Raw genomic sequence first — 43,900 nt, 5'->3', positions numbered from 1 at the left:
GAGCCGTTGCCCATGTCCATGATGATGCGCCAGGTTCGACCCGCGAAGTCCGTGGCGGTGAGCATGTAGCAACTAGCCGGTGAGACGGGGCCGGGAAAGGAACCCGTGCAACCGATAACGGTTAGACGCATGAGGAGTCGTCCTTAGTGGTGGTGCCGGAAAATTCAGTGCCTGCGGTAGCCTCCGCTACCTGGTCGGATTCTGCCTCGTCATCACCGAGGTTAATGTTGCGGTGTGCCGCGAGCATTTCGGGGGTGATGGCGGCAAGCGAGCCGGTCGGGTAACGTTCAGCCACGGAGCTGGTGTGGCGCACGTTGGTGACCTCGGGGCCGAGGAATCGGCGCGCCAGGTGCGAGAACGTTTCAGATTCGCCGGTGGCGAGGAATTCGTGGTGCGGGTTTGCCTCGGGGACCGGGCTTTCAATGGCGTGGTTGAGCAGTTCGCGGTACACGTCCTTCGCGGTCTCATCAGCGGAGGACACCAGGGTGACGTCCTCACCCATGATGTAGGAAATCACGCCGGTCAGCAGCGGGTAGTGGGTACAACCGAGCACGAGGGTGTCCACGCCGGCGTCCTTGAGCGGCTGCAGGTACTCGCGGGCGGTCTCCAGCAGCTCGGGGCCGGAGGTAATGCCCTTCTCCACGAACTCCACGAAGCGCGGGCACGCCACCGAGTACACCTCAAGGTTCGGGGTAATCGCGAAAGTGTCCTCGTAGGCGCGGGAGGTGACGGTCGCCTCGGTCGCAATCACGCCGATTTTGCGGTTGCGGGTTGCGGCGAGCGCGCGGCGGGCGGCGGGCTGGATCACCTCGATGACGGGGATACCGTACTGGCGGGTGTAGCGTTCGCGGGCGTCGCGGAGCACCGCTGCGGAGGCGGTGTTACAGGCGATGACAAGCATTTTCACGCCAGAGTCGACGAGTTCATCCATAATGCGCAGTGCGTTGGCGCGTACTTCTGCGATTTTGAGGGGGCCGTAGGGGCCGTGCGCGGTGTCGCCGACGTAGATGATGCGTTCGTGAGGCAGCTGGTCCATGATGGCGCGTGCCACGGTGAGTCCGCCGACGCCGGAGTCGAAGACGCCAATGGGCGCTGCGGCGGTGGGGCCTACGGGCGCGGGGCTTCCCCAGGGGGTGCGGGCACGGTAGGGATTTGTTGCGTCGATGCTGTCACTCATGTGTCACCTACACTTCGTTATCGGTTGGGTACCACGTTCTATGCTAACTCGCTAAGGTTACCCTTTTAGTTCGTTCGGCGGTTAGATGAGTCGAGAACCACCATTATGTGGTTGTATATGACGGTAGTTTGAGGGGTAATTCGAAAAATTCGTTCTATTCTTGCTCGTCTGCCCCGCCAGATACCCCGCCGGGCTCCTCGGTCTCTTCATCGTCCAGGCCGTCGAGCATGGCAAGCATGAGCGAGTCCTGAACCCAAGAGACGAAGTTGTACACCACAGCCATGTACTCTTCCTGGGTTTCGATTTCGGAGGGGTCGGTGAACGCCGCAATATCTTCGGCGGTGTCTTCGTCCACGATATAGAGGCGGTCTGCAAGCACCAGTCGAATATCGCCGAGCGCGGCAGCCCAGGCGCGGGCGTGCTCCTCGTTCAGGCGCAGGTCGCTGGATTCAATGTCGAAGGCGAGCATCGCCAGGTTCGCGCGCTTGGTTTCGCGCAGGTCGCGTTCGGTGTAGCGGCGGTACTCGGTGGCAGCCTCGTCGTCACTGCTTGCGGCGGGAAGCAGGCGCGCCACGGCGCTGTCGGCGGGGATGGTGGGGTTTTCGGTGATGCCGACCAGCGCCTCCAGCGGGTCGACGGTGCCGCCGTCGGCGGTGGTATCTGCCGGGCGTAGCAGCGCGCGCACGTCTTCGGCGAGTTCGCGGATCAGGTCGCGTTCGGCGGGTTCGAAGGAGGCGGTGTAGCCTCCGGGGGTGCGGCGGAAGGGCCGTGCCATTAGTTTTCTACTTTCTCGAAGGTTGCCAGCAGACCCCAGGCGTGCATTGCCTGGGTGTGTTTTTCGGCGTCTTCGCGGGAGCCGGTGAAGACGATTGCCTTGCCGTTGTGGTGCACCTGCAACATGAGTTCTTCGGCGCGGGCGCGGGAGTAGCCGAAGTGACTGCGGAAGACGTAGGACACGTAGGTCATGAGGTTGACGGGGTCGTTCCAGACGATGACATTCCAGGGGGTGTCTGTGGCGAGGATGTTCTCCAGGGCGGTGTCGAGGTCGGTGTCCTCGAGGGTTCCGGTGGAGAGGGTCACGGCGGTAGTGTTCATTGGTTTCCTTTGCGGCCGGTTCCCTTTGATTATACGGGCGGGTATGTGTTGCCCCTGTGTTCGTCCTATGCCGCTGCGGTGTTCATCCTGCGTTGCTCCCGCACAGAGTGCTGGTAATTTGTCATACTACAGCACTTAGAGTCAAGAATACTTTATGTAGTGATTGACACGCCGAATTAATAGGAAAAATACCCTAATCCCCCACTACAATAAACACATGGCTACTACCTCCCTTCTCACCGACCACTACGAACTGACCATGCTCCAGGCGGCACTCGCCTCCGGCGCAGCCAACCGTAAGTGCACCTTCGAAGTCTTCACCCGCCGTCTGCCCGCAGGCCGCCGCTACGGCGTCCTCGCAGGCACCGGCCGATTCCTCGAAGGCCTCGCAAACTTCCGATTCAACGACGAAGAACTCTCCTTCCTCTCCTCCCGCAACATCGTCAACAAAGAAACCCTCTCCTACCTCGAATCCTTCACCTTCAGCGGCAACATCCGCGGCTACGCAGAAGGCGAAGCATTCTTCCCCCACTCCCCCGTCTTGCAGGTCGAAGGCACCTTCGCCGAGGCATGCGTCCTCGAAACCTACCTGCTGTCCATCCTGAACTTTGACTCCGCCGTGGCGAGTGCCGCCTCCCGAATGAGCGCCGCCGCAGGCAACCGTCCCTGCCTCGAAATGGGTTCGCGCCGCGCCCACGAACGCGCCGCTGTTTCTGCCGCACGCGCCGCCGTCATTGCGGGCTTCGCGGGCACCTCCAACCTGGAGGCAGGTCTGCGCTACGGTCTGCACACCATCGGCACCAGCGCCCACGCCTTCACCCTGCTGCATGACAGCGAGCGTGAAGCATTCGAGGCGCAGCTGCGTTCCCTCGGTGCCCGCACCACCCTGCTCGTCGACACCTACAACGTGGACGATGCAGTCCGCCTCGGCGTGGAACTCGCCGGCGAAGAGCTCGGCGGCGTGCGCCTGGACTCCGGCGACCTGGTCGCCACCGCGGCTCGCGTGCGTGAACTGCTCGATTCGCTCGGCAACACCCACACCAAGATCACCGTCACCAGCGACCTGGACGAGTACGCTATTGCCTCCCTCGCGGCAGCGCCCGTGGACTCTTACGGCGTGGGTACCAAGCTGGTCACCGGCTCCGGTGCGCCGACCTCCTCCATGGTGTACAAGGTTGTTGAGCGCGAGAACTCCGCCGGCGAAATGCAGCCGGTTGCCAAGGCTTCGGCTGGTAAGGCATCCATCGGTGGTGCGAAGCGTGCCGCCCGCCGCCTCAACGGCATGGGCATCGCTACCGCCGAGGTTCTGGGCACCCACGAGGACCCGAACCTGCTTGAGGACACCCGCCCGCTCATGGTGGACTTCGTCCGCAACGGCGAACTGATCCCTGGCTTCACCGGTGAGGAAGGCGTGCGCCGCGCGACCGCCCGCCACGCAGCCTCCCTGGCGGAGCTTCCCGAAGCTGCCCGCCGCCTCTCGGAGGGTGAGCCGATCATTCCGACCGAGTTCATCTAAACCACCCTTCTGAGATACTGTTTTCACCTGGCGAACCAGAGTGAAAACTCATTCCTACTTGTAAAGGACAGACATGTCTAAGGCACTGATTATTGTTGACGTGCAGAACGATTTCTGCGCCGGCGGCGCCCTCGCCACCGAGCGCGGTGCAGACGTTGCCGCACTGATTAGCGAATACGTGGAGAACAACCACCACCGCTACGACGCGATTGTCGCAACCCAGGACTGGCACATTGAGCCGGGTTCGCACTTCTCGGAAACCCCCGACTACGTTGATTCCTGGCCGGTGCACTGCGTGGCCAAGAGCGAAGGCGCGCAGATTCACGAGAACCTGGACACCGACTACATTGAGGCGTACTTCCGTAAGGGTCGCTTCGAGGCAGCGTACTCGGGTTTTGAGGGTCTTCTCGCCCCCGAGGATGAGGTCGCAACCGGCGAGCACGAGCCTGGTGCGGATGCGTCCGAGGATGGCCCGCAGACTCCCCTGTCGGAGTGGCTGGATGAGCGCGGCATCGAGTTCGTCGATGTTGTCGGTATCGCCACCGATTATTGCGTGTTTGCAACCGCTCGTGATGCGGTCGATGCAGGCTACGAGACTCGCGTGCTCATTGACCTGACCGCACCCGTGCACGAAGACAAGCTCGACGACGTGGTTGCCGAGCTTGAAGATGAGGGCGTTGAGGTGGTTGAGGTTCTCTAACCCCCACCAGTTCTGCCGGTGACTCGCTATCTAGGCGGGCGCTGAATACCGGGCGCTGAATATACAGGGGCGGGGAGCCTGGGATAGTACATCCCAGGCTCCCCGCCTCTTAGCGTGCCCATGCCCTAGCCTGCATTCAACTAGCTGGGCGAAAAGGCCCAAAGGTCAGGCGTATTGGCGACTGAGCCGCTTACTTGAAGCGAACCTCCGCCATACCGTTCACACGCACGTTCGGGCCGACCGGCGCCTCCTTAGTGCCAACGATTGCGCCGTTGCGCACGCTGGGTGCCAGGTATGAGCCGCCAGCGCCACCGGCGCCGCCCTGCTGAACGTAGCCGACCGCACGGCGCGGGTTCTTCGGGTTGTTGCACCACTGCTGCGAAATAATGATTGCCGAAACCGCGTTCGCCGCACCGGAACCGCCACCGCCGTAGCCTGCGCCGCCGCCAGCAGAAACCACGGTCTGGTAGCCGAAGAAGTTCTTGCTGATGGTGATGCTGGTGGTTCGTGCGGTTGCGGTGCCGGTCAGGTTCGCGGGGTCGTTCTTGTCGTACTGGTAGGCGTACGCACCCACGCCGTCCGCACCGTTTGCGTTGAAGCCGTTACCGCCGGTTGCACCCGCGTTGCTGGTGCTGTGGATGACCTGCTTGTTCTGGGAACCGAAGCCGACCAGACCGTGGTCGCCGGTGGGCAGGCTATTGGGGATAGCACCCATGCCACCTCGACCGCCGGAGCCACCCGTGCCGGGGGTTGCGATGATCTGCAGGTTCGCCTCGACGCTGTAGGCGTCGCTTGCGGCGGCGCCCTCGTAGCCCATGGCGGATTCTGCGTTGCCGCCGGAGCCGCCGCGCACCCATTCCAGGCCGCAGACCGGGCTGATGGCGTAGCTTGAGCCGGGCAGCGGTGCGGTGGAGCTGGAGTTACGCACGTGTCCGCCGCCGCCACCTGCTGCGATAGCAACCACGGTGCCGTTGACCAGCAGCGCGGAGGAGCCACCTCCGGATGCGGCGTAGATGCTGCGCTTGAAGTGGGTGTGGGGTGCGCCGTCGCCAGCGGTGGGGTTGCCGTAGGTGCGGGGGTTTGCCGCGTCGATAATAGCCTTCGGACCTGCGGGAACGGTGACCTGAGCGGCGGAGGAGCCGCCCTTGCCGTAGCCTTCACCGCCGGTTGCGGGCTTGGATTCGTTCCAGCTTGCGCCGTTGCGGGTGACGCGCTCGAGCACTCCGATGCCGCCTGCCGCGGCGACGATTTCTACGGTTGCGCCGGGGGTGACGCTGACGGTGCCGGTGACCTTGGCGCCGCATCCGCCCTGACTGCGTGCCATGACGGTGCCGCCCGCGCCGCCGGTGAGGGTGAAGCTGAGTTCGCGTACGCCCGCCGGGACGGTGAAGGTCTTGACGGTCTTGCGGCCGTTTGCCTGGCCCTTGATGGTGTGGGAGGTGCCGGTCTGCGCGTTGTTGGCGGCGTAGGCTGGTACGGCTGCGGAGGCTGCGATGACGGGCAGTGCCCATGCCGCGCCGGTGAGAATGGCGCGGCGGGTGGGGTGTGGGTTGTGAGGCATGAGGTTTTCTTTCATGAGGGTTGAGGATGAAGATTGAGATGAGCGAATAATTTACACCTTTGTGCACTGAGTGCAATATTCATTTTCTAGAGTATAGACACCGAAAAACATTCTCAACTCGCCGCGCTATGACCTCGCTCAACCTCTCAGTAATCGGCTACCCAAGCCTCATGCACCCAGCGTTTCGGGGCGCAAAAACCGGGCGCGAAAAAGCCCGCGAGCACACACGCCCGCGGGCTTCCACCCCTCAATCTTCAGACGGCGCTAAAACTAGCCCTTAGTCTCGCAGAGGTACACCTTGGCCTCGCCATCATGGACGTTAATGCCACCCCTCATTGAGTTCATAGAGTTAGAGATTTCACCCTGAATAACGCGCGGCGACAGGTACGAACCACCCGCGCCACCGGCACCGGAGAACTGCAGGTAGCTCACGCTCTGGCGAATACCATCAGGGTTGTTATTCCACTTCTGAATGGTCGTAATAGCAGACAGCGCCAGCGCAGCACCCGAACCGCCGCCACCGTAGCCGCCACCACCGCCTCCGGACATCGCGAACTGGTAGCCGTTGAATTCAGCAGCGGTTTCCTCGGCGGAGAATTCGATGCGCTCGCCACCGGGCAGAGTCAGCACTTCAAGGTTCTTCGGGTCGTTATTGTCGAGCTGGTAGCTATAAGCGACAGCACCATTACCACCCTTAGCCTTAAAGCCGGAACCGCCAGCATTGCCTGCGGCCGAAGAGCTGTACAGCACCTGGTTATTCTGGCTGTCGTAGCTAAAAATACGGTTGGGGCTACCGGTCGGCACCTCAGGCTTAGCTGCGCCCGCGCCACCTGCACCGTTGTTTCCGCCCTTACCGCCGTCAACAGATACCTTAGTGTTCAGACTGTGGGTGTAGAACTGGGTGCCCGTGGTGGCGTCTCCACCGCGAGTGCTCAAACCGCTACCCGCAAAGCTGCGGATGGGACGAACAGTCGGATGGTAAAAATTCGTCACGCTCGCATCAAGAACAGCGGGGAAATGCTTAGCGTGAGGCGCTGAAGTGTAGGAGTAGGTGACGCCGCCGCCACCGCCACCGCCTGCAACAGCGATGACTTCTCCGTCAATCAGCAGTGCCGAGGCGCCGCCGCCGGGGTGTCCATAAACCTCAACGGTGCCCTTAGGACCGTCTTCAAGTTCCCTCCAGTTGAGGGCGCCCGGGTGGCGCTTGATCACTTCAGCCACCACTTCGGCAGGCATGGTGAATCGGGGTGCGTCGCCGCCGTCGCCGTAGCCACGCCCGCCTCGTCCGGGTCCACCAGTCACAAGATTGCCCCGCCGATGGTAGTTATCTCCAGAACCGCCGCCAGCAATGACACGAACCGTCTGTCCCGGCTTCACTTCAACGATTCCGGTGGTTCGGGCGCCCGAGCCGCTTTCGTGGCCAGTGTCGCTGACTCCGCCACCACCAAAAATATCGAAGCGGATCCTATACACGTTAGCGGGGACGGTGAATTCCTCTTCTACACGATAGTCACTATATCCCCTCAAGAACTTGTGGGGACTGTCAGCAAAGACGCAGTCCAGGGATGCAGCGAACGCGGGAACAGCAGCCGAGGTGGCAATGACGGGGGCAGCCCACGCGGCACCCGCAACGACCCTGCGGCGAGAAATATGAGTAGACATCAATGTCCTTCGGTGTGGTTAGTTCAGGTGCCCGCTCCCCTACCGTGCACAGGGCGGCAGGCTGTGCCGGGCTGATGACTCCCCGGAGGTGGGGCCATCAGGTGCTACGCTACCGCCTCAGCCGTAAAGCGGAAAATGTGGTGCTTCAGGTGTGCGTGGTTGGGAAACGGTGACCTGGTGTTTCTCTATATGTGCACCGCTCATGCACTCAGCACTGCCCTTTTATTCATACTGGCCGGTGTCTAAGAACGGGGAGGTATCCGTGCCGAAGATTGCGTTCGGTGCCGGATATCGTCTCCTCTTCTACCCTACAGGTATAAGGCTCTAGTTGAGGGTCATGTCTGCTTATGCGACCAAATATTACGGGCACGCGAAAAGCCCCGCGAGCGCATACACGCTCGCGGGGCTTCAAGCCAAGAACTGCTACCGGTAGTAGCTAGTTCAATATGCGCTTAAGCAATATCAAATTACTTTCCGGTCTGGCAAAGGAATACCTTCACGATACCATTATGAGAGTACGTTGCCCCACTGAATGCCTCATCGGAAGTGGCGTTATTGGAGTTAGAGATCTCCCCCTCCATCACCTGCGGCGCCAGGTAGGAACCGCCCGCACCACCCGAGCCAGCCAGCTGCACATAGCTGATGCTCTGGCGAATGCCCTTCGGGTTATTATTCCACTTCTGGGCAATCGTAATAGACGATTGCGACAGCGCCGCACCGGATCCGCCGCCTCCGTAGCCACCGCCGCCACCGCCGGAGACGATAATCTGTGCACCATTAAAGTAGGGCGCGACTCCGTAATAGTGGATTTCTTTGCGAGTTCCATCGGGAAATTCAAGAACTTCTACGTCGTCCTGACGCCACCATGCCTTGTTATCATCCAGCTGGTAGCTCACCGACATTACGCCGTCGCCACCATTTCCTTGCAGACCATTGGTACCGGGGTTACCTGCCGTGGAGGAGCTATAAAGCACCTGATTATTCTGACTATCAAAGCTAAAGATGCTGTTGGGAGTACCGGTTAGCACGGTCGGCTTAGCACCACCGGCACCACCGATACCATTACCGCCACCCTTGCCACCTTCAACAGTCAGTTCAAGACTCAAATCCTGAGCATAGTATTCGTGGCCCTCGGTGGCGTCACCGCCACGAGCCCCGCCAGCAACACCAGCAGCGCTGTAAACGGGCGCGTGGGTCGGGTGCTCGGGGTCGGTCATGCGAACGTCCACAATATTGGGGAAATGATAATAATAAGGCTGTGTGGCATACGGTTGTCCGGAGGTAGATACGCCGCCGCCACCACCGGCAACGGCAATGACTTCACCATCGATCAGTAGCGCTGAGGAACCACCTCCAGAACATCCATAGATTTCTTCCATCGGCCAAGGGTTACGGCCATAGGACCATTGACTAGCCCAGACCCAGCGCTCATATACTTTATCCATAACATCGTTAGGGATTCTTACCTCAGGAGTCGAGCCTCCGTCACCGAATCCGTATCCACCCTTTACCGGAGCGGTTCGGTACCCGTCACCGTTGGGGTAGAACTGAGGGCCAAAGCTACCTCCACCCCCAGCAATAATTTTGACGGTCTGATTGGGCTCCACATTGACGATTCCGCTGACCTTGGCGCCGGATCCTCCGTCCAGGCCCTTCTCGTATCTTCCGCCTGCCCCGCCGGTTAGCTCAAAACGTAGCTTATGGGTGCCCGCTGGAATGGAAAATTCTTCCTCTACCCGATAAGAATTACTCTCCCCTCTAAAAGACGCGTAGGCGTTCTCAGCAAACGTACAGTCCAGGGACGAGGCAAAAACCGGCACTACTGATGAAGCCGCAATCACGGGGGTTGCCCAGGCGGCACCCTTCACGACCTTACGGCGAGAAATATGAGACATCACTGTCCTTCAACGGTTGGTGCAATCACTCCCCTGGCACGCTATCGGGGTGCGCGCCTTCCTGGGGTTGGTTGCATGGTGTTTCTTAGAGTTTTGATGACCCAGCATAGACCTACATGCTGCGCATCAATGGAAAGTCCCCTGAGCCCGGCGACCATGCCGTACGTTCTAAAGGCCTTTCCCCCACTAGGCTACACGTTCTGTCCCTGCACTGCCATGATTATGGCGCCTCAGACCAAACATTCTGCAATTTATGCACACAAAGCCCCGCGAGCGCATACACACTCGCGGGGCTTCTCTCTACGTTCTATTCACGTTCTAGCGTCGACCCACGAACCAGTCCGACAGCTTATCGATACGCGCCTGAATCTGCTCGGCAGAAGCCTGTGCGACCGCCGGGCCGCCACAAATCTTACGCAGCTCATTGTGAATCACGCCGTGCGGCTGACCCGAACGAATCGACCACGCCGCCACGTTCTTCGCTAGCTTATTGCGCAGCGCCTTCAGCTGGCGGTGATCCACCACCGAAGGTGCCGCAGTCGCCGGGCGGCGTGCCGCGTGTTCACGCTGATGCGCTCGCAACAGCGTACCGACCTGCTCGGCGTCCAGCAGGCCCGGAATACCCAGGAAGTCCTGCTCCTCCTCACTACCCACGGCAAGGTTGCCGGAGGCAAACTCGGCACCGTCGAAAAGCACGCCGTGGAAGGACGCCTCGGAGCCGAGCGCCTCGAACTTGCCGCGTGCCAGCTGCTCAGAGGCGCGCTCCTCGCGGTTCGCTTCCTCGAGCAGGTGGTCGTCCAGGCCCTCGACCATGGGGTCGATTTCCTGGGGCGCGCCGCGGTCGAGGGCGTGGTCGCGTTCTACTTCCATATCGTTGGCGAGCATCATCAGCTGCGGTACCGACGGCAGGAACACGGATGCGGTTTCGCCGCGCTTGCGGGCACGCACGAAACGGCCGATAGCCTGCGCGAAGAACAGCGGGGTGCTGGTGCTGGTGGCGTACACGCCCACGGCGAGGCGGGGTACGTCTACGCCCTCGGATACCATGCGCACGGCGACCATCCAGCGCTGCATGCCCTCACGGAATTCGTCGATTTTCGCGGAGGCTTCGCGGTCGTCCGAGAGGATCACGGCGGGGTATTCGCCGGTAATCTTCTGCAGCTGCTCGGCGTAGGCTTTGGCGTCCGCGTGGTCGGTTGCGATGACGAGCGCGCCGGCGTCGGGCACGGTGCGGCGCACCTCGGTCAGGCGCTTATCAGCTGCCGCGAGCACGGTCGGGATCCATTCGCCGTTGGGGTCGAGGGCGGTTCGCCACGCCTGGGAGGTGATGTCCTTGGTGAAACCCTCACCGAGGTTTGCCGCCATTTCCTCACCGGCGGAGGTACGCCAACGCATCTGGCCCGAGTACGCCATGAAGATGACGGGGCGCACCACGTGGTCCTTAAGCGCGGGACCGTAACCGTACGAGTAGTCTGCCTTGGAGCGGCGAATACCGTCGTTATCGACCTCGTAGGTGACGAACGGAATCGGGGAGGTATCCGAACGGAACGGGGTACCGGTCAGCGCCACGCGGCGGGTCGCGTCATCAAACGCTTCACGCAGGCCGTCGCCCCAGGAAAGCGAATCGCCGGCGTGGTGAATCTCGTCAAAAATGACGAGGGTCTTCGTCGCCTCGGTGTTGCGCGCGTGCAGCTGCGGTTTATTCGCCACCTGCGCGTAGGTCAGCGCCACGCCCTTGTAGTGGCGGCTGATGGTCACGTCCGCGTTCTTGAAGTTCGGGTCAATCGGAATACCGACCTTCGCGGCGGCGTCCGCCCACTGCTTTTTCAGGTGGTCGGTCGGCGCCACAACAATGAGCTGGCGGACCGTGCCGCGGTTGAACAGTTCCTTAGCGAGGGTCAGCGCGAAGGTGGTTTTACCCGCACCGGGGGTTGCAACTGCCATGAAGTCGCGGGGGTTCGTTTCGAAGTACTTCTGCATGGCTTCTGCCTGCCAGGCGCGCAGGCTGACGGAAGTACCCCAGGGGGCGCGGTCGGGGTATGCCGGGGAGAGCTTCGGCTTCACCATACTGTCGAATAGTGTGGGTTCCTCTGCGGGTGCGCTCATTCTCTCCTTCTTCCTCGTCTGCCTCTGCTGGTTCCCTCTGCCGACTCAGAGCTAGTTGCCTCAGCGCAGGCGCCTCTCCCCCGTTAGGAGGTGGTGCTCTGGTGTTCCTGATGTTCTGGTGTTTCTGGCGCTCTGGCGGTCCGGGCACAGCGAGGTTAAATTCTAGCACCACATCCGCGGGTTGTTGCCGGGCTGTGGTGCAAGAATTTGGCGCTAGTCAGCAAAGTCTCATGAGGCGTTTAGAGCCTTTTGTCTTCGCTGCTGAGCATGTTATTCAGATGTATTTATTCAGACGTATTGCCCAGGTTGTATTGTCTGAGGCGTATTTGTCTGGCGCGTATTATTCGCCGGAGCCGTTGTCGCCGTCGTTGCCGGGTGCGAGGCCTTCGTAGATTTCCTTGCACTGCGGGCAGACGGGGAACTTCTGCGGGTCGCGGCCGGGTACCCACATTTTGCCGCAGAGGGCACGCACGGGTTCACCGGTCAGTGCCGATTCGAGAATCTTTTCCTTGCGTACGTAGTGGGAGAAGCGCTCGTGGTCGCCGGGCTCGGACAGCTGGGTTTCTTCGCGTTCAAGCAGTGCGGTGCCGCCTGCGGTTCCGGGGCCAAAGGGGTCTTCGATGCCTTCGATCGAGCTCATGTTTCTCCTTGGTGATGAGGTGGGATACATAGGGTGCCGCCGCATGGGTGGGCGGTCGGTGCCTTATCTATTTTAGTAGCTATTGGGAGGTGCTGGACCCACGGGCGGTCAATACGGAGGCAGACCACAGCTCAGCCATAGACTCTTAGGTATTGCGGTGACCTTCTTTCCGCTAGAAGTCCGGGCGGCGCAGAAAAGGGGTTCCGCGCCAGGCTTAGTACCTAACACGGAACCCTTCTCTTTTATTCCTGATGCGCTGGAGCTTCGACTCTTGTTAGTTCGCCTGGAAGCGTGCCACGCGCTCCAGCATCTTGGAGCTGACCTTGTCGTAGCGGTGACCGCCCCACGCCACGCCGCCCACGAGTAGTGCGGCACCAATCAGTAGCTGAATCAAGCCACCGTAGACGAGGGTCAGCACATCCTGTGTGACGAAAATATACACGACAACGGAGATACCGCCGGGCAGGGCACTGAGCATCACCAGAATTATAGAGAGCATCAGCAGCAGCTGCTTAGCAAAGCCGTCAGTGTTCTTCGGGTTCTTGAACGGGTTAGCACCGGGAGGCGCCACAGGCGGACTAATGAAGGTATCCAGCACGCATCCCATACCGGCGGCCGCCGCGAACACGCCCAGCTGGTGCATCAGCACAATGGGGAAGAGTTCCAGGTGCCCGTTGGCTACACAGGCAACAAACACCATCACCACCACGACCGGAAGAGTCAGAATACTGTAGCCCCAGAGACGGCCAATACGGTCGTCAATACCGCGTAGCGGGGAAAGCACGTGCAGGCTAAATGCGGTGTTGTCGTAGGAGACGAGGTAGCACATGTAGTAGCCGGTGAAAATGGTGCAGAAGTACATCCAGAATCCGAAGAGATGCATCACGCCGCTATTGATAATCTGGTTGGCTTCAGCCGCATTACCGCCGTTGAAATTGACCTGACTTTCGAAGGAGCCTACCGAGCTCAGGAACAGCGGCATGGCCACCGTCAGCATCAGGTAAATCATGGCGGTGCTTGCGGTCAGCATCTGCAGACGGTTGTCTTTCAGGAATGAGTGCAGGGTTCGTGCCGCCACGGCGCCGCGCGGGGTTGCCGGGAACCGTGCGAACAGGCCCAAATCACCTGCGGCGACTTCCGCTGCGCTCGCGTGGTGGGCGCCACCGCCCACGTTCGACATGGAGCGTGCGAGGTTCTTACCCCACAGCCACCAGCCACCAACCAGGTAGACGAGGGTCAGAGCCAGGCATCCAAGAGCCGCACCCATATTGCCGGTCGCCATAAAGTAGGGCACGGCGAACGCGGAACCGAAGGGGGTTACGCCCAGCCACGGCAGGTAGGGCAGCACCTCTTCCCAGTGTTCGGTCAGGTAAATCATCGTTCCACCGAAGATGAAGCCGGCACTCATCATCAGGAGCGCGGCAACGATCATGAGGGTGTTGGCGATGCGCGGGTTATCGTTCAGCACCATGCCCAGTCGGTTGGCGAGACGCGCCCACACCATGAGGTTCGCAAGGCCGAGTACGCAGCAGATAAGGTACACGACCAGCGCGAGCGGCTGCGATATAAACGCGATAGCGCCCAGCAACACGGCAATGATGCTGGCAATGCCGGGGATACCCACGAACCCGCCGAGGAACTGGCCCTTCTGCAGGGTGGAGGGCTTGATGGGGAAGAGCACGAATCGGCTCTCGTCCAGGGTGCCGTCAAGTCCGCTGAAGAAGATGGGGACAATAGCCCAGGCGAGCGCCACAACGGTGCCCACAAGGAGGGTTCCGAGCTGAGCGTATTCGGGGACCTTCGAATTAGCAACCACATATGCGGAGCCGAGGCCGAAGAGCATACCGCCCGCGTAGAGCGCCGCAAAAATCAGACCGATAAGCGCCCACACGCTGCGGCGGAAGGCGGCGAGCACATACTGCCACTTTAGTGAGACGAGGTGCCCAACCATGACAATCCTTCCGAGGAGGTGCGGCCGCCGACCAGCTGCACGAATCGTTCTTCAAGGCTCGTGCCGGCGCGTACTTCGTCGACGGTTCCGGCGGCAAGGATTCGGCCGGAGTCCATGACGGCAACGTGGTCACACAGGCGCTGAACAAGGTCCATCACGTGGGAGGAGATGATGACGGTACCGCCGGAGGCGACAAAGCCGCGCAGAATGTCCTGAATATTGGCGGCAGAAACCGGGTCAACCGCTTCGAAAGGCTCATCCAGAATCAGCACGGAGGGTGCGTGGACGAGGGCGGCGGCGAGCGCAATCTTCTTGGTCATACCGGCGGAGTAATCGGCAACGGCGCGACCCGCGGCGTCAGTCAGGTCCATTGCGGTGAGCAAATCCTTGACGCGGGAGGCGACGGTTTCCTTATCGATGCCGTGCAGGTAGCCGGAGTAGGTGATGAGCTGCTCGCCGGTGAGCTTGTCGAAGAGGTGCACGCCGTCGGGCAGCACGCCCAGGTGTGCTTTCGCCTTAAGCGGGTCGGTCCACATGTCGATGCCGCGCACGTACGCGGTGCCTTCGCTGGGCATCAGCATGCCGGTGACCATGGAGATGGTCGTGGTTTTACCCGCACCATTGCGGCCCACCAGCCCGTAGAACGATCCGGAGGGGATATCGAGGTTGATGCGGTCGACGGCGACCTTCTGACCGAACGCCTTGGTGAGGCCGCGGATTTCAATGGCGGGGCGGACGCCAGCCGCCGGTGCGCTCTGCGGGGTGACGGGTAGCTGCGGTGCCACCGATGCGGGTACGGAAGCTTCCGGGGCTACAGGTTCAGAAGCTACAGCCTCGGGTACTGCCGCGGCAGGGGTTGCCACGGTGGGGTTTGCGGGTGCCTCTACTGCGGTCTCTTGTACCGGGTTCTGCGGTGAACCTGGCTCGTTCAGATTGGGGTCCTGGGAAAAGTGACTAGTGTTCATATTGTCACCCTATCACCCCTTGTAGAAAGGTCTATAGGGTTTGGCGATAAAACCCGCATATTACGCATCTGTCATGCAGTATATGGACATTCCGGAGCTCTATACGTAGCGCCCTAACGCGTTATCTGTCAGGTTGGGTTGGCCGCTCTCCCCCACCCCGAACCGGCTCTAACCAGCAGACACAAATCGGGCTACCGCCCACCCCGCGGCATGAGTGCCGGGGTAGACGATAGCCCGTCAAAGTTTTAGCCGGTTAGACCGGCTCAGCTCTCTTGACTAGATGACAGCGAGAGCAGGTAACAGCCTTTTAGAACAGCGCCATGGTCAGCGCCGCACGCGCCTTCACGGTACGAGGGTCAGATGCACCCACCACGTCGAAGAGCTGCACGAGGCGCTCGCGCACGCGCGCCTTATCGTCGGGGCCGACCGCGCTGAACAGGCGCAGCAGACGGTTGTAGGCGTCCTCCACGTGGCCACCGACCAGGTCCAGGTCGGCTACGTTGAAGGCGGCGTCAATGTTCATGGGGTCTGCCGCGGCCGCCGCGCGTTCGGTTGCCATGTTCAGGTCCTTCACGCGGGCGAGCAGTTCAACCTGTTCCAGGCCGAGCTTCGCTTCCTTATCGCCGGGGTTCTCGGCAATTGCCTTGCGGTATGCGGCGCGTGCACCCTCCAGGTCGCCGCGGTCGAGGGCGGCGACGGCTTCTGCGTGCAGGGGCGGCAGGGGCTTTTCGTCTTCGGGAACGACCGGGTCGAAGCCGCCGGGCAGCTGGTACTGTGCCGCGAGCTGCAGAACTTGGGAGAGCACGTCGCCGAGGTCTTCTGCGCTGACCGGGCCGGTGTAAATCGGTGCCGGGCGACCCGCCAGAACGGCAACACCTGCGGGCACGCCGCTCACGCCGAATGCCTGGGCGGCTTCGGGGAGCTTGGTAACATCCACGGCGGCGCAAATCATGCTACCCGCGGCGGAGTCGACGAGCTTCTGCACGCCCTCAAGCATCTGCAGGGAGGAGGGCGAGTGCGGCGCGTAGAGCGCAAAAATCACGGCGCCTTGGCTGGAGAGCTGCACGAACTTCTGGAACTCTTCGGGGGTGTTGACCTCGTAGCGCCAGGTGGGTGCGGAGGGGGTCTGCTCGCCGGTCTGGGCGTTGCCCTGTGCTGCAGTGTTCTGTGCCCCGGCGTTGGGGTTCAGTTCCATGGCGTTGCGTACGGAGGCGGGAATCTCCTGCGCTGCACCGTTCTGTGCAGCACCGCCCTGCGCACCATTACCCTGTGCCGCGTTCTGGGATGCGCCGCGGTCTGCCGGATCAAAAATAATGCTCATCCTGGGCTCCTTCTTGTAGCGTTCTTTATCTGTTCTTGCGTGCGGGCTAGACCCTTTACGCGTTCCTTCCTCTATTATCCCCGCTATGCGCCGTTGCGAGCGTACGTTCTATGGCGCCTACGCTCTGAGCTCATGCCGAGGATCGTGTTTAGGCCGGTGCCCGGACCGCCCCGCAGATACCTCTCCCACATGCGCTCCCCTGCCCTTGGGATTCACCGTTGACGCCATAACAAAGTAAACCAGCCGGTAGAATGGCACAGTAGAGAAAAAATACCCGGAATGATCCGGAAAGGAAGAGCATGAGCGAGAAGAAATCCTCAGCAGCTCCTGAAGAGACGTCATCGTCTGACGAGCCACGCAAGAAGGAATCCCTCACCGACCAGATTACGGAGACCTTCAGTGAGCTGACCGAAAGCATTAGCCAGGTGCGTTCCAACCGTCGCCGTGCTTCCATGCCTCCTACGGATACCATTCCGGTGGTTCCCGCCGCTTCTGAGGATGCTCCCCCGGCGCCGAAGGTTGTCGGTAACGGCAAGACCTCCATGATGCACAACCCGGTTGCGTTCGGCTTCCTCATGACCGTTGGCGTGGGTTTGGCGCTTTTCGCCTACTACATTTTCAATAATGTGGGTGCCTTGGTGGGTTGGGTGACCGGTGCTATTTTCATTGCTTTGGGTCTGGACCCGATTGTGCGCCGTCTGGAGTCCTGGGGCATTAAGCGCGGTATCGGTGTGATTGCTGTGCTTGCTGGTTTTGCTGGCGCCGTGACCGGTCTGGTCATGACCATTGGCCCGATTATTAGCGAGCAGGCTTCTAAGTTTGTTCAGTACGCGCCGGGTATCTATCAGAACACGATTGATTCTGATTGGTACCACGAGCTTGATCAGCGCTTTAACATCAGCAGCTGGGTGAATGAGAACGTCCCGAAGTTCTTGGAGTCGACTTTCTCTTCGTCTCAGGTCAATAGCTTCATGTCGAGCCTGGTTTCTGCGGGTTCTACTCTGGCGCAGAGCGTGACCGGCGTAATTATTGTCTTGTTCCTGTCCCTGTACTTCCTCACCTCGATGGACACCATCAAGGCATGGGGTGTGCGTCTGGCGCCGGCTTCTAAGCGTGTGCGCGTCAAGTACATTACCGACAAGATTACTGAGTCGGTGGGTAACTACGTGATGGGTCAGGCTCTGGTTGCTGTTCTGAATGCTTTTGTGGCGTTCTTTATTATGCTGTTTCTGGGCTTCAGCTTCCCGCAGTTGATGGCTTTGGTGGTCATGATTCTGGCGTTCATTCCGCTGGTTGGTGGCGTGATTGCGCTGATTTTGACCTCGCTGATCCTGCTGACTCAGGGCTGGAGCCTGGCGCTGTGGTTTGCGGTGGCGTACTTCTTGTATCTGCAGGTGGAGGCGTACCTGATTTCTCCGCGTATTATGGCTCGTGCGGTGTCGGTTCCTGCCGGTGTTGCGATTATTTCGGTGGCTGCCGGTGGCGCTCTCTGGGGCGTGCTGGGTGCGCTGATTGCTATTCCGGTGGCGGCTTCGATGCTGATTCTGGTGCGTGAGGTGTTCATTCCTCGCCAGGATCAGCTGTAATCAGCTCTAGATTCTCTACGCGCTCGCTCTTCTTCCCTCGGGCGGGCATTGCATATAACGCAGAAGGCGGCGGCTTTGGATGTTCTATCCAAAGCCGCCGCCTTTACGTTTTATACCGAGCCTTTAGAGCTCAGTGATTTCTTCTGCCACCGGGCCGTTGTACTCGGTGGGCAGTTCGGTGGGCGCACCGGTCACGATGCTGACAATAGTGTTCAGGACCTGCTGCACGGACTTTTCGCCCACCCACAGGTGCTTGCAACCCTCGAAGGGAATTACCTGGGTGCGCGGTACCGCCGCGAAACGCTCACGCGCTGCCGGAGGCTGCAGGTAGTCGTCGTGCTCGGGCACCAGCGCGTACAGCGGGTTCGAGATCTTGTTCCACTCGTCCAGCTCAGCCGGGTGTACGCGGTGCAGCGGCGGGGAGAGCAGAATAGCGCCGATGAACTCGTTCGCATATTCGGGACCGTACTTGAGCACCAGCTCGGTACCGAAGGACCAGCCGACCAGCCAGGGATTCGGCAGGGCGCGCTCGCGCACGAACTTCAGGATTGCGTCGAAGTCCTTCTTCTCGGCAAAGCCGCCGTCAAAAACACCTTCGCTGGTGCCGCGAATCGAGGAGGTGCCGCGAGTGTTGAAACGCAGCACAGCGATGTTCGACAGCGCCGGCAAGCGGAAAGACGCTTTCTTGTACACGTGCGAGTCCATGTAGCCGCCGTGGGTGGGCAGCGGGTGGAAGGTCACCAGGGTTGCCTTGATTTCGCCTTCGGGCAGGGCGAGTTCACCGACGAGGCGCTTGCCGTCCGCGGTAGTGACGGTGAAGTTCTCACGGCGCGCCGGCAGAACGGTGCGTGCCTTAATGGGGGTGGGTTCAGCGGCGGTGCTGAAGACGTAGCGGGCGGGGTCGAATTCCTGCTCGCGGGTGATATCGGCGGTGTTGCTCATTGCGTTCCTTCAAGAATTGGATTCGAGAATGTGGGCTAGGATCTTGGGTCTTGGGCTGCACCTAAAGTGCAGTATTCAGCTTATTTGCGGCGGGTGCGCCAGCAGTGCTGATGCCAGTGCCTGCGCTCATCAATGGCGCGACTACGGCCCATCGTGTGGCTTTCCTGCCACACCACCAGGTGCGCGGTTCTGGGCGGAATCGGGCGGTAGCATTCGGGGCAGGTGTAGGTTTTTTGGGCGTTGACGGCGGGAATGTATTGCACCAGCCAATCACCGTATCGGTCACGTTCCAGTCGAGGTGCAGGGTCCAGAATCCTGCTGATATCACGCCCTGCGGGTGCTTGACGGTGCCACTTATCGCTGGTGGTGCCGGATGCTCGCCTGCCGGGATGATTCTTACGTGCCATGAGCCCTATTCTACCGCGCCGCTCAGCTATCTCTACCTACCGGCCCTGCCGCTGTTCGCTCTACGCTCTTTCTCATACTGGCGTGGTACTCATGCTGAGGCGGTACTCCCCCGCCCTGTGCCGCACCTCCCTACTGTGCCCCGCACCGCACTCCGTACCGCGACCTGTTCCAAGCTCAGGTTCCCTAGCTCATACCCTCACCTGCTAGAGCCAAACACTTGTACCTGCTAGAGTGGACGGATGCGTATTGTCATTGCTGAATGCTCCGTAGATTATGAGGGCCGCCTCCGCGCCCACCTGCCCCGCGCTACCCGCCTGCTGATGGTCAAGAATGACGGCTCCGTCCTCATTCACTCCGACGGCGGCTCCTACAAGCCCCTGAACTGGATGAGCCCTCCCTGCTCCCTGCTGGTGGCTGAGCGTGAGGACGTTCCGCAGAGCATCCGTGAGGACCTGGAGTCCGATGTTCAGCAGCTGTGGACCGTTCAGGCGGCTAAGAGCGATGACCGCCTCATGATTCGTATCTACAAGATTGAGCACGAGCACGCCACCGACCTGGGTGTCGACCCCGGCCTCATCAAGGATGGTGTGGAGGCTGACCTGCAGCGCCTGCTCGCCGAGCAGATCCACACTCTCGGTGAGGGCTATTCGCTGGTACGCCGCGAGTACCCGACCGCTATCGGTCCGGTCGACATCATGGCGAAGGATGCACACGGCGTCTCCGTGGCGGTCGAGCTCAAACGTGTGGGCGATATCGACGGCGTGGAACAGCTGACCCGTTACCTGGAGCTGCTCAACCGTGACCCGCTGCTGGCACCGGTGCGCGGCGTATTTGCGGCGCAGACGATTAAGCCGCAGGCTCGTACCCTGGCAGAGGACCGCGGCATCCGCTGCGTGAGCCTGGACTACGACGCGATGCGCGGCGTGGACGACTCTGCTGACCGCCTGTTCTAAACGACTCTAGATAAACCGGCTCTAGCTAGGCGGCTACATATAGATCGAGGGGCGCCTCCCATATTGTGGGAGGCGCCCCTTATTCTATGCTCGCTGTCGGCCTGTGCACACAATCTTTCTGCGCACATAATCTAGCCCAGATGCACCGCCCCGGATACACCAATCGCCGGTGCCCCTGCCCTTTCGGGGAGGAACACCGGCGAGGTGTACACAGTGGTCAATTCCCCTGACGGGGAACCGGCTTTAGATCTCTGCGTGCTTTGCAGCGATGGTCACGTGATCGTTCGAGACGGTCAAGAAACCTGCGTTGAGGATGGTCTTAATGGTCTCACCCTCAACAGGTTCAATGAGCAGCTCGCCATCCTGTGCCAGCAGCGTGCAGGTGGGGATCATACCCGGCAGGATGCCGAGGTCACCGCTGACGGAGCGTGCACGAACGTAGTTCGCTTCGCCAGTCCACACGACGCGTTCGCGGGAAACAACTTCAACTTTCAGAGCCATGATTACTTAGCTCCAGTCTGTGCCTTGATTTCCTCGTAGCGGCGCATAACGTCGTCCATACCACCAATGTTGTAGAACGCCTGCTCGGGGATGTGGTCCACATCGCCGTTGCAGATCATCTGGAAGGACTCGATGGTGTCCTTCAGCGGAACGGTCGACCCCTCGACACCGGTGAACTGCTTTGCAGTGTAGGTGTTCTGGGAGAGGAACTGCTCGATACGACGTGCACGTGCCACGACGATCTTCTGCTCCTCGGAGAGCTCGTCCACACCCAGAATCGCGATGATGTCCTGCAGTTCCTTGTTTTCCTGCAGAATAGCCTTCACGCGAATTGCGGTGTCGTAGTGCTCCTGACCGATGTACTGTGCGTCCAGAATTCGGGAGGTGGAGGACAGCGGGTCAATTGCCGGGTACAGACCGCGCGATGCGATTTCACGAGAGAGCTCGGTGGTCGCATCCAGGTGCGCGAAGGTGGTTGCCGGCGCCGGGTCGGTGTAGTCATCCGCAGGCACGTAAATTGCCTGCATGGAGGTGATGGAGTGACCGCGGGTGGAGGTAATACGCTCCTGCAGCAGACCCATTTCGTCCGCCAGGTTCGGCTGGTAACCCACTGCGGAGGGCATGCGGCCCAGCAGGGTGGAAACCTCAGAACCTGCCTGAGTGAAACGGAAGATGTTGTCGATGAACAGCAGCACGTCCTGGTTCTGAACATCGCGGAAGTACTCCGCCATGGTCAGACCGGTCAGTGCCACGCGCAGACGGGTTCCCGGGGGCTCATCCATCTGGCCGAACACAAGAGCGGTGTCCTTCAGAACGCCTGCTTCTTCCATTTCGACCCACAGGTCGTTACCCTCACGGGTACGCTCGCCAACACCGGTGAACACGGAGGTACCACCGAAGTTACGAGCCACACGGGTAATCATTTCCTGGATCAGCACGGTCTTACCCACGCCTGCACCACCGAACAGACCGATCTTACCGCCCTTGATGTAGGGGGTCAGAAGGTCGATGGACTTAATACCGGTCTCCAGCATTTCGGTGGAGCCTTCCAGCTCTGCGAAGCCGGGAGCGGCACGGTGGATCGGCCAGTAGGTGTCAGCCTTGATCTCGGAGTTCGGCACGTCGAGTGCGTCACCGAGAACGTTGAAGATGTGGCCCTTCACGCCGTCACCAACGGGGACGGAGATCGGTGCGCCGGTGTCGACTACAGCCTGACCGCGGACCAGGCCGTCAGTCTGCTGCAGGGAGATAGCGCGAACAATCGAGTCGCCCAGGTGCTGTGCGGTCTCGAAGGTGATGGTGCGGGTGCGACCGTCGAGGGTCAGCTCGGTGGTCAGAGCGTTGTAAATCTCGGGGACCTGACCGGCGGGGAACTCGACGTCGACCACGGGGCCGATGACGCGGGCAATACGACCCGTTGCGCCCTGAGTCGGTGCGGAGACCGATTCGTTGTAGGTGGCAGTCATATTTCTCACTTACTTAGAAAGTTTGGACAGTTGATGGCTTCGTTGGCGTACCAATACTAGGAGCCGAGGGCGTCTGCGCCGCCCACGATTTCGGAGAGCTCCTGAGTAATTTCCGCCTGACGTGCGTTGTTCATCAAACGGGTGTACTTGGTAATCAGCGTCTCAGCGTTGTCACCTGCGGTCTTCATTGCGCGCTGGCGGGATGCCAGCTCACTTGCTGCTGCCTGCAGGAGGCAGGAGAAGATACGGGATGCAACGTAGCGCGGCAGCAGCTCGTTGAGCACTTCCTCGGCGGAGGGCTCGAACTCGAAGGATGCCGCCTGCTCGTACTCAGCCTTGGTCAGTTCCTGGTCGGGAACGATTTCCTCGCCCATAGCCTTTGCGTCACCCACGTGGATGGGCAGCAGGCGCAGGATCTTGGGTTCCTGAACAACCATCGACTTGAACTCGGTGTACACGATGTGCAGTTCGTCCACGCCGCCCTCTTCGAAGGGCAGATCGTAGGCTTCGAGCAGCGCGTCACGGATCTCGACGGCGGTTTCAACGCGAGGTGCATCGGTGTGGCCCTCCCACGCACGGGCGTAGGGGCGCTCACGGAACTCGAAGTAAGCCTTTGCCTTACGGCCAACCAGGTACAGCTGTACCTCCTGGCCGTTAGAGCGCAGCCTCTCAATCAGAGATTCGGTACGACGCAGGATAGCGGAGGAGTACGAACCTGCCAGGCCGCGGTCACTGGTGACAACCAGGATTGCGGAGCGGCGGTGTTCGTAGGTTCCGAACTCGTGCGGCTTGTGAATCAGCGGGTGCTTGATGCCGTGCTGAGTCGCAACCGCGGTCACCACGCGGGTCAGAGCGTTCGCGTAAGGGCCGGCTGCCTGAGCAGCGTTACGAGCCTTGTTAATGCGGGAGGTCGCGATCATCTCCATCGCCTTGAAGATCTTCTTCATAGACGACGTCGAAGCAATCTTCTGTCGGTAAACCCTAATCTGGGCTCCCATAGAGCTTCCTTTCTCCTTGCTTTCTGCCCCGCCCCAGCCTCATAGCTGAGGCGGGGAGAAGGCGAGGACTAATCGCTAACCGATGGTTTCCTGAGTGATGTCGCTATCGCGAGCTGCCTTGTGCTCCTCGTGACCTGCGTCGACGAGGTGGCTGCTGCCCTCAGACTTGAAACCCTGCTTGAAGTCAGCAACTGCGGTCTTCAGCGCGGCAACGGTGTCATCCTCAAGCTTGCCGGAGGAAGCGATATCGGTCAGTACCGAGGTCTTGTGACGCAGATACTCGATGAAGCCTTCCTCGAAGCGCAGCACGTCGGAAACCTCGATGTCGTCGAGGTGACCGGAGGTACCAGCCCAAATGGAGACAACCTGCTCTTCAACTGCGTACGGGGTGTACTGCGGCTGACGCAGCAGCTCGGTCAGGCGAGAACCGCGGGTCAGCTGTGCCTTGGTAGCGTCGTCCAGGTCGGATGCGAACATTGCGAACGCTTCCATTGCACGGTACTGTGCCAGCTCCAGCTTCAGGGTACCGGAGACCTTCTTCATAGCCTTGGTCTGTGCGGCACCACCAACACGGGAGACGGAGATACCGACGTCGACTGCCGGACGCTGGTTAGCGTTGAACAGGTCGGACTGCAGGAAGATCTGGCCGTCAGTAATGGAGATGACGTTGGTCGGGATGAAGGCGGAAACGTCGTTTGCCTTGGTTTCAATGATCGGGAAGCCGGTCATCGAACCTGCGCCGAGGTCGTCAGAGAGCTTAGCGCAACGCTCCAGCAGGCGGGAGTGCAGGTAGAAGACGTCACCGGGGTATGCTTCACGTCCCGGCGGGCGGCGCAGCAGCAGGGACACAGCGCGGTATGCTTCTGCCTGCTTCGACAGGTCGTCGAAGATGATGAGGACGTGCTTGCCACCGTACATCCAGTGCTGGCCGATAGCCGAACCGGTGTAGGGTGCCAGGTACTTGAAGCCTGCTGCGTCGGATGCGGGAGATGCCACGATGGTGGTGTAGTCCAGAGCGCCGCGAGTCTCAAGGGTGTGGCGGACAGCTGCAATGGTGGATGCCTTCTGGCCGACAGCCACGTAGATGCATCGAACCTGCTTCTCGGGGTCGCCGGAAGCCCAGTTGTCCTTCTGGTTCAGAATGGTGTCGATTGCGATAGCGGTCTTACCGGTCTGGCGGTCACCAATGATCAGCTGACGCTGACCGCGACCAATCGGAATCATCGAGTCGATTGCCTTCAGACCGGTCTGCAGCGGCTCGTGAACCGACTTACGCTGGGTCACGCCGGGAGCCTGCAGCTCCAGTGCGCGGCGACCTTCGGCCTCGATGGGGCCCAGGTCATCGATCGGGTTACCGAGGGGGTCAACAACGCGACCGAGGTACGCGTCGCCAACGGGCACCGAGAGAACCTCACCGGTGCGGTGTACGACCTGGCCCTCTTCAATACCGGTGAAGTCACCCAGGACAATCACACCAATATTGCGGGTATCCAGGTTCTGTGCGAGGCCGAGGGTGCCGTCTTCAAAACGAAGCAGCTCATTCGCCATAACCGAGGGAAGACCCTCGACACGAGCGATACCGTCGGAGGCCGATACAACTCGACCCACCTCAACACGTTCTGCATTGCCGGGTTCGTAAGACGCTGCAAACTCGTTCAGCGCATTACGGACATCGTCGGCATTGATGGTCAGTTCGGCCATCTTGTGTCCCTGCTCTCTCATTGTGGTTGCGTTCCGTCAACGGAACCAACCGAAACTTGCAATTCGGGTTGAACGGGCGGGCAATGCCGCCGCTTCTGCGAAGGAGGCATCAGCCACGCACCCGCTACCCGAGGTATCTTCTAAATCACCGTTGCGACGAACGGTTCAGCGTCGCTAGCTTGAGCCGCTAGCCGATGGAACGAGTCAGATCGGACATGCGGGTCTCGACGGTACCGTCGATCACCTCGTCGCCCACCTGAACACGCAGACCGCCCAGAACGGCGGGGTCCACCGAAACGTCGAGCTTCAGCTCACGGCCGTACACGGCGTTGAGCGCGCGACCGAGACGTTCAAGCTGTGCCTGCGACAGCGCAATCGCGCTAGTTACTCGCGCAATGTAACGGTTCTGTCGCGTGACGATGATTTCTGCGAACTCATCGGCTACCCGTGCAGCGTGACGGCCGCGGGGGTTGGAGCCAACTCGTTCGAGCAGAAGCACACCTTCGGCGGTGGTGGCGGGGCCACCGAGCGCCACGGCGAGCTTCTTCTTTGCTTCTTTGCTTGCCTGATGGTCGGACAGCGCTTCCTGCGCCTGAGCGTTGGAATCAACGGTACGCACAAAGGTGAGTAGTTCGTTGAGAACCTCGTCCAGGGCGTCCACGCCACCGCGAGACTGAGCCGATGCGGTCACGGCGAGCACTGCTGCACGCTCCAGGGCGTTCGCCAGATCAGCGTCATCAGACCAGCGCTGAGCCACCGCGTTGGTGAGAACAGCCATAGCCTGAGAAGAGATCTTGCCGCCGAAGACGGTGTTAGCGATACCCTGACGTGCTGCTGCATCACGCGAAGAATCGGTGACAGCACGGCGCAGGGTGCCGTTGTGGTCGAGAACATCAACCACAGCGAAAAGCTCGCTCGCCAGGTTCAGGGGCTGCAGGGAAGCGTGAGCTTCCAGCACCTCTTCCACCTTGCTCAGTGATTCAGTAGATACTCCTGCCATTACCGAGCCGCACCTGCGTTCTGCTTCTCGGTTTCAAGGTCAGCAAGAAAACGATCTACCACACGGGCCGATCGCTCATCATCGTTGAGGGCTTCGCCCACAATCTTGCCGGCAAGGGTGGTAGCAAGAGTGCCAACCTCGGAACGGAGGGACACTGCTGCTGCCGCACGCTCTGCCTCGATAGCCTTTGCTGCATTATCGCTAATGCGCTGAGCCTCAGCGGTTGCACGCTCACGAGCATCGGCAATGATTGCCTCGCCCTCTGCGCGTGCCTCTTCACGAATCTTCTGAGCCTCCAGTCGAGCGCTTTCGAGCTGCTGGTTGTACTCATCGCGAGCCGCTGCAGCCTCTGCCTGTGCCTTCTCGGCCTTGGCAAGGCCACCTTCGATTGCTTCCTTACGGTCCTGGTAGATCTTCTCGAACGCCGGGACAACGTACTTAGCAACGATGTAGTAGAGGATCAGGAATCCGATGAGGGTAATGACAATTTCCCCGACGTCGGGAATCAGGGGGTTCGAAGTTGCCTCCGCTCCCCCTTCGCTTGCCAGATAAATCATGGAGGGAATCCTGTTCTATGGGATGGGTCGTTTAGGATGTGGCAGAGCCGGTTACTTGATGAAGACGAGAACCAGGCCCAGAATTGCCAGTGCCTCGACCAGTGCGAAGCCCAGGAACAGCATGGGCTGCAGGGTCTTCTGGGACTCGGGCTGACGAGCAACGCTGGTCATGTATGCCGCGAAGATCAGACCCACGCCGATGCCGCCGCCGATAGCTGCCAGACCGTAGCCAACCGCAGTGATGGAACCAACCATTATTTTTCCTTTCAACAGTGCTCGACCGGGAACATACCCGGACCGAACAGAGTTTGATTTGAGTTAATAGCCCGCACAGTGAACGTGTGGGTTGCTTTATTCACGCCCAATGACGAACGCGAAAACCTAAAAAACTAGAGAGTTTAGTGTCCCTCGGAAACCGAGCCCTGCAGGTACACAGCCAGCAGCAGAGCGAACACATAAGCCTGGATGCACTGAATCATGAATTCCAGGAAGTACAGGAACATGCCCAGAGCGCCGGGAGCAATAGCAGCCAGGTAGCCGATGCCGCCCAGGGTCTCAACCATGTAGGTCACCATGCTGGATGCAACCATCAGCGCCAGGTGACCACCGAACATGGTCGCGAAGAGACGCAGTGCGTGAGTTGCGGGACGAATCAGCAGGTTCGAGAAGAACTCGATCGGGATCAGGATGGGGTAGATCCAGACCGGCAGGCCCGAAGGCATGGTGATGTCCTTGAAGAAGCCGCCCAGGCCCTTGCGCTTGATACCAACACCAACCCAGGTCAGGTATGCGACGCCAGCCAGTGCGTAGGCGCTACCGGGGTGGGAGAAGGAGGGCAGCTGAACGAACGGAATCGAACCGAAGAGGTTGTTCACCAGAACGAAGAAGAAGGAGGCGAACAGAATCGGCACGAAAGGCTTGTAGTGCTGAACGCCCAGGGTTTCCTTGCCGAGGGAGTTACGAGCAAACATGTAGCCGGATTCAGCGATGAACTGAGTCTTGCCGGGAACCATGGCACGCTTGCGTGCTGCGGTGAGGAAGAAGACCGCAATAATCACCACGGACAGCAGAATCAGTACGTTCTGCTTACCGAAAGCGAAATCACCAATGGTGAAGAAGGGGGGCAGATGCATGTCTTCAGGGGTCGGCGGCACATAGGCTTCCGCGAGGATCAACCCGTTCTCGATCAAAGCAAGTCCTTTCTTGCTGCTAGTGGCTATCAAGAGCCCATGTCTGCCTATAAACGACTGACATGCTAACTACATGGATGAATGTGTGACCTGGCGGTCCGCGTTCAATGACCTAGCGGTCTTTATTCTGCCTGGTCATGTGGGTAAAGACGAGGGTCAAACCTCCGACGGCGCCAATCAAGACGCCAACCCACACCAGCCAGGTGGTGGAGAAGACCAGGTCACCGAGGTAACCGATGCCTCCCCACACTGCTACACCGATGATCAGATAGAGAATCGACATGACGGCGCCGGAGAGACCTCCGTCAGATACCAATTCTCCGGTGGTGCGGAGCTTTTTATCTCCGTCCCACCATTTCTTCTCTTCGGCCAAACGTTTTTCCTTTCAAACACCAATCGTGTTACCGACCATGGTCTTCCGAGTCGGTGTCGAAGTACAAAATTCTCAGTCGTGCGATGCTGACTGTTTCAATAACAATCCACAGAATCACGCCGGTACATGCGCCTGCGAGAGTCCAACCGTGCCTCAGATTCTCGGGGAACGGCACAAACATCAATACCAGACCGAGCAGAGCAATCTTCACAAGGTAGCTCACCACCAGCGATTTGGGTACACCCCAGTCGAAAATGGGAGCAACCAACATAACTAATACGCCCAGAGTGAAGCATATATAGATTATCAGAAAGCCCAATGTTATTCCTAGCGCGCCCACAGGGCCCGCAAACAGGTACGCACTCATCATACCGCCCAACCAAGCCAGCAGAGAGTAAGCCGATACCCTGTAGAACAAAAATTTCCAGGAAAGCTCTTGACTCTCGAAGGAAGATGCCTTCAAACCTGCTTGAGCACGCTCTCGGCGGCGTTTCTGCTGCCTCTTACGTTCCGCCGGCGGATACCACAGAACGTCGACCACGCGCCTCCAGAGAGGCTCTACGGGAGCCTCAACCGAAGGTTTAGAGTGTTCAGAAACCATTAGTGTTTCTCCCCACGATTCTGAGTCGACTGAGCCGAACTAGGCTGCGTCGAAGAAGGGGAAGCAGAAGAAGGACGACCCGCACGATCCTTCACGGAATCCGGCATGATCGGCTCCGGATGCAGCGAGGTCGGCTCCACGTTCTCAGGAGTCGCCGGAACGCCAGTCGCCGAGGTCAACGAGCCGGTAACAGGTTCCGAAACAGTCTTCTTCTCCTTAGGTGCCGCAGCAAAACGCTTCGACAGGTCAATCGTGGAGGTAGGAGCCTCGCCACCAAAGAGCTGCGGCATGCGGAGGTACACGGCGAGCACAGCAAGAGCCACCAGAACCACGCCCACGGTCGCCAGCACGGCACCCGAAGCATACAAATCAGATGCAAACGCCAACAGCACCCACACCAGAATGGTCGTACCCGTCACCACGGCGGTCGAGCCCAGGTGGCTGAAACCCACATCCGTCAGACGCTGATACGTGTGAGTACGGTGCGGCTTGTACCACTGCTCCCCCGCCATGAAACGACGGAACAGAGTCGTACCCGCATCCGCAAGGTAGGTCATCAGCGGAGCAAAAGCCAACAAGAACGGAACATCCGCAAACCACGCACCCACAGCCAACGTGCCCAGTGCCGCGCCCAAAACATAAGAACCAGCATCGCCCAAAAACACGTTCTTACCCGGGCGCACATTCCACGGCAAGAACGCCGCAAAAGCACCGGCAACAGCCACACCAGCCAGAGCCAGCCACGGCAGGTTTACCATCCAACCGGTCAGCGCATACGCCAAACCGGCAACCAGACCGTGAGCACCAGAAATGCCGTTAATACCGTCCATAAAGTTCGCCACGTTAATGTAGCCGGCAATAAAAATCGCACCCAGAATCAGCAGCAGAACATTCGTGCCCTGCACCGTCGCGAAGCTCACGCTCACCAGCACACCAATCACCAGCTGCAGACCCGCACGACGCACAATGCTCACGCCACGAATATCCTCAAGCCAACCCAGGGCAAGAGCGCACAGAATCGCCGCAGCAATCGTCACCGCCAGCTGCAAAGACTCAGGAGAACGGTACGTCCAGCCGAACAGGGTAGCAGCAACAAACGCCACAAAGGTCGCCGCCGCAGTCGCCAAACCCATACCGCGGTACGTCGGAGCGGTATGCGAAGAACGCTCATTAGGAACGTCCACCATGTCGTAGCGGTGCAAAATTGGGCGCACCGCAAACGGCAAAAGGGCGCCCAAAACAAAAGCAAGAGCAAAAATACTCAACAGCTCAGAAAAGGAGGTCATACCAGCTCCAAGGCATTGGCGCCGGCGAAGCTGGAACCAAGCTCCAAAATCGCGGCTAAGGGACGATGTGTGTGTAGTGTGTGGTTACTTCGTATTCTATAAAACTATTCACCGACGCGGGGCTAACCTTCACAGAATCCAGTACCGCACACAGAGTCTAGTGCCGTACAAAGAGAAAAACACCGGATACCGCACCCGCCACGCAAGTGCAGCATCCGGTGTCTTTCCGCAAAGATTAGAACGTCTGTGCATCCGCCAGAGTACGCGGATCCGGGGCACGCTCCAGGCCATGACGCTCATAGCCACTATGCTCCCGATAGTTCTGAATCCACCGCTCATAATCGAGCTCATCAGGGTCAAGTGCCGGGGCACTCGACCGGGAAATATACCGGTTCTCCTCGCTAGGTACCAGCTTCTCGGTACCGCCGAAGAGAGTCTCATCCAGCTTCTCACCCTTGCGAAGACCAATCTCCTTGATCTCCACGTCATACCGCTCATACGCCTGGCGCATCGCCTTGGCAACGTCCAGAATCTTGACCGGCTGACCCATATCCAACACCATGACCTCACCGGGGCGACCAATCGCACCGGCAAGCATCACCAGCAGGCAAGCATCGGTAATCAGCATGAAGTAACGGGTCGCACGCTTATCCGTCAGGGTAATCGGACCACCCGAGAGGATCTGCTTCGTAAAGAGCGGCTTAATCGAACCGCGCGAACCAAAGACGTTACCGAAACGAACCGACACGTACGTGTTGCCGGTCTTCTCGCCAAAGTACGCGGTCAAACGCTCCGCCACACGCTTGGACTGGCCCAGCGCAGTCTTCGGATCGGCAGCCTTATCGGTCGAAACGTTCACGAAGGTCTTCACGCCCACCGCCTCCGCGGCACGCAGCACGTTTAGAGTACCCAAGGAGTTCGTCTTCCACGCCTCCTGCGGGTACGCCTCCAGCGCCGACACATGCTTCAGCGCAGCAGCGTGGAACACCACCTCGGGGCGACGGTCACGGAAAATCTCCAGCAGATTATCGCCCTCACGAATATCAGCCAGAATAATGCGGTCATCGTCCAGGCTCGACTCGTGAGTAATCGAAACCTTCGTCTCCATCAGCAGAGTCTCATCATGATCAAGCATCATGAGGGTCTCCGGCTCAAACTCGCTAATCTGACGGCACAGCTCCGAACCAATCGAACCGCCCGCGCCCGTAACCAGCACGCGCTTACCGTGCAGGTACGAACGCAGAATATCGCGGTCAATATCGTAGTTAATCTCGCCACGAATCACGCGCATCAGGTCGTTATCGCTCGCGGTAATCAGACGCTCACCCATCAGTCGAGCATTCGCACTACTAATACGCTGAACCTCAACCTTAAGCTTACGCATGCGGTTGCAGAAGGACTCGAAGTAATCCTCCGACATATCCGAAATCGTCACCAGAATCTTACGGGTACCCGACTCACGAATCACCTGCTCCAGCTCACGGTAAGTCGTAATCACCGAAATGCCGTGGAACTTCGTACCAGCCTTCAGCTGGTCATCATCGAAGACTGCAACCGGGCGGAGCTTCGCTTCCTCATCGTGCAGCATCGAATCCATAACCATGCCGCCGATAAAACCGGCACCGTACACAATCACGGGCTCGCCGGTCAGCTCACGCACCGCACCGCGCTCAGTGTACACACGCTTCGCCATGCGAGCGCCAGCCATCATAATCAGGCTAAACGCCGCCGCAATCGCAGGCACACTATGCGGAATATGAGGCAGGCCCAGCAACTCATCCACAAAGGAGAAAATGGTCAACGCCGCGCCCGCACTCAAAGCAGCCGCACCGGCACGCCACGACTCGTCAAACGAGCCATAAGAGTATACGCCGTTATAAATCTTCACGCCCGCCAAACCAATGACCAGGTGCAACACCACAGCCAAAGTAGCGGTCATCGTCAACGACGCCGGGTGAATAATATCGAACACCGAACCGTTGCTGAGCAGCACACTATAGCGGAGCATGTACGCGAACAAAACCGCCAGCAGCCACGCGCTCGAATCAATCAGAGCCTGCGCAATCAGCCACCACGGCTTACGCTCGTAGAGGCGGTTCACCAGCATTGTGCCGGAGTCGCCCTCCGTCACCAGCGTGCCGCGCTGAGCCGCCTTCTTCATCACCACATGAGCGTGAGGTTTCAACTGAGCCACTACATGCCTCCTTCAGATGCGGTACCAGAAGAACGAGAAGAAGCACGAGCCGTCAACGACGACAACGCACGGAACGCCGAACGGCGCGCCTGCTCAGGCACAAAACGGTACACGCTACGCACCGCCATGTTCTGAGCCCACTGAAGCTTAGAAATACCGTGACCGGTGTACAGGCGACGCTGAATCGCCACATCCTGCAACCATGCGTCCACTCCCCCGCGCTTCGTGTACGCGCCCGCACCCACGCGGTAACGCACCAGCGCATCGGGGATATTACCCAGACGGTAGCCGGCATCGCGCAGACGCATCCACAGCCACCAATCCTCAGCGCCGGGCACGAACTCGTAACCGCCCAGCTGTTGCACGGCGCTCTTCACGAACGCCACCGACGGGTGATAAATCGGGTTGCGCGAATCCATCGCGCTAAGCAGACGCTCGGAATCAACAATCGCCTCGCGGGTCGACTCCACCGCAGTATTGCTTTCGTTCACCTCAAGCATGGCAGAGCCCAGCACCGTGTAGCCGCCCTGCACCAGGGCAGGAATCAGACGGGCAAAACGAGTCGGCTCGGATAGGTCATCAGAATCAGCGCGGGCCACCAGCTCGTAGGAGCACGCCTGCAGACCGGCATTCAGCGCCTCCGCCAAACCAACGTTCTGAGCCAGCTCCACCACCTGAATCGGCGGGCAATCCAGATCCTCGGCACGCTGAACCCAGCGGTCCACCACGGCATCCAGCTCGGGGGTCAGCGGACCGTCCTTCACCAAAACCAGTTCCGAAGGGCGCAGAGTCTGGTTCAGCAGATTCGACTCCAACGCCTGCTCCAAGTAGGCGGGGTTCTCCTTCGCATACACGCTCATCAACACCGAGAAATCGGGTGCGGAGCTCACGCAACCGCGCGCCTTCACAGAGTCAATGGCGTTAGCAGTAGCCGGTACGCCGTAGCGGCCGGGGAAAGTCAGCGGGTAAATACCCTCAAGCACCTGGCGGTTCGGGGTGGGTGCCCGCAAACCGTCACGCACACCGTTGAGGAAATATCCCAGGTAGGTGCGACGGTCATCGGTACGCAGAACAGTAGAAATCCACAGACGCGCCGACGAGCCACCATAGAGCAGCTTCTCCAGCGGGTTCAAGGTACGCGAACGGGTGAAAACCCACAGCTTATTGCGCACATCGTTATAGAAACGCGGGCCGGGGTTGGCGTTCGTCGTACCAAAAGTCTTCGTGTGATGCTTTGCCACAGAGGACGGCACCGCGATGCCGTCGCGGTGATGAATCAGGCGGGTCGAAAACTCGAAATCGTCATTCCAGATGAAGAACTCAGCAATGGGCAGGCCACCGTTGCGGCGAATCGCTTGCGCATCCATCAGAATCGACACGAACGAGGCGCTACGAATCGGGCGGGCACCCACAGCCTGCGCACGAGCATGACGCTGCTCCCCCGCCGCAAACATCGTGCGCGGAGTATTCATCGGGTGGTCCTCGCCGTTCGTCCACACCACGCGAGACGCCACCACCGCGGGGCGTTGCGAAGGCACCGGCGAATAGTTCAGCCAGGCGGCAACCGCCTCCGACAGGGTGTTCTCGGTCGGCTCGGTGTCATCATCCATCACCCACACCAGGTCCGGGTTGTGGCGCTCCAGGGCACGGTCAATGCCCACCGCAAAGCCGCCAGCGCCACCCATGTTCTTCTCCAGGCGGATGCAATCCACCGGCAGCTCATAGTCCAGGGTGCGCAGGTACTCGGCGGTGCCATCCGTGGAGGCGTTATCAACAATCACCACCGCCGCAGGCACACGCTCACCAGAAGCGATACCAGCGAGGGTCTTCGGCAGCAGATCCTCGCGGTTATAGGTCACCACCACGGCAACCGTGCGCGGGTACTCATTCGAAGAATTATGAGAAGAAAGCTGTTCGGAAGAAGGCTGGGCAAAAGCGGTCACGTCGCTGTACTTTTCTGCCATAAGTTCTCCCTCCACGGCGCGATGCGCCTGAATCAGCCGGTACGCGATATACCCATGCCGATCTGGGCGCTTGTGGTGTTTCTCGCGCCCGCGGTATTCAACCGCGCGGATATATCACTCAAAGAAAACATTCTACCTGCGGTCTCCACTAGAGAGTGAACCACCACTCCAAAAGACGCCTTATATGACAAATAAACAACCGAATTCAGTTGATTTATCCGCATAGCGGACGTACCCGCACACCCACTTTTGGGCATCCATCAAGCTACCCGCTTCACAGCCTGTGTTTGCGCTGTGCACCCCGTGCGAAAAAACGACCAGAGACCGAATAAAACCCCACAAATTCCCCATAAACTGTTCAAATATGGGAAAGTTGAACTGACCCCATTTTTCCCCGCAACGTACGCGGGCTCATGAGAGGTAAAAGAGATGTCTGAATCCAAGTGGAAAGTCATTGGCGCCAGCGGCTTCGTTGGTTCCTCCATCGTCGCGCGACTGAACGCAGAAGGTATCAGCGTCGACCCCATTGAGGCACCTCGACTCGCAACCCGCGCCCTCGACGTAGACAGCATCATCGACGAAGCAGACCAGCTTGAAGGCATCATCGACTCCCTCGCAGAAGCCTTCGCGGGCGCACAGGTTGTCGTCAACGCAGCGGGCCTCGCAGCACCCAACATGCAGGACCTACCCCCGCTCGTCGGCGCAAACGCACTGCTACCCGCAGTGATCGCAATCGCCGCACAGCGCACCGGTGTGCGCCGCGTCATCCATCTCTCCTCCGCAGCGGTACAGGGCCCGCGCCCCGTACTCGACGCTTCCGAAGAGACCAACCCGTTCAGCGCGTATTCCTTCTCCAAGGCGCTCGGTGAAGAAGCGCTGCTCGACCTGCAGGACTACTTCCTCGAAGAGCACCCCGACAGCGCACCCGAACTGTGCATCCTGCGCGCAACCAGTGTGCAGGGCCGCGGCCGCCGCACCACCGAACTCTTCGCCAAGATGGCGTCCTCGCCCTTCGCATCCGTTGCGGGTGCAGGCACCGGCAAGTCGCCCGTCTCTAGCGTGCACGCCCTCGCGGAATTCGTGGTCATGCTCGGCACCTTCCCCGGCGAGCTACCCGCCATCGTCCTACAGCCTTGGGAAGGCGCAACCGTCGCCTCCGCAACGCTGGATGCAGGCCGCCGCAAGCCGATTCACCTGCCCGAATGGCTCTGCCGCGCAGCCGTCAAGGCAGGCTACACCGTCTCCGAGCTGATGAACGACAAGTTCGCAGGCTCCGTGCGTAAGGTCGAGGTTATGTGGTTCGGCCAGGGCATTGACGACTCCTGGGCACGCGACAACAACCTTCTGCCGACCCCGCGCGTACGCGAAGTACTGCGCAACGCCCACACCGCGCTGGGCAAGAAGAAGGACCGCCGCTTCGACAAGAAGTAGATTGCGCACGTGCCCCTTATAGGAACACAACCATAGGGGCGCACAGCTTATAGGACTCATAGTAGAAGGGAACCCCCGATATATCTGAACGATATATCGGGGGTTCCCTATACGTTTTTATCAGCCGGGTTTTTATGCTCCGGGTTCATACACGCGCAGAGGTTTAGAGGTGGTCCTCCGGGGCGTCCTTCTGCTCGGTCTTTGCCTCAGCCTCGGTCGTAGCAGCTTCAGTCTTAGCTTCTTCAGCCTTAGCTTCTTCCTTGGCAGGCTTGCTCTTAGCGGCAACCTCAATCTTCGACTCGCCAAAGACCAGAGCACGAGCAGTGTCAGCAGGAACCGGGTGGGTCTGCGGTTCATCCGCACGAACCGGCTTCGGAGTGTTATCGCGGTAACCGCGTGCACGCTCCTGATCCACGCCAGTGCTGAAAGCAGAAGACAGAGCCGACGTAGCGCCCAGCAGGGACGCCGCAACAGAACCAGCAGCCGGTGCAGAAGCGCGACGAGCAGGCTCACCGCTCACAGTGTGGGTGCTGTCCCACTGCTCGTACGCCTCATCCAGGTCAGCCTGATCGTCCAGAGCACGCTCAGAAGGAGCCTGCTCAGACGACACGGAAGAAGCAGCCTCAGCTTCCTCAACCTTACGAGCCGCCTGCTCGTCAGCCTCCGCACGAGTCAGAATGGTCGGAACAACCTCACGCAGTTCCTCCACCGAAATTGCGCCCTCACGAACCACCACATACGGGAAGGAGGTGCAATCCAGAATCGTAGACGGTGCCGGGTCACGCTCAGTCACCACAACCACGCCGTCCTCATTCGGCTCAGACTCAAGCGGCTTCGGGCGAGTGCCACCGTCAATCACCACGGCGACATCCTCGCCCAGGGATTCCATGGCGGTCTGCGCGTCCAGTGCGGCCTCCTGACCGGTCTTGTTCGCGCTCGAAACCGCCAGCGGACCGTGCTCGGTCAGCAGCTTCAGGGCGAACTCGTCATCGGGAACACGCACGGCGACGGTACCGCGGGTCTCGCCCAGATCCCAGCTCAGCGACGGGTACGCGTGAAGAATAAGAGTCAGCGCGCCGGGCCAGAAGCGGCCACCCAGGTCGTAAATATCGTCCGGAACGTCGTCGACCACACCGGCGAGCGCAGCAAGATCAAAGATCAGCACGGGCGGCGGCATGGTGCGGTCACGGCCCTTATCTGCCAGCAGCTTGGCAACGCCCTGATGCGAGAAAGCATCGGCGGCAATACCGTAGACGGTATCGGTGGGCATCACAATCGTGTCGTGCGCCTTCAGCGCCTCGCGGGCAACCTCGATGGCCTCGCGGGTCTCAGTTTCAGTCGTTACGGGGTACAGCTTTGCAGTCACGGGTCTTATTCTCTCATGTTTTTCTGGATGCGGCGAGGCGCCGGCACCCACAACGCGCCATGCGGAAGCACTCTTCCGAGCATTCACCATATTTTGCCGGCTCTGAGCTGGTTGCTGAGGCGGACGCGTTGCCTTCATGCAGCCCGGCGCGGGCTAGGTGGTGCATCTACTAGTCTAAAGGCTCTAGTGGACGCGGTTTATATCCGACGCTATGCCGCGGGCGATTATTCAGGTCACGCACCGGGTAGCAGCCCTCAAAGCCGAGACGTGCCAAGAGTTCGGCAACGGCTTCTTCCTGGGTGTCGTCGTGCTCCATCATGAAGAAGCCGCCGGGGGCAAGAAGCTCGAAGGCGCGGGCGGCAATAGCGGAGGGCATCTGCATGCCGTCCTCTCCCCCGCCGTACAGCGCCATGTCCGGGTCGTGTACGGCGGCTTCTGGGTCGGCGGGCACGTTCGCCGGCGGAATGTACGGAGGGTTGGAGAGTACCGCGTCGAAGGTTCCAGCGAGCTCGGACAGTGCGGTGAGGGCGTCCCCCGGAACCAGGTGCACGCCGAGCGGCTCCAGGTTCTTGCGGGTGTATGGGATGGCCTCTTCGGAGAGCTCCACCGCGAACACCTGCGCATTCGGCAGCTCGCTCTTAACCGCCGCGGCGATAGCACCGGAGCCGGTGCACAGGTCGACGATGCGCAACCCACTGGGTGCAGTGTCAGCGCGTGCGCTCAGCACTTTGAGGGCTTCTTCGACGAGCAGTTCCGTCTCGGGGCGGGGTACGAATACGCCCGGTCCGACTGCCAGTTCTAGACGGTAGAAGGGAGCGGAGCCGGTGATGTGCTGTAGCGGTTCGCGGCGGGCGCGGCGGGCGATCAGCGCCTCGTACTCTGCGACCTGTGCGGGGGTGAGCCGCTCCCCCATGAGTGCGGCGTGCTGTAGGCGTGAGCGTGAGCCGTCGTAGAGCAAGTGCGCGGCGAGTAGCTCGGCGTCGACTCGGGGGCTGGGCACCTGCGCCAGTGCTGCGGTGGCGCGCGTGATTACCTGCGCGAGCTCTTCTCCGCGCGGGTCGTGCACATTCACCTTCATGAGCTCTCCTTGCACTCTCTTCTGTCCTGAGAAGTCTCATCAGAGGAACTACTATCAAACAGCCTAAATGGCAGCTACGCGGGCTCGTATTGTTTGCTTTCACAACCAATATTTCCTCACTAAGTAGCACCTCACAGAGTACCACTCCTCCGATCCCCTCATTCGTCGATGCGGTTAGCTAGTTTCTCAGACCGGACTATCCGTCCTCTCAAAAGAAGACAATAGTACCCAGCTAAATTCACCTCTGTCGAGGATGGAGGGGTAGCCGCAACAGCCTGTCACAGCCGCCCCTCCCCTACGCTATGCGTCTACGCGAATATCCCGCAGACACTCTGCTCTAGTACCAGAGGCTCTCACCCCGATAGTTTGGGTCACCTCCACCGCAGTACTCACACTCACTATCGCAATAAACTTCACCGCATGTTTCGCCGGGAATTCCGGTAGACAGGTACTCGTATGTTCCCTTTAGGTAGGATGCTTCCTTCCAAAGAAGAACCTCGAACGGCGTAGTCTCTTTCGTTTCCCGACCCAAAAGCTCCGCGAGTGACTCCAACCGGTCGACAACCGCACGGGTAACGGTGCGCATTAGCCAGCTCCGATCGTACAATTCCTGATACCACGAGGGGTAAACCTTGAACGGATCGGACGGGCTAATCCCTTCTGGAGGGGAAACGTCGGTGGACCTGCTAAAGAAGTACCCCGAATCCACCAGCGCCAGCACCATCTGAGGAGCCGTAGCATTCAGCAATTCAGAAGGATACGGCTCATTAGCCAGCGGCGGAAAACACCAACCGAACCAGTAACTCCTAGCGCTATTCGCCCATTCAAAGAACTCCGAATGGTCCTCTTGAAGCTCCGCATATTCTTTTGAATATTTGAGATTATTCAGAGACTCCGCCAATTCAGAGGTAATAGGTACGATGTACGCCACCGCACCACCAAAGTTCCACGTCTGCCTGTGCCTAGAATCCGGCCAGTGGTCAGAACCCAGCTTCTTCTGCAGATACCTACCGAGATAAACATAGTTGTGGTCCTTCACCACAACCACGTTCTCGTAGACCGCCTTCACAGTGCGTGGACCGTCAGAGGTCAGCACATGGTCACCGATACGGCACACGATTTCTCGACCTTTGCCATCTCTCGTCATCATTGTGACGGAGGTATGGTCGACGGGCGCACCCAGGTAAAAAGCGTACATGCAGCTAACGGGGTACCTAAATTTCTCACCCTCCCAGTTGTAGCAGGTCAGGCTGATAACAAGGGGTTCGTCTTCCTTTACCTCCCCGGTAAAGACGTACCGGTCGTCCCAATACTCATAGGTTTGGCCAACACGAGAACGGTTCAGCAATCGTGCCGAGAACTTTGAGCCCTCCACTCCCACAACTTCAAGAACAAGCAGCTCGCGTCCATCTTTACCGTCATCCCAATCAATAATTTCGACAAGGATTCCATCACCCGGTTGAAGGTCAACAATAACGCCCATATTCTCTGCCTTTCGCTCATTAGCTACCCAAAAATAGCTATCCAAAAATCATCAGTCTCGAAATATCAAAAATTACCGGTGCCGGGCTACACTGCCCGACACCCCTAAAGCGGCTTCCATCTTTTCTCTATTCATTTTTCAAAGAACACCGCTACCGGGGGGCTATCACCCGCGATCAACCTCGCCACAACACCGGTTGTATCTCAAGTCTAGGGTGAAGCTTTCAAACGCGCGCGGCGTTTGGTCATTCACCGCTCGGCACCCGACGACAGACGCAAAAAAGGCGCGTGAGTTCAGCAATCAAGCTAAACTCACGCGCCTATGACGGTCTGCTAACGCAAACCCAAAGACACAAGTAAGAGTGGCACAGAACCTACGTCTGTACAGCGTTACCTCTGCGCGGAACTACTTCTACGCAGCGTTACCTCTGTACGGAACTACTTCTGCTCCTGGCCCACCTGAGCGAGGCGGTGCGCCTCGTCCATTTCAATAGCGGACTGAACCACCGGCTCCAGGTCACCGTTCAGCACGGCGTCCAGGTTGTACGCCTTGTAACCGGTACGGTGATCGGCAATGCGGTTCTCCGGGAAGTTGTAGGTACGGATGCGCTCCGAGCGGTCCATGGTGCGCACCTGCGAAGCACGGTGTGCCGCGTTCTCAGCGTCAATCTGCTCCTGCTGGTGAGCCAGCAGTCGCGCACGCAGCACGCGCATCGCAGCTTCACGGTTCTGCAGCTGAGACTTCTCGTTCTGCATCGCCACGACAATACCGGTCGGCAGGTGGGTAATACGCACCGCCGAGTCGGTGGTGTTCACCGACTGACCGCCGGGTCCCGAAGAACGGTACACGTCAATCTTCAGGTCGTTCTGGTTAATCTCGATTTCCTCGGGCTCGTCCACCTCGGGGAACACCAGCACGCCGGCGGCGGAAGTGTGAATACGGCCCTGAGACTCAGTCGCCGGAACACGCTGCACGCGGTGCACGCCACCCTCGTACTTCAGGTGCGCCCACACGCCCTCAGCAGGCTCGTTCGAGGAACCCTTAATAGCAATCTGGGCGTCCTTGTAACCGCCAACATCGGTGCTGGTCGAGGAAATAATCTCAGTCTTCCAGCCCTTGTGCTCGGCATAACGCATGTACATGCGCAGCAGGTCACCAGCGAACAGGGCCGCCTCGTCACCACCGGCACCAGCCTTCACCTCAAGAATGACGTTACGACCATCATCCGGGTCACGCGGAATCAGCAGGCGGCGTAGCTTCTCCTGAGCAACCTCCAGCTCCTCCTCCAGACCGGGAATCTCAGCCGCGAAGTCCGGATCCTCATCAGCCATCTCGCGAGCAGCCTCAAGGTCATCCTTCAGCGAAGTGTACTTGTTGTACGCAGTCACAATACCGGTCAGCTCCGCGTATCGGCGGCCCACACGGCGTGCCTTACCCTGATTCGCCTGCACGGCGGGGTCAGCCAGCTGATTCTGCAGGTCAGCGTGCTCATCCAGCAGAACCTGAATAGATTCAAACATTCTGTTCTCTCTTCCATCTCCCGCACTTTACGCCGCACGGGCAGGCACTAGATTTCTCATCCCTCACAGCGGGATGCACAAAACGAACGGCTCACGCGCCCCACCCACAATGAGGAGGTGGGGCGCGTGAGATACGAGCCTTAGTCGACCAGACGCAGACCGTTCTTCTGAACCGTCAGAAGGAACTCCACGTTGCTTTCAGTCTTACGCAGCTGGTTGGTCAGAACGCCCAGAGCCTGCTCGGGCTCCATACCCGCCAGGGCACGGCGCAGACCCCACATAATCTTGATCTCATCCGGGGAGAGCAGGTTCTCCTCGCGGCGAGTGCCAGAAGCATTAATATCAACCGCCGGGAAGATACGCTTATCCGCCAGCTGGCGAGACAGGCGCAGCTCCATGTTACCGGTGCCCTTGAACTCTTCGAAGATCACTTCGTCCATCTTCGAGCCGGTCTCAACCAGGGCGGTAGCCAGAATGGTCAACGAGCCGCCCTCTTCAATGTTGCGGGCAGCGCCGAAGAACTTCTTCGGCGGGTACAGCGCGGCAGAATCCACACCACCGGACAGGATACGACCGGACGCGGGAGCAGCCAGGTTGTATGCGCGACCCAGGCGGGTCATGGAGTCCAGCAGCACGACCACATCGTAGCCGAGCTCCACCATACGCTTTGCACGCTCAATAGCCAGCTCAGCAACAGTGGTGTGATCCTCAGCGGGGCGGTCGAAGGTCGAGGCAATAACCTCACCCTTGACGGTGCGCTGCATATCGGTCACTTCTTCAGGACGCTCGTCCACCAGGACCATCATCAGGTACACGTCCGGGTTGTTCACGGTAATCGCGTTCGCAATAGACTGCAACATGAGGGTCTTACCCGCCTTCGGCGGGGACACAATCAGACCACGCTGGCCCTTACCGATCGGGGACACCAGGTCAACCACGCGGGTACCCAGCTTCTTGGGAGTGGTCTCCAGGCGCAGACGCTCCTTGGGGTACAGCGGGGTCAGCTTGGAGAAGACACGGCGGTTAGCTGCCTCTTCAACGCTCTGACCGTTAATCGCCTCAACCTGAACCAGGGCGTTGAAACGCTGGCGGTTGTTCGACTCACCCTCGCGCGGCACGCGAATCGCACCGAGCACGTGGTCACCCTTACGCAGGTTGTACTTCTTCACCTGAGCCAGGGAAACGTACACATCGTTGGTGCCGGGCAGGTAGCCGGTGGTACGCACGAAAGCGTAGTTATCGAGGATGTCCAGCACACCCGAAATCGGTGCCAGCACATCGTCTTCGCTCAGGCGAGGCTCGTTCTCCTCGCGGCGACGAGCCTGCTTCTCAGCGCGCTCAGCCTGGCGGTCACGCTTGGAACGGCGCTCAGTACGCTCGGCACGCTCTGCGCGTTCTGCACGCTCAGCAGCCTTACGCTCGGCACGTTCGCTACGCTCAGCATTGCGCTCTGCACGCTCCGCCTGGCGGTCACGCTTAGTGCGGCGCTCGGTACGCTCACCATCCTGGTCGCGGCGACGCTCACGGGTGCGGGTACGCTTCGAGCTCTTCTCACCATCGGGGGTGCCAAAAGTCATGTCCAGGGCAGCGTTCAGGCTGTCCAGGCTAGCGGTGCCATCAGCGGTAGCAGCCTTCAACTCAGCAGAGTTACCGGGCAGGTCAACCTGCTCCGAACGCTCACCAATACGCTCAGCAGCCAGCTCAGCGCGCACATCCAGCGGAGGAAGCTCAGCGGGCTTCTCATCCTTACGGGTGCGGGTGCGGCGGGTACGCTTCTCAGCCTTCTCGCCCTTCTCAGACTTTTCAGCCTTCTCGGACTTCTCAGCCGATGCGTCCTCACCCTCAGCGGCACGGCGAGCGCGCGCACGCTTCTGAGCGGGAGTCTCGTAACGGGAAGAGCGGGTGCGCTTCTCAGCCTTTTCAGCCTTCTCAGCGTCCTCAGCGGGGGCTTCAGCAACCTCAGCGTTTTCGGTCTTCTCAGCCTTCTCTGCCTTCGCCTCGGCGTCCTTCTGGGCGCGAGTACGGCGGGTACGGCGAGGCTTAGACTCCTCAGCCTTCTCAGCAGCGGGGGTATCAGCAGATTCAGCAGCAGCCTCAGCGGGCACTTCAGACTTAGGTGCCTCAGACTTGGGCGCAGCAGGAGCGGCTACGGCGCCACCACGCTGATGCTCCTCAAGAGCCTGAACCAGCTCAGCCTTCTTCAGCTTCAGATACCCTCGGATACCAAGCTGCTGGGCGAGGACACGCAACTGCGCGACCTTCAAGTTTGCAAGTTCCGGTGCGGCAGCTGCCGTACCGTACTCATCGGTGACAACAATATTCTTTGCCAACTACAATTCCTTTGGTTATAAGCCCTGAAAATCTTCAGAATAAAAATCGGGCGGGCGCTATAGCGCGGTCAAAGGTTTAGACACTGCCGAAAGAAAACAGCAGTCTGCACCTTCGACTCCCTCGAACCGCGCTGGAGGCGGTTCGCGTCTCTTACCGTACCCGCTGATTCAGACACAGCGAGCACACACGGAAGATAAGGCGCTCTATCACAAATGTGGGCAAGCCCAAACCATCATCTCTAAGAACCATCTACGCGAGGTGAAGAGGATGGAATGGTCACTTTGAAAGGGCACCCGCCGCGAAACCGAACCCCCAGAAAAGTCTTCCCCTATGCGTCAGAAACAAAGAAAGACGTGAATCCCAAAGGCACTCCCCCGAACCC

The 43,900-nt window shown here is 59.7% G+C and carries 36 protein-coding genes and 1 pseudogene; 5 read left to right on the top strand and 32 right to left on the bottom strand.

Annotated elements, in window-relative coordinates; translation table 11 throughout:
• From QZ540_RS01180 to clpS, 4 genes and pseudogenes are all read right to left on the bottom strand, one after another.
• Window positions 1–131: pseudogene (locus QZ540_RS01180) on the bottom strand (MBL fold metallo-hydrolase); the annotation flags it as partial.
• Window positions 122–1,177, bottom strand: coding sequence for a glutamate racemase (murI, locus tag QZ540_RS01175; protein ID WP_294627092.1), 1,056 nt, complete (start codon window positions 1,175–1,177; stop codon window positions 122–124). The gene murI and the pseudogene QZ540_RS01180, both read right to left, overlap by 10 nt.
• 154 nt (window positions 1,178–1,331) lie before the next feature.
• Window positions 1,332–1,952 carry a DUF2017 domain-containing protein gene (locus QZ540_RS01170; RefSeq protein ID WP_294627090.1) on the bottom strand — a complete coding sequence of 207 codons (621 nt, stop codon included), beginning with the start codon at window positions 1,950–1,952 and terminating at the stop codon, window positions 1,332–1,334.
• On the bottom strand, window positions 1,952–2,272 hold the full coding sequence (gene clpS, locus QZ540_RS01165; protein WP_294627088.1) for an ATP-dependent Clp protease adapter ClpS: 321 nt from the start codon (window positions 2,270–2,272) through the stop codon (window positions 1,952–1,954). Before clpS ends, QZ540_RS01170 begins: the two co-directional genes overlap by 1 nt.
• Before the next feature lie 217 nt (window positions 2,273–2,489).
• Between clpS and QZ540_RS01160 the strand changes: the two genes are divergently transcribed.
• Complete coding sequence (locus QZ540_RS01160) at window positions 2,490–3,788, top strand: nicotinate phosphoribosyltransferase (protein WP_294627086.1); 1,299 nt, start codon at window positions 2,490–2,492, stop codon at window positions 3,786–3,788.
• Between the two features lie 73 nt (window positions 3,789–3,861).
• Window positions 3,862–4,488 (top strand): isochorismatase family protein, encoded by a 627-nt coding sequence (locus QZ540_RS01155; RefSeq protein ID WP_070830534.1) that lies wholly within the window; start codon window positions 3,862–3,864, stop codon window positions 4,486–4,488.
• Between the two features lie 190 nt (window positions 4,489–4,678).
• Here the strand turns inward: QZ540_RS01155 and QZ540_RS01150 are convergent, their stop codons facing one another.
• From QZ540_RS01150 to QZ540_RS01115, 8 genes are all read right to left on the bottom strand, one after another.
• A complete protein-coding gene (locus QZ540_RS01150; protein WP_294627084.1) occupies window positions 4,679–6,049 on the bottom strand; it encodes a hypothetical protein in 1,371 nt (456 codons plus the stop codon).
• Window positions 6,050–6,319: 270 nt separating this feature from the next.
• Window positions 6,320–7,711 carry a transcriptional initiation protein Tat gene (locus QZ540_RS01145; protein ID WP_294627082.1) on the bottom strand — a complete coding sequence of 464 codons (1,392 nt, stop codon included), beginning with the start codon at window positions 7,709–7,711 and terminating at the stop codon, window positions 6,320–6,322.
• A gap of 467 nt (window positions 7,712–8,178) precedes the next feature.
• Window positions 8,179–9,606, bottom strand: coding sequence for a transcriptional initiation protein Tat (locus QZ540_RS01140; RefSeq protein ID WP_294627080.1), 1,428 nt, complete (start codon window positions 9,604–9,606; stop codon window positions 8,179–8,181).
• A 318-nt stretch (window positions 9,607–9,924) separates the two neighbouring features.
• Window positions 9,925–11,712, bottom strand: coding sequence for a DEAD/DEAH box helicase (locus tag QZ540_RS01135; RefSeq protein WP_294627078.1), 1,788 nt, complete (start codon window positions 11,710–11,712; stop codon window positions 9,925–9,927).
• Between the two features lie 340 nt (window positions 11,713–12,052).
• Window positions 12,053–12,352, bottom strand: a complete 300-nt coding sequence (locus QZ540_RS01130; RefSeq protein ID WP_005506434.1) for a DUF3039 domain-containing protein — start codon at window positions 12,350–12,352, stop codon at window positions 12,053–12,055.
• Between the two features lie 274 nt (window positions 12,353–12,626).
• A complete protein-coding gene (locus QZ540_RS01125) occupies window positions 12,627–14,303 on the bottom strand; it encodes a transporter (RefSeq protein ID WP_294627076.1) in 1,677 nt (558 codons plus the stop codon).
• Complete coding sequence (locus tag QZ540_RS01120; protein ID WP_294627074.1) at window positions 14,279–15,268, bottom strand: ABC transporter ATP-binding protein; 990 nt, start codon at window positions 15,266–15,268, stop codon at window positions 14,279–14,281. Before QZ540_RS01120 ends, QZ540_RS01125 begins: the two co-directional genes overlap by 25 nt.
• 307 nt (window positions 15,269–15,575) lie before the next feature.
• Complete coding sequence (locus QZ540_RS01115; protein ID WP_294627072.1) at window positions 15,576–16,589, bottom strand: tetratricopeptide repeat protein; 1,014 nt, start codon at window positions 16,587–16,589, stop codon at window positions 15,576–15,578.
• Window positions 16,590–16,888: 299 nt separating this feature from the next.
• Here QZ540_RS01115 and QZ540_RS01110 point away from each other — a divergent pair, with 299 nt between their 5' ends.
• A complete protein-coding gene (locus QZ540_RS01110; protein ID WP_294627070.1) occupies window positions 16,889–18,175 on the top strand; it encodes an AI-2E family transporter in 1,287 nt (428 codons plus the stop codon).
• A gap of 123 nt (window positions 18,176–18,298) precedes the next feature.
• Here QZ540_RS01110 and QZ540_RS01105 read toward each other — a convergent pair whose 3' ends face one another.
• Window positions 18,299–19,117, bottom strand: a complete 819-nt coding sequence (locus QZ540_RS01105) for an alpha/beta hydrolase (protein ID WP_294627068.1) — start codon at window positions 19,115–19,117, stop codon at window positions 18,299–18,301.
• A gap of 80 nt (window positions 19,118–19,197) precedes the next feature.
• Complete coding sequence (locus QZ540_RS01100; protein ID WP_080562540.1) at window positions 19,198–19,524, bottom strand: ATP/GTP-binding protein; 327 nt, start codon at window positions 19,522–19,524, stop codon at window positions 19,198–19,200.
• 240 nt (window positions 19,525–19,764) lie between these two features.
• Between QZ540_RS01100 and nucS the strand changes: the two genes are divergently transcribed.
• Window positions 19,765–20,478 carry an endonuclease NucS gene (gene nucS / locus QZ540_RS01095; protein WP_005506450.1) on the top strand — a complete coding sequence of 238 codons (714 nt, stop codon included), beginning with the start codon at window positions 19,765–19,767 and terminating at the stop codon, window positions 20,476–20,478.
• A gap of 243 nt (window positions 20,479–20,721) precedes the next feature.
• Here the strand turns inward: nucS and QZ540_RS01090 are convergent, their stop codons facing one another.
• The 13 genes from QZ540_RS01090 to QZ540_RS01030 form a co-directional block, all read right to left on the bottom strand.
• On the bottom strand, window positions 20,722–20,979 hold the full coding sequence (locus QZ540_RS01090; RefSeq protein ID WP_294627066.1) for a F0F1 ATP synthase subunit epsilon: 258 nt from the start codon (window positions 20,977–20,979) through the stop codon (window positions 20,722–20,724).
• Between the two features lie 2 nt (window positions 20,980–20,981).
• Window positions 20,982–22,445 (bottom strand): F0F1 ATP synthase subunit beta, encoded by a 1,464-nt coding sequence (gene atpD / locus QZ540_RS01085; protein ID WP_005507810.1) that lies wholly within the window; start codon window positions 22,443–22,445, stop codon window positions 20,982–20,984.
• 56 nt (window positions 22,446–22,501) lie between these two features.
• A complete protein-coding gene (locus tag QZ540_RS01080; protein WP_005506457.1) occupies window positions 22,502–23,443 on the bottom strand; it encodes a F0F1 ATP synthase subunit gamma in 942 nt (313 codons plus the stop codon).
• A gap of 75 nt (window positions 23,444–23,518) precedes the next feature.
• The gene (atpA, locus tag QZ540_RS01075) at window positions 23,519–25,144 is read right to left on the bottom strand and encodes a F0F1 ATP synthase subunit alpha (RefSeq protein WP_294627064.1); all 1,626 of its coding nucleotides are present in this window, start codon (window positions 25,142–25,144) and stop codon (window positions 23,519–23,521) included.
• A gap of 187 nt (window positions 25,145–25,331) precedes the next feature.
• Window positions 25,332–26,144, bottom strand: coding sequence for a F0F1 ATP synthase subunit delta (locus tag QZ540_RS01070; RefSeq protein ID WP_049354850.1), 813 nt, complete (start codon window positions 26,142–26,144; stop codon window positions 25,332–25,334).
• On the bottom strand, window positions 26,144–26,701 hold the full coding sequence (locus QZ540_RS01065; RefSeq protein WP_294627062.1) for a F0F1 ATP synthase subunit B: 558 nt from the start codon (window positions 26,699–26,701) through the stop codon (window positions 26,144–26,146). Before QZ540_RS01065 ends, QZ540_RS01070 begins: the two co-directional genes overlap by 1 nt.
• A 51-nt stretch (window positions 26,702–26,752) precedes the next feature.
• Window positions 26,753–26,956 carry an ATP synthase F0 subunit C gene (gene atpE / locus QZ540_RS01060; protein ID WP_005506461.1) on the bottom strand — a complete coding sequence of 68 codons (204 nt, stop codon included), beginning with the start codon at window positions 26,954–26,956 and terminating at the stop codon, window positions 26,753–26,755.
• A 143-nt stretch (window positions 26,957–27,099) separates the two neighbouring features.
• Window positions 27,100–27,891 carry a F0F1 ATP synthase subunit A gene (atpB, locus tag QZ540_RS01055; RefSeq protein WP_005507804.1) on the bottom strand — a complete coding sequence of 264 codons (792 nt, stop codon included), beginning with the start codon at window positions 27,889–27,891 and terminating at the stop codon, window positions 27,100–27,102.
• A 112-nt stretch (window positions 27,892–28,003) separates the two neighbouring features.
• A complete protein-coding gene (locus tag QZ540_RS01050; protein WP_005506464.1) occupies window positions 28,004–28,264 on the bottom strand; it encodes a hypothetical protein in 261 nt (86 codons plus the stop codon).
• A 28-nt stretch (window positions 28,265–28,292) separates the two neighbouring features.
• The gene (locus QZ540_RS01045; RefSeq protein ID WP_294627060.1) at window positions 28,293–28,865 is read right to left on the bottom strand and encodes a hypothetical protein; all 573 of its coding nucleotides are present in this window, start codon (window positions 28,863–28,865) and stop codon (window positions 28,293–28,295) included.
• Window positions 28,865–30,151, bottom strand: a complete 1,287-nt coding sequence (locus QZ540_RS01040) for a glycosyltransferase family 4 protein (RefSeq protein WP_294627058.1) — start codon at window positions 30,149–30,151, stop codon at window positions 28,865–28,867. The genes QZ540_RS01045 and QZ540_RS01040 overlap by 1 nt, the downstream gene beginning before the upstream one ends.
• A gap of 235 nt (window positions 30,152–30,386) precedes the next feature.
• Window positions 30,387–32,345, bottom strand: a complete 1,959-nt coding sequence (locus QZ540_RS01035; protein WP_294627057.1) for a polysaccharide biosynthesis protein — start codon at window positions 32,343–32,345, stop codon at window positions 30,387–30,389.
• Window positions 32,345–34,309, bottom strand: coding sequence for a glycosyltransferase (locus tag QZ540_RS01030; RefSeq protein ID WP_294627055.1), 1,965 nt, complete (start codon window positions 34,307–34,309; stop codon window positions 32,345–32,347). Before QZ540_RS01030 ends, QZ540_RS01035 begins: the two co-directional genes overlap by 1 nt.
• A 429-nt stretch (window positions 34,310–34,738) precedes the next feature.
• Between QZ540_RS01030 and QZ540_RS01025 the strand changes: the two genes are divergently transcribed.
• A complete protein-coding gene (locus QZ540_RS01025; protein WP_294627053.1) occupies window positions 34,739–35,740 on the top strand; it encodes an NAD(P)-dependent oxidoreductase in 1,002 nt (333 codons plus the stop codon).
• Window positions 35,741–35,903: 163 nt separating this feature from the next.
• Here QZ540_RS01025 and QZ540_RS01020 read toward each other — a convergent pair whose 3' ends face one another.
• The 5 genes from QZ540_RS01020 to rho all read right to left on the bottom strand — a co-directional run bounded on the left by QZ540_RS01020 (window position 35,904) and on the right by rho (window position 43,517).
• Window positions 35,904–37,106: an L-threonylcarbamoyladenylate synthase gene (locus QZ540_RS01020; protein WP_294627051.1), complete on the bottom strand. Its 1,203-nt coding sequence runs from the start codon at window positions 37,104–37,106 to the stop codon at window positions 35,904–35,906.
• Between the two features lie 169 nt (window positions 37,107–37,275).
• Complete coding sequence (prmC, locus tag QZ540_RS01015) at window positions 37,276–38,184, bottom strand: peptide chain release factor N(5)-glutamine methyltransferase (protein ID WP_294627050.1); 909 nt, start codon at window positions 38,182–38,184, stop codon at window positions 37,276–37,278.
• 337 nt (window positions 38,185–38,521) lie between these two features.
• Window positions 38,522–39,667: a hypothetical protein gene (locus QZ540_RS01010; RefSeq protein ID WP_294627049.1), complete on the bottom strand. Its 1,146-nt coding sequence runs from the start codon at window positions 39,665–39,667 to the stop codon at window positions 38,522–38,524.
• Between the two features lie 437 nt (window positions 39,668–40,104).
• Window positions 40,105–41,187 carry a peptide chain release factor 1 gene (prfA, locus tag QZ540_RS01005; RefSeq protein WP_005507792.1) on the bottom strand — a complete coding sequence of 361 codons (1,083 nt, stop codon included), beginning with the start codon at window positions 41,185–41,187 and terminating at the stop codon, window positions 40,105–40,107.
• A gap of 140 nt (window positions 41,188–41,327) precedes the next feature.
• Complete coding sequence (gene rho, locus QZ540_RS01000) at window positions 41,328–43,517, bottom strand: transcription termination factor Rho (protein ID WP_294627048.1); 2,190 nt, start codon at window positions 43,515–43,517, stop codon at window positions 41,328–41,330.
• Window positions 43,518–43,900 lie beyond the last annotated feature (383 nt).

Origin of the sequence: uncultured Rothia sp., assembly GCF_916049665.1 — a bacterium.
Lineage (GTDB): Bacteria > Actinomycetota > Actinomycetes > Actinomycetales > Micrococcaceae > Rothia.
Note: the sequence above shows the minus strand (reverse complement) of the source record. Positions and strands in the feature narration are given on the sequence as shown.

What these genes read in the sequence shown, in the direction of transcription:
- murI (WP_294627092.1), bottom strand. Translation starts at nt 1,177, where the DNA reads ATGAGTGACAGCATCGACGCAACAAATCCCTACCGTGCCCGCACCCCC.
- QZ540_RS01170 (WP_294627090.1), bottom strand. Translation starts at nt 1,952, where the DNA reads ATGGCACGGCCCTTCCGCCGCACCCCCGGAGGCTACACCGCCTCCTTC.
- clpS (WP_294627088.1), bottom strand. Translation starts at nt 2,272, where the DNA reads ATGAACACTACCGCCGTGACCCTCTCCACCGGAACCCTCGAGGACACC.
- QZ540_RS01160 (WP_294627086.1), top strand. Translation starts at nt 2,490, where the DNA reads ATGGCTACTACCTCCCTTCTCACCGACCACTACGAACTGACCATGCTC.
- QZ540_RS01155 (WP_070830534.1), top strand. Translation starts at nt 3,862, where the DNA reads ATGTCTAAGGCACTGATTATTGTTGACGTGCAGAACGATTTCTGCGCC.
- QZ540_RS01150 (WP_294627084.1), bottom strand. Translation starts at nt 6,049, where the DNA reads ATGCCTCACAACCCACACCCCACCCGCCGCGCCATTCTCACCGGCGCG.
- QZ540_RS01145 (WP_294627082.1), bottom strand. Translation starts at nt 7,711, where the DNA reads ATGTCTACTCATATTTCTCGCCGCAGGGTCGTTGCGGGTGCCGCGTGG.
- QZ540_RS01140 (WP_294627080.1), bottom strand. Translation starts at nt 9,606, where the DNA reads ATGTCTCATATTTCTCGCCGTAAGGTCGTGAAGGGTGCCGCCTGGGCA.
- QZ540_RS01135 (WP_294627078.1), bottom strand. Translation starts at nt 11,712, where the DNA reads ATGAGCGCACCCGCAGAGGAACCCACACTATTCGACAGTATGGTGAAG.
- QZ540_RS01130 (WP_005506434.1), bottom strand. Translation starts at nt 12,352, where the DNA reads ATGAGCTCGATCGAAGGCATCGAAGACCCCTTTGGCCCCGGAACCGCA.
- QZ540_RS01125 (WP_294627076.1), bottom strand. Translation starts at nt 14,303, where the DNA reads ATGGTTGGGCACCTCGTCTCACTAAAGTGGCAGTATGTGCTCGCCGCC.
- QZ540_RS01120 (WP_294627074.1), bottom strand. Translation starts at nt 15,268, where the DNA reads ATGAACACTAGTCACTTTTCCCAGGACCCCAATCTGAACGAGCCAGGT.
- QZ540_RS01115 (WP_294627072.1), bottom strand. Translation starts at nt 16,589, where the DNA reads ATGAGCATTATTTTTGATCCGGCAGACCGCGGCGCATCCCAGAACGCG.
- QZ540_RS01110 (WP_294627070.1), top strand. Translation starts at nt 16,889, where the DNA reads ATGAGCGAGAAGAAATCCTCAGCAGCTCCTGAAGAGACGTCATCGTCT.
- QZ540_RS01105 (WP_294627068.1), bottom strand. Translation starts at nt 19,117, where the DNA reads ATGAGCAACACCGCCGATATCACCCGCGAGCAGGAATTCGACCCCGCC.
- QZ540_RS01100 (WP_080562540.1), bottom strand. Translation starts at nt 19,524, where the DNA reads ATGGCACGTAAGAATCATCCCGGCAGGCGAGCATCCGGCACCACCAGC.
- nucS (WP_005506450.1), top strand. Translation starts at nt 19,765, where the DNA reads ATGCGTATTGTCATTGCTGAATGCTCCGTAGATTATGAGGGCCGCCTC.
- QZ540_RS01090 (WP_294627066.1), bottom strand. Translation starts at nt 20,979, where the DNA reads ATGGCTCTGAAAGTTGAAGTTGTTTCCCGCGAACGCGTCGTGTGGACT.
- atpD (WP_005507810.1), bottom strand. Translation starts at nt 22,445, where the DNA reads ATGACTGCCACCTACAACGAATCGGTCTCCGCACCGACTCAGGGCGCA.
- QZ540_RS01080 (WP_005506457.1), bottom strand. Translation starts at nt 23,443, where the DNA reads ATGGGAGCCCAGATTAGGGTTTACCGACAGAAGATTGCTTCGACGTCG.
- atpA (WP_294627064.1), bottom strand. Translation starts at nt 25,144, where the DNA reads ATGGCCGAACTGACCATCAATGCCGACGATGTCCGTAATGCGCTGAAC.
- QZ540_RS01070 (WP_049354850.1), bottom strand. Translation starts at nt 26,144, where the DNA reads ATGGCAGGAGTATCTACTGAATCACTGAGCAAGGTGGAAGAGGTGCTG.
- QZ540_RS01065 (WP_294627062.1), bottom strand. Translation starts at nt 26,701, where the DNA reads ATGATTTATCTGGCAAGCGAAGGGGGAGCGGAGGCAACTTCGAACCCC.
- atpE (WP_005506461.1), bottom strand. Translation starts at nt 26,956, where the DNA reads ATGGTTGGTTCCATCACTGCGGTTGGCTACGGTCTGGCAGCTATCGGC.
- QZ540_RS01045 (WP_294627060.1), bottom strand. Translation starts at nt 28,865, where the DNA reads ATGGTTTCTGAACACTCTAAACCTTCGGTTGAGGCTCCCGTAGAGCCT.
- QZ540_RS01040 (WP_294627058.1), bottom strand. Translation starts at nt 30,151, where the DNA reads ATGACCTCCTTTTCTGAGCTGTTGAGTATTTTTGCTCTTGCTTTTGTT.
- QZ540_RS01030 (WP_294627055.1), bottom strand. Translation starts at nt 34,309, where the DNA reads ATGGCAGAAAAGTACAGCGACGTGACCGCTTTTGCCCAGCCTTCTTCC.
- QZ540_RS01025 (WP_294627053.1), top strand. Translation starts at nt 34,739, where the DNA reads ATGTCTGAATCCAAGTGGAAAGTCATTGGCGCCAGCGGCTTCGTTGGT.
- prmC (WP_294627050.1), bottom strand. Translation starts at nt 38,184, where the DNA reads ATGAAGGTGAATGTGCACGACCCGCGCGGAGAAGAGCTCGCGCAGGTA.
- QZ540_RS01010 (WP_294627049.1), bottom strand. Translation starts at nt 39,667, where the DNA reads ATGGGCGTTATTGTTGACCTTCAACCGGGTGATGGAATCCTTGTCGAA.
- prfA (WP_005507792.1), bottom strand. Translation starts at nt 41,187, where the DNA reads ATGTTTGAATCTATTCAGGTTCTGCTGGATGAGCACGCTGACCTGCAG.